We start from the raw sequence: 54,574 nt of genomic DNA, 5'->3' as shown, positions 1-54,574 counted from the left end.
CTGGGTGAGGAAGCCGATGCCCGTCACGGACAGGCCGGCCAGCGCGATGATGACGGTGAGGCCGGCGAAGACGACTGCTGAGCCCGCCGTGCCGACCGCGACGCCCGCGGCCTCTGCCATCGGGCGGCCCTTGCGGACCTCGCTGCGGTAGCGCGACATGATGAACAGCGCGTAGTCGATGCCGACGGCGAGGCCGAGCATGCTGCCCAGCGCGGGCGTCACCGAGCTGAGCTGGACGAACCCGCTCAGGGTGGTGATCGCCGTGATGCCGATGCCGACGCCGAGGATCGCGGTCAGCAGGGGCATGCCGGCCGCGAGCAGCGAACCGAACGTGATGACCAGGACGACGAACGCGATGACCACGCCGATCGCCTCGGCGCTGCCGACCGCGGTGGTGGTGGGCTCCGCGTCGCCGCCGATGGCGACCGCGATGCCGGCGTCCTCCGCCGTGTCGCGCGCCTGCTCGAGAGCCGCGGTGTCGGAGGTCGTGATGTCGACCGCCGGGACCGTGTAGGAGACGGACGAGAACGCGACGGTGCCGCTCTTCGACACCGTGCCGGTGGTGAAGGGATCGGAGACTGACGCGACGTGGGTGCTCGTCAGCTTCGACAGCGCGTCGGCGACCGCCGCCTTGTTCTCGTCGGACGTCAGCTTCTCGCCGTCAGGGGCCTTGAAGACGATCTGCGCAGTGGCGCCGTCGGTGCTCGCCTGCGGGGAGCGGTCCTTGATCAGCGCGAACGCCTCGGTGGACTCGACGCCCTTGAGGTCGAAGTTGTCGCTGGTCTGGCCGGACAGGGTGAGCGCGCCCGTTCCCCCCAGCACCAGCAGGGCCAGCCAGACGAGCGCGACCACCTTGCGGTGGACGAACGACCAGCGTCCCAGTCGGAACAGGTGCCAGGCCATGACGGATACCCCTTGGTGGTTGGGCGACGACGAGAGTGCGAGCGTAGACCAGGATTCTGGGAGTGACTATCAGAACGGGACCGACTGTTACGCTTCTCTCATGGGTCTGAGGGAGCGCAACGCGGCGCACACCCGTGAGCTGATCACCGGGACGGCTCTCTCGCTGTTCGTCGAGCAGGGCTACGACGCGACGACGATGGAGGAGATCGCCGAGGGCGCCGAGGTCTCCACCTCGACCCTCTACCGCTACTTCCCGAGCAAGGACCTGCTGGTCATCGGGCCGTTCGAGCTGCGTGGCCAGATGGCGGCCGAGCTGCAGTCCCGGCCCGTCGACGAGCCGCTCGCCCTCGCCCTCGGGCACGCCCTGACCGCTCTGCTGACGACCCCGCGGCCGGGGACAGACCGCATCCGGCAGCTCCGGATGGTCCTCGACTCGAACGCCGGGCTCCGGGCACGTGCCCTGGAGGAGTTCGTGCGCGAGCGGATGCTCCTCGAGCAGGCCATCGCGGAGCGCACGGGGCGTGCCGTCGACGACGTGTTCTGCCAGATGACCGCGCGGCAGACGATGGCTGTCCTGGAGATCGTCGGCATGCGGGACTTCGCGGACGTCCCCGAGGACAACGCCTCCGCGGCCCGCGAGATCCTCGAGTTCATGCGCGGCCTGCTCGGAGCGCTCGAGTCGGACCCGCCGGTGGTCCCGCAGCTCGCACCCGACGCCTGAGCGAACGGGGTCCTGACAGGGCCTCCCACCACGCGCTCGCGGTGCCTACCGTGGTGGGCATGGACAGCACCCTGCGGCTCAACAACCACGTCGAGATGCCGGCGCTCGGCTTCGGCGTCTTCCAGACCCCGCCCGACGAGACCGCGGTGGCGGTCGAGACCGCGCTGGGCACCGGCTACCGGCACATCGACACGGCAGCGGCGTACGGCAACGAGCGTGGTGTCGGCGAGGGGCTGCGCCGCTCGCGCGTCGACCGGTCCGACGTCTTCGTCGAGACCAAGGTCTGGATCTCCGACTACGGCTACGACGCGACGCGGCACGCCTTCGACAAGAGCGTCGGCAAGCTGGGCGTCGAGCAGCTCGACCTGCTCATCCTGCACCAGCCCCTGCCCACCCGGTTCGACCTGACCGCCGAGGCCTACCGGGCGCTCGAGAGCCTGCTCGCCGACGGCGTGGTGCGGGCGATCGGGGTCAGCAACTTCATGCGCGAGCACCTGGACCTGCTCATGCGGACCGCGACGGTCGTGCCGGCGGTGAACCAGATCGAGCTGCACCCGTACTTCCCGCAGCGTGACGTGGTCGCGGCGAACGACGAGCTCGGCATCCTCACGCAGGCGTGGTCGCCCATCGGCGGCATCACCTTCTACCGCGAGGGCGGCGGGAGCACGCTCGAGGATCCGGTGATCGGCGGGATCGCGGCGGCGCACGGCAAGAGCCCGGCGCAGGTGATGCTCCGCTGGCACCTGCAGCAGGGCCGCTCGGCGATACCCAAGTCGACCCGTCCCGAGCGGATCGCCGAGAACTTCGACGTCTTCGACTTCGCTCTGGCCGACGAGGAGCTCGCGGCGATCGACGCGCTCGACCGCGGCGTGCGGCGTGGCCCGGAGCCCGCGTCACTGACGCTCGAGGAGTACGGCCGGCCGATCCCGGAGGCCTGAGCGTCCGGTATCTGCACGCACTCCCGGGGGTCCTGTCCCGTGACCCCCGGGAGGCCTCCATGTCCGACGACCGTGTCGTCCTCGACCGCCCCGCGGACGTGCACCACGCGGCCGCACTGCTCGCCGCCGGCATGCCCGTCGCCCACGGGTTCGGCTCGATCTACGCGCTGACCGCCCGCGGCGACGCCGTGCGGCAGGTCAACGCGCTCAAGGGGCGACCGTTGGGCCAGACGGGCAGCGTGACCGCGCCCGCGGGCCGCGAGCTGGACGCCTTCGACCTCGCGGCGTTGCCCGCCGGCGTCTCGCCGCGGCTCGTGCAGGACGTGGTCGACGCGTTCGGGGAGATCGGCCCGTTCGGGTTTCGCGGTCCGGCGGCGGCCCATCTGCCGGCGGGTCTGACGGCCCCGGACGGAACCGCGCCCACGGTCCAGGTGATCGTCCCCGGCCGGGCGTGCCCCTCGCAGCTGTTCCTCGCGGAGGCGTCCTCCGCGGTGGGCCACGAGCCGCTGTCGATCTCGTCGGCCAACCGCTCCCGCCACGTCACGGGAGGCCTCGACGCGCCGGTGCACTGGCGGGCCGATGCGCTGCGCGCCGAGCTGGGCGACGTCCTGGTCCTCGAGCACGGCGACGAGGCCGCGGCCCGTGCCCGTTTCCCCCGGCACACCACCGTCTCGACGACGATCCTCGGCTTCCACCGCGTCGAGCGCGCGCACGGTCGCGTGCACCTCGTGCTCGAGCGGCACGGGTCCTTGCACGCCGACGACGTCTCCGGGGTGCTCCGGCTCCTAGGGCTCGGCCTGAGGATCGGCCCGCGGGCGCGGGTCCGGCTCGCGCCTCGGGTCTACGAGGACGTGCTCGTCGGCTGAGCGGCGCTCACTCGGCGCGGGGTCCGTACATGATGACCGCGACGCCCGCGAGGCACAGCAGCGCGCCGATGACGTCCCAGCGGTCCGGCTTGAACCCGTCGACCGCCATGCCCCACGCGAGCGACCCGGCCACGAACACCCCGCCGTACGCGGCGAGGATCCGGCCGAAGTGCGCGTCGGGCTGGAGCGTCGCGACGAACCCGTAGATGCCGAGCGCGACGACGCCCGCGCCGATCCAGACCCACCCCTTGTGCTCGCGGACGCCCTGCCAGATGAACCATGCGCCGCCGATCTCGAACAGGGCCGCGGCCACAAACAGCAGGATCGAGCGGGTGACGGTCATCGCTGTGCTCCCCAGGCCGGCGGGTGTGTGGGGGCGAGCCTAGGGGCCGGCTGTGATTGCCGATGTCAGCGACTGACCGTAATGTCCGGATCACGGGGACGGGAGGCGCGCATGAGGCACCGCAGTCCCGCCGTCGCGCGGTCCGGCACCCTGCTGGTGGTCCTGTCGCTGATCGCCGCCGCGCTCGCGGTCCTCGCGCCCCCTGCGGCACCCGCGGCCATCGTCGCGTTCGCGCCGCGGTTCCAGGCGAACACGAACGGGGCCGTCGCGATCTTCGGGAACACCCTGATGACCTGCGCCGCGAGCGACGTCTGCACCGATGCGCAGAACGGCATCGGCAGGAACCTCAACAACAACGCGTTCCGCATGGTCCACGTGGACGTCGACTCGGACCCCTCGACGTTCTCCTCGTCGCGCTCGGACGTGATCCTGCCGGAGGACGCGCGCGTGCTGTTCGCCGGGCTCTACTGGGGTGCCAAGGCCGCGGGGGGGACCGGCGGCACGACGACCACGGCGCCGCTGACCCAGATGCGGCTGCGCGCACCGGGCGACGCGGGATACCGCACCATCACCTCGGACCGGCAGTTCGGGCCGGCGACCGGCGACCGCCCGTACCAGCAGTTCGCCGACGTCACCTCGATCGTGGCCGCCTCCGGCGCGGGGACGTACACCGGCGCCGACGTCGCGGCGGGCACCGGCGAGGACCGCTACGCCGGCTGGTCGCTGGCCATCGCCTATGCGGACCCGACCGCGCCGTTGCGCAACCTGACGATCTTCGACGGCCTGACCGACGTGGGCGTCGGGGAGACGACGACCGTCGACATCTCGGGCTTCCTCGCGCCGCTGACCGGTGCCGTCGACAGCTCCATCGGCCTCGTCGCGTACGAGGGCGACGCGAGCTCGAGCGGCGACCGCGCGCAGCTCAACTCGACCCTCCTGGCGACGCCCCTGTCGACCGGGACCAACTTCTTCCGCAGCACCAACGAGCGCGGCGGCGTGAACGTGACCACGCGTGAACCCGCCTACCTGAACATGACCGGGTACGACATCAAGGACGTCGGCACCTCGGGCGCGGTGCCCAACGGCGCTCGTGCCGCCACGCTGCAGCTCAGCACGACCAGCGAGCGCTACCTGGCGGGCGTCGTCACGTCCTCGATCAACCTGTACGCACCGGACTTCACGACGAGCACCAAGTCCGTGACCAACCTGTCGGGGCGAGCGCGGGCCGTGCCCGGAGACGTGCTCGAGTACGCGCTGACCTACTCCAACACCGGCCAGGACCCGGCAGTGAGAGTGGTCGCCGACGACCCGCTGCCGACGGGTGTGACGTACCAACCGGGGTCGCTGACGATCGCCGACGGGCCGGGTGCGGGTCCGGTGACCGATGCGAGCGGGGACGACCTCGGCGAGTACGACGCGGGCTCGCGGACGGTCGTGGTCCGCCTCGGCCGGGGTGCGACGAGCTCGACGGGCGGCCTGCTCGGCATCCCGGACGGGATGAACCCCTCGACCACCACCGTGCGGTTCCGCGCCGTGGTCGACGTCGCCGCCGCGCGGACCTCCCCGTCGAACCAGGCGACGCTCTCCTACACCGCGGCGACCACCGGTGTCGTCCTGAGCTACGTCGGCAACCGCGCCACCGTCCCGGTCGACCCCTTGGCCGACCTGTCCGTGACGAAGACGGCCAGCCCGGCGGTCGTCGTCGCGGGCGAGGACGTCACGTCCACGATCGTCGTGCACAACGACGGTCCGAGCTCGGCCACCAACACCGTCGTGACCGACGAGCTGCCTGGTGTCGCGACCCTCGCGTCCTCCGACCCGTCGTCCTGCAGCCTCACGGGGACCACTGTGACGTGCCCGCTGGGGACGATCGCCTCCGGTGCGACGCGCACGGTGACGGTCGTCGTCACGGTCCCTCCGAGCACCAACGCCGCGTCGGTGTCGGACGTCGCGTCGGTGACGTCGGACGTGATCGACCCCAACCTGGCCGACAACACGGCCACCGCGTCGGTCACGACGACGCGATCCGCGAACCTCTCGGTCACCAAGTCGGCGCTCCAGCAGTCGGTGGTGCCGGGCGAGGAGGCGTCCTTCGAGGTCACCGTCCGGAACGCGGGTCCGTCCACCGCGCGGGAGGTGGCGCTGCAGGACAGCACCGTGGGGCCCGGGCTCACCCTGACGGGCATCGACCCGAGCGACGACTGCCAGCCCGCCGGGGGCGGGGTGCAGTGCGACCTCGGAACGCTCGCCCCCGGTGCCTCGCAGACCTACACGGTCGTCGGCGTCGTCGGGTCCGCGGCCTCGGGCGAGGTGGTCAACGAGGCGCGCGTCACGAGCCGGACCCCGGACCCCGACCCGTCCGACGACGTCGCGAGGGCGACCGTGACCGTCGCACCGCCGGTGAGCGACCTGACCCTCGCCAAGTCGGTCGCGCCCACCTCGGTGGTGGCGGGCGGCAGGGTCACCTACACCCTCGTGACCACCAACCGGGGACCCTCCACCGCGGCCGACGTGGCCGTCACCGACTCGTTGCCCGCCGGGCTCACGCCTGTCTCGGTCTCGACCGACCGTGGTACCGCGACGACGTCCGGCCGCGACGTGTCGGTCACGGTGCCCAGCCTCCGGGTCGGTGGCACCGTGACGGTGACGATCACCGCGGACGTCTCGTCGGACGCGCTGCCGGGCACGTTGCGCAACGACGCGCGTGCGACGTCGTCGTCCGACGACGACACGCCCGCGGTCGACGCCGCCGCCGTGACCGTCACGGGCGAGGCGGACCTCAGCGTGACCAAGTCCGGCACGCCCTCACCCGTCATCGGGGGCGAGGAGGTCACGTACGTCCTGACCGGCCGCAACGCCGGCCCGTCCACGGCGCGCGACGTCGAGCTCACCGACACGCTGCCCGCCGGGTTCACCGCCGCAGGGGCGCTCCCGTCCGGCTGCTCGCTCGCCGCCGGCGTCGTGACGTGCCAGGTCGGCGACCTGGACGTCGGCGACGTCGCCCGACGCACGTTGGTGCTGCTCGCCCCCGACGCCGTTCCCGCGACGGTCGTCAACGACGCCGCGATCAGCTCGGACACCGAGGACCCGAACTCCGACAACGACACCGCGTCCTTCGCCGCCGGCGGCGCCGCGGTGGCGGACCTGGCGGTGACGAAGTCGCTCGACGGGCCTGCGGTCGCCGGGGGTGAGTCGACGTTCGTGGTGACCGTGAGCAACCAGGGCCCCTCGGCCTCCGCCTCCGGGACGTTCGTCGACACCCTGCCGCCCGGGCTCAGCTTCGTGTCCGGCCCGGGGTGCAGCGCAGTCGGCAGGGTGGTCACGTGCGCGGTCGACAACCTGGGCGCTGGCGGTGCGCAGACGACGGAGCTGGTCGTGAGGGTGGCCGCCGGTGTGCCGTCGGGCACCGCCCTGGTGAACAGCGTGACGGCCACGTCGCCGACCCCGGACCCGAGCATGGCGAACAACACCGCCTCGGTCCCCTTCTCGACCACCGCGCAGGCTGACCTCGAGGTGACGAAGGAGGTCAGCCAGAGCTCCGGCCCGGCGGGCACGGGACTGGTCTTCACCATCACGGTGCGGAACAACGGCCCCTCGGTCGCCCGCTCGGTGACGGTCGTCGACAGCTGGCCGGTCGACTCGGCCATCGGCACGAACATCCCGTTGCCCGACGGTTGCGGACCGCGGGAGAACGACCTCGAGTGCGCGGTCGGCGACCTGCCGCCGAACGGCGACCCGTACGTGCTGCAGTTCGTGGCGGCGACGGTCGGCGACGTCCCGACCGGCACCTACGTGAACGTCGCCACGGCGAGCTCGGCCACCCCTGATCCGGACGCGACGAACAACCGGGGGGAGGCGCCCTTCACCGTCACCGGGTACGAGACCGACCTGCACGTCGTCAAGGAGGGACTGCCGAGCGTGACCGCCGGGACCGCGTTCGCGTACCGGATGACCGTCAGCACGCCCGGGCCGTCGAACGCGCGCGACGCGGTCGTCACCGACGTCCTGCCCGACGCGATGGTCCCCACCTCGGTGACCAGCACGCTCGGCTCGTGCGCGATCACCGGGCAGGAGGTGCGGTGCGAGCTCGGCACCGTCCGGCAGTTCGACCTCGACGAGGTGGTCATCACCGTCTTCGGGGTGACCGACCCCGCCGCGGAGGCGGGGACGGTGACGAACACGGCCCGGGTCAGCACCTCGACGCCCGAGGTCGACCCGGACAACAACAGCTCATCGGTGCAGACCCGCATCGTTCGTGCCGCCGAGGTCAGCGTGACCAAGGTGGCGGACCAGGAGCAGCTCGTCGCAGGGGGCGCGGTCAGCTGGACGGTCGTGGTCGCGAACGCCGGGCCGTCGACCGCCGATGACGTGAGCGTCGCCGACGTCCTGCCCGCCGGGGTCACGCTCGACCCCGACGCCAGCGACCCCGCGTGCACCGCCGACGACGACGGCGCGACCTGCGCGCTCGGCACCTTGGCTCCCGGCGAGTCTCGCAACCTCCGCGTCGCGGGCACGCTCGCCGCCGACGCGCCCGAGGGCGACCTGACGAACACCGTCACGGTGACGTCGCCCGACGTGGCGGAGCCGGTCGTGGCGAGCGCGACCACGGCAACCACGCGCTCGGCGGACCTCGTGCTCACCAAGTCGGCGAGCACGCCGACTCCCGCCGCGGGCGAGGAGCTGACCTGGACGATCACCCTCACCAACACGGGGCCGTCCGTGGCGACCGGCGCGACGGTGACCGACGACCTGCCCGCCGGCCTGGAGCTCGCCTCCGTCGTGCCCTCCGATCCGACGACCTGCACCACCGAGGGTCGCGACCTCACCTGCGACGCGGGCGATCTCCCACCCGGCGCATCGACCTCCGTCGTGGTCACCGTGGGGGTCCCGGAGGACGCCGCTGCGGGCACGATCACCAACACGGCCACCGCGTCGTCGAGCACCCCGGACCCGGATGCGGCCTCGAACACGGCTGTCTCGTCCGTCGACGTCACGCTGGTCGCCGACGTGTCGATCCGCAAGACGGTGCGCACCGAGCGCGTCCGCGCGGGTGCGCCGGTCACGTACCGCTTCGCCGTCACCAACGCAGGCCCGTCGTCGGCACCGGACGTGCAGATCAGCGACGTGATCCCCGCGGGCCTGACCTTCGCGAGGGGGCGCGCGTGCGCGTCGGGGATGACCGAGGACGGGATGCCGACGCTCTCGTGCTCGCTCGGCGGGCTCGCGAACGGAGCGACCGCGTTCGTCGACGTCACCTTCAGGACGAGCCGCGACCTCGGGCCGCGGCTGACCAACACGGCGTACGCGGGCTCGACCGCTCTCGACCGGCGCGCGACGGACAACGACTCGACGGCGACCGCGGTCGTCGCCGCACCCGCCCCGGAGGCGACGCCCACCCCGGGCGCGACCCCGACGCCCGCACCGACCACGTCGCCGACGGGTGGACCGACGCCCGCGCCGACGAGCGACACCCCGACGGCCGACCCGACGCCTCCGCCCGACTCCGGCAGCCAGCCTCCCGGCCTGTCCCTGACGGGGGCGACGACCGGTCCGCTGCTCGCCGCCGCGGGTCTGCTCCTGATCGCCGGCCTGGCCCTGCGGCGGATGGGTCGCCCGCGCCGCGACTAGGGGGTCAACGCGGTCGCGAAGCGTCACGCAGCCGCGGGAGCGAGGCAGAACTCGTTGCCCTCGGGGTCGGCCATGACGACGTGGTGGCCGCCGAACGTCACCAGCACCGCGCCGCCCAGCGCGGCCAGCCGCTCGGCCTCGGCGAGCACCTGGGACCACCGCTCGTCGGCCGAGCCGTGCACCGCGACCGGCACGTCCATGTGCAGCCGGTTCTTGGCGACCTTCGGCTCGGGGACCTTGAGGATCGACAGCCGCGGGCCCACGCCGGTCGGGTCGCAGAGCCACGCGCCGTCCTCGACGCGGTCGTCCTCGGGGAGGTCGAAGCTCGCGTGCCACTCCTCGCGCGTGGCGAACGGCGCCGGCGGCGGCTCGTCGACGTAGCCGAGGGCGGACTTCCAGAACGCCCGCATCAGCTGGGCGTCCGCGCAGTCGAAGGTGAGGCTGATCATGCGTCGACCGTACGACCAGGGCTGACCGTCAGCGGGCGCGTCGGGCCTTCCACCACGCCCACATGCGCCGCACGCGCTCGCGCAGCCAGTCGTTGATGCGGCGGGCGAACGCGAACTCGGTGCCCAGCACGGCCAGGCCCAGGAAGATCGTCAGCCAGCCGGGGCCGGGCAGGACGAGCATCGCGATGCCGGCGAGGATGAGCAGACCGCCGACGACGCCGACGGCGATCCGCAGCCCGAGGCGCCCGCCGGGCACGGCGTCGACCCGCGCGTGCAGCGCATCAACCCGACGTCCGATGGCCGAGTGGTGCTTCTCGGCCGCGGCGATCTCGTCGTCGTGCGCGGGTGCCTTCGGCTCCGCCGCGGGGGGAGCGGGCTCGGTGGCGTCAGGTGCTCGCACCTCGTCGGTGGAGTCCATGGCCGCGTCACTTCCCGTCGTCGGACACGTCGACCGGGTCGGCGACGTCGGGGCGTTCGTCCCGGAGGGTCAACGTACGTCCCCGCGCCGTGGTTCCGCGCGCGAGTGCTCAGTCCGCCGCGGCAGGCGGTTCGGGCTCGTCGGCTGGCGCCTTCGGCAGGTCGTCGCCCGACAGCCACGCGTACCAGGCGGTCTGCGGCCCACCTTGCAGCAGCACGGCCCGGGCCAGCAGGGTCAGGGGGATCGCCAGGATCGCGCCGAGCGGGCCGATGATGAAAGTCCAGAACAGCACGGAGACGAAGCTGAGGGTCAGCGTGATGTTCACCGCGTCGGCCACGAACTTGGGCTGCACCAGCACCTGCAGCACCACGTTGACCAGGCTGTAGACCACGACGACAGCGAGGGCCAGCTTCCAGCCCCCGACGACGAAGGCGAGCAGGGTCGGCGGGACGACGCCGATGACGAAGCCGATGTTCGGGATGAAGTTGGTGACGAACGCGAGGATCGCCCAGACAGCCGGCGCGGGGACGCCCAGGGCCCACAGGGCCAGGCCGTCGACGATCGCGACGATCCCGCCGAAGGTCGCGCTGACCACGAAGTAGCGGCGCACCCCGACGTTGAACGTCGTGGCCCGCGAGAGCACGCTGCCCTGGGTCGAACCGAACAGCGTGTGCGCGCTGTCGTAGCGTCCGGCGTCGACGGCCATGAAGATCACGTACGTCACGACGACGAACAGCGTGGTGAGCACGCCGAGGATCGCGCCGCTCAGCGAGGTCGCCACGCCGAGCAGCTGCGAGGGCTGCAGCGCCGAGGTCGCCTTGTCGATCGAGCTCTGGTCGACGCCGAGGGTGCCGAGCCACGTGCCGATGTCGGCGACCTGGTCGCGCAGCTGGGGCATGAAGTCGGTCACGAGCCCCGTGAACCGGATCCCCGCGAAGACGAGCATCGCCACGAGCGCGAGCAGGATCAGGTAGACGACGACGATGACCGCCGTGGTCGCCGCCGCGCGCGGCCACCCGCGACGTTCGAGCGGGTGCCGGATCGGGTGAACGATGATGACGAGCACCGCCGCGAGGAACAGCGGCGCAAGGACCTCGCGAGCGGCGTGGACCCCGGCCAGCGACACGACGGCCACCGACAGGAACAGCAGCGTGCGGGTCGAGGGCGTCAGACCCTGGGGCGATGCCATCGGGCGCTCATTCCGTCGTCGTGTCCGGGCAGGACGCACGATAGCGGTCAGGCGCGGGCGCGGACCTCGTCGACACCGCGGTTGGCCAGCTGGTCGGCCCGCTCGTTGCCCGGATCGCCCGCGTGTCCCTTGACCCAGACCCAGCTGACGGTGTGCTGGGCGAGCTCGGCGTCGAGCGCCTGCCAGAGCTCCTGGTTCTTCACGGGCTTCTTGTCCGCCGTGCGCCAGCCGTTGCGCTTCCAGCCGGCCATCCACGACGTCACGCCGTTCATCACGTACTTCGAGTCGACGTGCAGGACCACGTCGCACGGCCGGGTCAGGGCACGCAGGCCCTCGATGACCGCGGTCAGCTCCATGCGGTTGTTCGTGGTGACCTCCTCGCCGCCGAACAGCTCACGCTCACGGTCCCCGAAGCGCATCCACGCGCCCCAGCCGCCGACTCCCGGGTTGCCCTTGCAGGCGCCGTCGGTCCACATCTCCACGGTCGGCCGCTCCGCGCCGGTCATGCGGGGTCCTCGTCGACCGGGCGCAGGACGCGGCACGGCACGCCGACGGCGACGACCCGCGGCGGGATGTCGGAGGTCACCACGCTCCCGGCGCCGATCACCGAACCGGCGCCGATCGTCACGCCGGGCAGGATGACGACGTTCGAGCCGATCCAGACGCGGTCCTCGATGCGCACCGGCAGCGAGAACTGCTTCCCGCCCGCACGTTCCTCGGGCACGGTCGGGTGGCCTGCGGTGGAGACGGTCACGTTCGGGGCGAACATCACGTGGTTGCCGATGTAGATGTCGGCGTCGTCGACGAGCACCAGGTTGAAGTTGGCGTACAGGTGGTCGCCGACGTGCACGTGGGAGCCGTACGAGGCGTGGAACGGCGGCTCGATCCACGGGTCCGCGCCGACCGAGCCGAGCAGCTCGCGCAGGATCTCCGTGCGCCGAGCCGTCTCGCTCGGGCGCGTGTGGTTGAAGTCGTAGGTCAGCTCCTTGCCCGCGACGCGCTCGGCCTCGAGCGCCTCCAGGCCGGGGCCGAAGTCCACGTAGAGCCGCCCGTCGTTCATCCGGGAGCGGACGTCGTCGTACTCGTCGGTCATGACGCCATCATCGCTGGTCGGCGGCGTGCGCAAGGGCGAGGTGGCGATCACCGCGCACCCGCGGCCAGCAGCGCGGTCACGTCATCGGTCGATCCCGTCTCGCCGAGCACGCGGAAGACGTTCGCGACCGTGTGGTCGTGCCCGGCGAGGACAGGCCCGGTCATGGCATCGGTCGCGAGCGTGACGTGGAAGCCGGCGTCGTACGCCGCGCGCGCGGTGGACTCGACGCCGAATCCCGTGGCCAGCCCGCAGATCACTACCTGCGTGATGCCGAGCCCGTGCAGCTGCTCCTCGAGCCCAGTGCCCGCAAAGGCGCCCCAGCCCCGCTTGCGGACGACGAGGTCCCCCTCGTGCTGCAGCCCGGGCACGAGCTCGAGCGCGTCGGCCGGGATCTGGGGTCGGGGGCGCGAGACCTCGGTGCGGCCGACGGGCGGGGCGTTGAGGTCTGCGACGGTCAGGACGACGGGTCGCCCCGCTGACCGGAAGGACTCGGCCAGGCGGGTGGCGTTGGCGACGACGCCGGCCATGTCGTGAGCCGCCGGGAAGCTGGTCGTGACCTGCTGGAGGTCGACGACGACGAGGGCGGAGGTGGGGTCGATCGTGGTGAGCGCCATGCTCGTCACTCTCGTCGGGCCGACGGGTCCACGCAAACTCGTCCGACGGCGATGTCGATCCGGCGGTACCCCCGTTCGACCACAGGGTGAGAGGGTCCGAGAGGGACCCCGCACACGTCAGGAGACGACCATGAAGTACATGCTCATCATGCGCGCGAACGACGAGGCACTCGCTGCCTTCCAGGACGTCGACTTCGGCGAGGTGCTCGAGGCGATGGGGCGCTACAACGACTCGCTCATCTCTGCGGGCGTGCTCGTGGCGGCCGAGGGCCTCGACGACGCGGCCAAGGGCGTCGTCATCGACTTCTCCTCCGAGCCGCCCGTGGTCAGCGACGGCCCCTACGGCGAGACCAAGGAGCTGTTCGGCGGCTTCTGGATCCTCGACGTCGCCTCGCAGGAGGAGGCCGTCGAGTGGGCCAAGCGCGCCCCGATGAACGGCCCCGGCCTCAAGACCGAGATCCGCCGCGTGGCGAGCATCGACGAGTTCCCGCAGGACAACGAGTGGGTCGCCAAGGAGCGCGCGTGGCGCGAGTCGACGGGGCAGCTGTAACCCGCGACCAGGTGGCGGCGGTGTGGCGGATCGAGTCCGCGCGCATCGTCGCCACGCTGGCCCGGTACACGGGCGACTTCGCGCTCGCGGAGGACCTCGCGCAGGAGGCGTTCGCCGCGGCGCTCGTGTCCTGGCCGGCCGACGGCGTGCCGGCCAACCCCGCCGGCTGGCTGCTGACGGTGGGGCGGCGCCGGGCGGTGGACGCCTTCCGGCGTCGCGCGGCCCTCGACGAGCGGTACGCGACCCTCGCGCGCGAGCCCGCGGAGACCGGGCCGGACGAGCTGTGGGACCCCGACGAGATCGACGACGACGTGCTCGCCCTGATGTTCGTCGCGTGCCACCCGGTCCTGTCCCGCGATGCGCAGGTGACGTTGACCCTGCGCGTCGTCAGCGGCCTGACCAGTGCCGAGATCGCCCGCGCGCTGCTGGTCCCGGCTGCGACGGTCCAGGCGCGGATCACGCGCGCCAAGAAGACGCTCGCCGCCGCGCAGGTGCCGTTCGCGGTGCCTGCGCCCGACGAGCGACGAGTGCGGCTGGCCGCGGTGCTCAACGTCGTGTACCTGGTGTTCACCGAGGGCTCGTCGGCGAGCTCGGGCTCGGACTGGATCCGCAAGGACCTGGCGCACGAGGCCGTCCGCCTCGCGCGCGTGCTCGCCCGGCTGGTGCCCGACGAGCCCGAGGTGCTCGGTCTGCTCGCGCTGCTCGAGCTCACCGCCGCGCGCTTCCCGGCCCGCGTCGACGAGGACGGCGAGCCGATCCTGCTCGAGGCGCAGGACCGCCGCCGGTGGGACCGGGCAGCGATCCGGCGTGGGCGCGCCACCCTCGCCACGGCGGGACGGGTCGGCCGCGGGCTCGGTGCCTACGGCGTGCAGGCCGCCATCGCCGAGTGCCACGCGGTCGCGCCGTCGGTGGAGGAGACCGACTGGGAGCGGATCGTCGTGCTCTACGAGGCGCTGGGCCGGCTCGCGCCGTCGCCGGTCGTCGAGCTCAACCGGGCGGTCGCGGTCTCGATGGCGAGCGGTCCGCGCGCGGCACTGCCACTGGTCGACGCCCTGGTCGCGCAGGGCTCGCTGCCCGGCTCGCACCTGCTGCCGAGCGTGCGCGGCGAGCTGCTGCTGCGGCTGGGCCGGGACGACGAGGCGCGCATCGAGATCGAGGCGGCTTCCGCCATGTGCGACAACGACCGCGAGCGCGCCCTGCTCCGCCGCAAGCTCGGCTGAGAACGTCAGACCGCGACGACCTGCACGTCGTCCTCGTACGTGACCCGGCCCGGGTCGTCCGTCGTCAGGCGCACCCACGCGACGCCGTACCGGTCGAGCAGGTCGAGGTACGGCGCCGTGAGGTCCAGGAGGTGACCGGCGGTCGTCTTGAACCACGACCGCGCCCCCGGATGGGCAGTGCGGTCGTAGCACTCGGGGACGACGGTCGTCGGGTCGGTGTACGCCGCGTCGCACCGCGCGTTCGACTCCCGCAGCCATCGGCGGTCGTCGTCGGACAGGCGGCCGTCCCGGGCCAGGCCGTTGGCCAGCGCGAACACACCAGGGAAGGTGCCGCGGGCGTTGGGAGTCGCGCTCTGGAAGCGGATGAACTGCACGCGGCCACGCTAGCGGCCGACCATCGCCATCCCCGCCTCGTTGTAGCGGTTCCCCACGACGCCGATGCGCGCCGCGACGGCGTCCAGGTCCGCGACCTCGTCGGCCGAGAGCGCGAGCGCCGTGGCCCCCGCGTTCTCCTCCACGCGCGAGAGCCGCCGCGTCCCGGGGATCGGCACGATCCACGGCTGCTGCGCGAGCAGCCACGCGAGCGCGACCTGCCCGGGTGTCGCGCCCTTCGCGTCCGCGAGCTCGCGGACGTGCGCGACGAGCGCCTGGTTGGCGTCGCGGCTCTCGGCCGCGAAGCGCGGGATGGTGGAGCGGATGTCCCCGGCGGCGAACTCCGTGCTCGCGTCGACGGTGCCCGTCAGGAACCCCTTGCCGAGCGGGCTGAACGGCACGAAGCCGATGCCGAGCTCGGCGCAGGTCGGCAGCACGCTCGGCTCCGGGTCGCGCGTCCACAGCGAGTACTCGCTCTGCACGGCGGTCACCGGGTGCACGGCGTGCGCCTGGCGGATGGTGGACGCGCCAGCCTCCGACAGGCCGAAGTGCCGCACCTTGCCGGCCGCGACGAGCTCGCCGACGGCGCCAGCGACGTCCTCGATCGGCACGTCGGGGTCGACGCGGTGCTGGTAGTACAGGTCGATGACGTCGATCCCGAGCCGCGCGAGGGACTCGTCGGCGACCTTCCGGATGTGCTCCGGCCCGCTGTCCAGGCCGACCGACTTCCCACCCTCGATGCGCCAGCCGAACTTCGTCGCGATCACGACCTCGTCGCGGATCGGGGCGAGCGCCTCGCCGACGAGCTCCTCGTTCACGTACGGGCCGTAGACCTCGGCCGTGTCGACGAACGTGACGCCGCGCTCGACCGCTCCGCGCAGGACGCCGATCATGTCGTCGCGGGAGCCGGGGTTGGGGCCGTAGCTCTGGCTCATCCCCATCGCGCCGAGGCCGATGGCCGAGACCTGCAGGCCCTGTCCGAGGGTGCGTGCGTGCATGGCGAAGCCTCCGGTTGTCGGTGGGTGTCAGCGTGCGTCGACCGACTGGGTCGCGGCCCAGCTGGCGAGCATCGCGATCGCGTCGGCCGTGGGGCTGGCGGGCGCGGCGGTGTACACGAGCATCGTCAGGCCGGGTGCCTGCGCGATGGGCAGCGTGTCGTACATGAGGTCGAGGCGCCCGACGACGGGGTGGTTGATCTTCTTGGCGCCGCCGCGGTGCAGGTGCACGTCGTGGCGGGCCCAGCGCACGCGGAACTCCTCGCTGCGGGTGGACAGCTCGCCGATCAGCGCGGTCAGCGCCTTGTCGTACGGGTTGCTGCCCGCCGCGACCCGCAGGATGCCGACCGTGTCGTCGGCGGCACGCTGCCAGTCGACCCAGAAGTCGTGCGAGCGCTCGTCGAGGAACGCGAACCGGGCGTGGTTCGGGAGGTGACCGGGGTCGTCGAACAGGTCGGCGTACAGGGCGCGACCCAGGGCGTTGGTGGCCAGGATGTCGAGCCGGTCGTTGCGGACCACCGCGGGAGCACCGGTCATCGCGGTGAGCATCGCCTGGACGCTGTCCGGGATGGCGGGCGTCGGACCCCGACGACGGGCGCGGGCGGGCCGCGGAGAGGCAGCGCGCGCGAGGTCCTGCAGATGGATCCGCTCGGCCTCGTCGAGCTGCAGCGCGTCGGCGAGCGACTCGAGCACCTGCTCGGAGACGCCCGCGAGGTTCCCGCGTTCGAGGCGCACGTAGTAGTCGGACGAGACGCCGGCCAGCATGGCGACCTCCTCGCGGCGCAGCCCCGGCACGCGGCGGTTCGTGCCGTAGGCCGGCAGCCCTGCCTGCGCGGGCGTGATCCTCGCTCGCCGGGTGGCGAGGAAGTCACGGATCTCGTCGCGGTTGTCCATGGCTCGACCGTACGGCGGCGCGGCACGAGGAGACAGGCCCTGCTGGTACCTGGCACGACAGGGACTCCCACACCCGGCCCGGACGGGGTTGCATCGAACCCATGAGAGCCACCTTCATGTACGGCGCCGGCGACGTGCGCGTCGAGACCGTCCCCGATCCCACGATCCTCGCGCCCACCGACGCGATCGTCCGCGTCGTCCGGGCCTGCGTCTGCGGGTCCGACCTGCACCCCTACCGCTCGATGGAGGCGTCGGCGCACGGCGCCGCGATGGGCCACGAGCTCCTCGGCGTCGTCGAGGAGGTCGGTACCGCCGTGGTGACAGTCACGCCCGGTGACTTCGTCATCTCGCCCTTCGCCTACCAGGACAACACCTGCGCGTTCTGCCGCGACGGCTTCCAGACGTCCTGCGTGCACGGCGGCTTCTACGGCCACGGTGACGTCGGCGGCGGGCAGGCCGAGCTCGTGCGCGTCCCGCAGGCCGACGGCACTCTCGTCCAGCCCGGCATCGCGCTCGCGGACGCCGACGAGGCGATGCTCGCCTCCCTGCTCACGCTGTCCGACGTGTTCCTCACCGGTCACCACGCCGCGCACATGGGCGGCGTCGCACCCGGCAGGACGGTGACGGTCATCGGCGACGGGGCGGTCGGGCTCTCGGCCGTGCTCGCCTCGAAGCGGCTCGGCGCGGAGCGGATCATCCTCATGGGCCGCCACGCCGCTCGCACCGACCTCGGGCGCGAGCTCGGGGCGACCGACGTCGTCGCCGAGCGGGGCGCCGAGGGCGTCGAGCGCGTGCTCGACCTGACCGGCGGCGAGGGCAGCCACGTGGTGCTCGAGGCCGTGGGCCACATGCCGGCCTACGAGCAGGCGTACGGCGTGGTCCGCCCCGGCGGGTCCATCAGCCGTGTCGGCGTGCCGCAGTACGAGGACGCGCCTGTCGGCTTCGGCTCGCTGTTCGGCAAGAACGTCGTCCTGTCGGGCGGCCCGGCACCTGTCCGCGCCTACATCGAGGACGTCCTGCCCGACGTGCTGAGCGGCCGGATCAACCCCGGCCGCGTGTTCGACCGGACCGTCGGGCTCGACGACATCGCCGCCGGCTACCGGGCCATGGACGCGCGCGAGGCGCTCAAGGTCATGGTGACGATCTGACCCCGCTCGCCCTGCGCGCACCCGCGCGCGATGCTCGAGATGCACCCGAAGGAGAACTCATGGAGATCACCCCGCTGCCGCCGACCACGAAGGGTCCGGCGACGATGTTCACCGGCGACGTCTGGTTCGACGTCCTCGCCGCCCCGCCGGAGCCGGCGCGCCTCCGCGTGAACACGGTGCGCTTCGCGCCCGGCGCGCACACCTTCTGGCACCGGCACGCCCGCGGCCAGACCCTGCACGTCACCGAGGGGACCGCGCGCGTCGGCACGCGTGACGGCCAGGTCGTCGAGGTGCAGCGTGGGCAGACGATCTGGACGCCGCCCGGCGAGTGGCACTGGCACGGTGCCGCGCCGGACACGTTCATGACGCACCTGGCGATGTGGGAGGTCGCCGACCCGGACGAGGGCCCCGACACCGAGTGGGCCGACGAGATCACCGACCAGGAGTACGGAGACCGATCATGACCGAACCTTCCGTGGCGCAGCGCCTCGTCGGGGACATCGCGCCCAAGCTGGCCCAGCTCACCGACGACGTCGTGTTCGGCGACGTGTGGGCCCGGCCCGAGCTCGCCCGGCGCGACCGGTCGCTCGTGACCGTCGCCGCACTGGTGACGAACGGGAGCACGGAGCAGCTCGTCAGCCACCTCCGCATCTCGCGGGACAACGGGCTCACGCAGACCGAGCTGGTCGAGGCGATCACTCACCTGGCCTTCTACGCCGGGTGGCCGCGCGCGATGTCGGCGATCGCCGTCGCGCGGACCGTGTTCGCGGAAGAGCAGCGGTGAGCGCCCGGCGGCCTCCCCTCCGCCTCGACCCCCGCTAGACACCTGGTGCCGAACGGGTGGTTGCGCACGCCTCCGGGCCCGGAACCGTGCGCAATCACCCGTTCGGCCGTGCCGGGCGGCCCTGCCCGGCCTGCCCGGCCAGCCGGGTGGCGGGCGGTCGTCCGGCAGGGAAGGGTCGCGAGGGTGCATCGGATCATGCTGCGTGAGGTCATCGTCGACGTGCCGTCGTCGTCCTTCCAGGAGGTGGCGGCGTTCTGGGCCGGTGCGCTCGCGGCCACCTCGCACCCCGTGCCCGACGAGCCCGAGTTCGTCTCGCTGCACGACCCCGCGTCCCTGCCGCACGTGGCGGTCCAGGACATCGGGGCCGACGGCACGCCGCGGTTCCATCTGGACGTCGAGACCGACGACGTCGAGGCGGAGGTCGCCCGGCTCACCGCCCTCGGCGCGACGGTGCACGCCAGGCGCCCGACGTTCGTCGTGATGAGCGACCCCGTCGGGCTCCTGCTCTGCGTGCTCCCGCCGTCGTCCGACGAGTTCGCCACCCACTCGCGGGAGGTCTGACCCGAACGAGCGGTGGGTTGCGCACGCATCCGGGCCGGGAAGCGCGCACAACCCACCGTTCGCGGACCGGCGCAGGCCGGACGGGTGCGGGTCAGAGCTCGCGCAGGACCTCGCGCGCGAACTTGAGCGAGCGCTCCTGCAGGCCGGCCGTCCGGCGCGCGATCACGCCCGCCGGGTCCTGGCCGGCCTCGATGATCGTCGGCTTGCGGCGGACGTTCGTCGAGCAGTCGAAGTGCGTGCAGATCAGCGTCCCGATGGTGTCGCCCTTGCGGCCGGCGGCCCCGGCGCGGCGGGCGACGTACATCGAGACGTCCTCGGTGGCGTACACGTCCTCGCACCACGCGCACACGGCACGCTTGCGGGTCGCGGCGCCCTCGGGCGAGCGCAGCGCGATGCCGACGAGCTCGCCGTCGACCTCGAGCACGACGTACGCGCGCAGCGGCGCCTTGCGGTCGATCCACCCGAGGTAGTCGAGGCGGTCCCAGCGAAGGTCGGCCAGGTCGGCGGGGAGCGTGACCTCGGCGGCCTCGCGGCGGGAGCAGTTCACGAAGGACGCGCGGATCTGCTTCTCGGTCAGGGGGTTCATGGTGTTCTCGGCTCTCGTGCGACAGGGGGCCGTCGGGGATCGACGGCGGGGGACGGGAGACGTCCGCTGGGTGCGCCGAGTGCACCGACCCGCAGGTCGGTGTGCCGCCGTGAGGCGTCAGGCGTGCTGAGCGGGCGTCCGGGTCCCGCGTGAGCAGGCCTGGACGGCCGCCCCGCTCTCCTGCTGCATCGTGATGAGCCCTGTCGTTGAGAGTGACGGTCGTCGAGAGAGGTGCCGCAGGCTCCTGCCGCGGCACCTCCATGATGCGCCGCGGACGCCGCCGGGTCCAACCGCTTTGCCTCCCCGAGATGCCCGGCGGGCGAGGTCTTGGCACGCTGAGGCATGGCGACGACGACACCCACGGTGCAGGCCGCGACCTCGACCGACCGCGTCCGGCAGGTGACCGTCCTGCTCGGGGCGGTCGTCGCGATCGGCGGAGCGGCGGTCGGGTCGGGCGCGTTCGGCGGGCAGGCGATCGCCGATGCCGCCGACGGCGCGCTGTCGGCCACGGCCACGCCGCTCGCGCCCGACGGCCCCGCCTTCGCGATCTGGTCGCTGATCTACCTGGGCCTGGCCGTCTTCGCGGTGGTCCAGGCGCTGCCACGTCACGGTGCCGACCCCCGGCTGCGCGCGGTGTCCTGGTGGGTGCTCGCGTCGATGCTGCTCAACGCCCTGTGGATCGGCGTCGTCCAGGCGGACGCGCTCGCTGCCAGCGTCCTGGTGATCCTCGTCCTGCTCGCCGTCCTCGCGCTGCTGCTGGTGCGGCTGACCCGGATCGACCACACCCGGCCCGCCGCGTCGGTCGTGACCGACGTGACGGTCGGCCTCTACCTCGGCTGGGTCAGCGTGGCGACGCTGGCCAACATCGCCGCGTTCCTCGCCGACGCGGAGGTCGGCGACCTCGGGCTCGGGGCGACCGGCTGGTCCGTCGTCGTGCTCGCCCTGGCGGCCCTGCTGGCCGTCGCCTACGCGGTGTTCGGTCGCCGACGCCCCACCGTCGTCATCCCGGTCGGCCTCGCGATGGCGTGGGGGCTGGCGTGGATCGCCATCGGCCGGAACGACGGGCCGCTCGTGGACGACACGGTCGCGGTCGCCGCCGCGATCGCCGCAGGGGTCGCACTGCTCGCCCCGGTCGTCACGACGATCGCCGGACGGTTGCGCTCCGCCGGCTGAGAATGCAACCCTGAGGTTGCATCAAGCCATCGCGAAGGAGACTCCATGGGCCCCGCAGTCGTCGACACCGAGAAGTACACCGTCAGCCGCACGCTGCGGATCGAGGCCGGGCGCGAGCGCGTGTGGGCGGCTCTGACGCGCGACGACCTCATCGCCCAGTGGTTCGGCACCAGCGCGTCGCTGCCGGACCTGACCCCGGGCGGCCTGGGCACGATCGGCTTCGAGGGCTACGGCGAGCTCCCGGTCCGGGTCGAGGAGGTCGACGAGCCTGTCGTGTTCGCCTTCACGTGGGGGGCCCGCGACGAGCCCCTCCGGCCGGACAACTCGACGCTGGTCCGGTTCACCCTCACCGAGGACGGCACCGCCACGGTCCTCAGCGTCGTCGAGAGCGGCTTCGGCCTGCTGAGCCGCGACCCCCTCGAGGCGATGCAGTCCAACAAGCAGGGCTGGACCGACGAGCTCGACGAGCTGGTCGCCTACCTGGAGGCCGCCGCATGAGCGACACCCTGGTGCCCGTCTTCGCCGCGCTCGCGGACGACACCCGCTGGGCGGTGCTGCAGGAGCTCGGCCGCTCGGAGCAGTCCGCGTCCGCCCTGGCCACCCGCTTCCCGGTGACCCGGCAGGCGATCGCGAAGCACCTGGCGGTCCTCGCGGACGCCGGCCTCGTCGAGCCGGTGCGCGTCGGCCGCGAGGTCCGTTACCGCGCGCTCGGCGCCCGGCTGAGCCAGACCGCCGCGGCGCTCGAGGCCATCGGGGCGCAGTGGGACCGCCGGCTGGCGGGGATCAAGCGCATCGCGGAGTCGCTCGAGCACTAGCGTCCGACGGCGTAGCCCTGCATGCCGCGCGGGTTGGCGGCCGCGACGAGCATCCCGTCGGCCCGGATCCCGGCGGCGCTGAGCCTGCCCAGCGTCCAGGGTCCGACGACATCGACGGCGTGCCCCCGCGCGGCGAGCCCGTCGAGGACGTCCGCGCCGAGCCGCGACTCCGCGGCGACCCCGAGCGGCACGTGCCCGCGCGGGTAGAAGGAGCTGGGCACGTGCTCGGAGTGCCACATGGGTGCGTCGATCGCCGCCTGCAGGTCCAGGCCGCCGACGAGGTGGCGCAGCAGGAACGGCACGGTCCACTGGTCCTGCTGGTCGCCGCCCGGCGTCCCGAAAGCGAAGCCGGACCCGTCGTCGTCGAGCACCATGCCCGGGCTGAGGGTCGTCCTCGGCCGCTTGCCCGGGGCGAGGCTGTTGGGCAGGCCGGGCTCCAGCCAGAACATCTGGGCCCGGGTCGGCAGCGCGAACCCCAGGCCGGGCACCACGGGGCTGGACTGCAGCCACCCGCCGGACGGGGTCGCCGAGACGCGGTTGCCCCAGCGGTCGACGACGTCGACGTGGCACGTGTCGCCGGGGCTCAGCCCTGCCGACGACACGGTCGGCTCACCCGTGCCGACCACGCCGTCGCCGATGCGCTCGACGAGGGCGAGCCGGGGGATGCGACCGTCGGGCGACCCGGGCACGAGGCCGTCGGCAGCGTTCGCCCCGACGAGGCGCGCGCGCTCGGCCGCGTAGGCCGACGAGAGCAGCGTGTCGAGCGGCACGTCGGTGTCGTCGCCGTACCAGGCCTCCCGGTCGGCGAAGGCGAGCTTGGCGACCTCGAGCACGGCGTGGACCCCGTCGACGTCCTCTACGTCCTCGACCCCGAGCGCCTCGAGCATCGCGAGCTGCTGCAGCAGCACCGGCCCCTGCCCCCAGGCGCGCGTCTTGTGCACGGTCCGCCCGGCGAACCGGATCGACGCGGTCGACTCCTCGCTCGCGCGCCAGCCGGCCAGGTCGTCGGCCCGCAGCAGCCCCGCGTGGTCGCGGCCGGACGAGTCGCGGACGGGCGTCGCCACGAACGCGTCGATCGCCTCGGCGACGAAGCCCTGGTAGAACGCGCGCCGGGCCGCCTCGATCTGCGCCTCGCGATCAGGGCTGGCCGCGCGGGCCTCGCCGAGCAACCGGTCGAACGTGTCCGCGAGCGCCGGGTTGGTGAACAGCGTGCCCGCCTCGGGCATCTGGCCGTGCGGAAGGTAGACCTCCGCGGAGCTGGGCCAGTGCTCGGCGAAGTGGTCGGCGACCGTGCCGATCGTGCGGGTGGCGGCCGGGACCAGGGGGTACCCGTTGCGGGCGTACCCGATCGCCGGTGCCAGGACCGCGGCCAGCGGCAGCGTGCCGTAGCGGGCGAGCAGGTCGAGCCACGCGCCGAACGCCCCGGGCACGACGGCCGCGAGGTGCCCGGTCCCGGGGACGAGGTCGAGGCCCAGGTCACGGTAGGCCTCGATGGTGGCAGCGGCGGGTGCGGTGCCCTGGCCGCAGACGACGAACGTGTGCCCGTCGGCCGCGCGGTGCCCGATGATCGGCGCGTCCCCGCCCGGGCCGTTGAGGTGCGGCTCGACCACGGACAGCGTGAACCCGGCCGCGGCGGCCGCGTCGAACGCGTTGCCGCCCGCCTCGAGGATGCGCATGCCGATCGCTGACGCGAGCCAGTGCGTGGACGCGACCATGCCGAACGTGCCGGACAGCTCAGGGCGGGTGGTGAACATCCCTCGATCCTCACCCACGATCCGTCACGCCGCCTGCAGGTCCCGCAGCATCGTGTCCGAGCTCCCCGAACGGCCGACGACGACGAACCCGCGCGACTCGTACAGCCGGCGCGCGACGCCGTTGCCGTCCTCGACGCTCAGGCTCACCGCCGGGTGGCCGGCGGTCCACAGCTGGTCGAGGCACGCGTCGAGGAGCTTCGAGCCCACGCCCTGGCCGCGGTGGGGAGCCAGGACGCTCATGCCGAGTTCGGGCACGTCGTCGGCCACGAACCCGTATCCCGCCTCGCTCGCGGGCACGACCCGGGCCCACGCCGCCCCCGCGGGCGTGCCGTCGTCTGCCTCCGCGACCGTGCCCAGGTCGGTGGGCCGCTGCCAGCCGGCCAGGTGCCGCGCGTGCGCGGGGTCGGTCCGGACCTGCGCGAGGGTCACGCGGGTCTCGCCGGTCCAGTTGTAGGCCTCGACCAGCAGCTCCTCCAGCAGGTCGAGGTCGGACGAGGTCGTCGGGCGCAGTCTCATGAGATCCATGGTGCACGCGGGTAGCGCGTGTCGGTGGTCGGGTCCACGCTGGGTGTCCCGACCAAGGAGGACGACGATGCCCCTCACCGAATCGTTCAGCGGCTTCTCGACGAACGACGTGCCTGCCGCGGCCCGGTTCTACGGCGACGTGCTCGGCGTCGAGACGTCCCAGGCGAACGGGATGCTCACGCTGCACTTCGCGGACGGCCACCACGTGCTCGTCTACCCCAAGGGCCACGGGCACGTGCCCGCGACGTTCACGGTGCTCAACTTCCCCGTCGACGACGTCGCCGGCACCGTCGCGGACCTGCGCGCCCAGGGCGTGGAGTTCGAGCGCTACGAGGGCACACCGGGCGAGACCGACGAGGACTTCGTCTTCCGCAAGGGCGGGCCGGAGATCGCCTGGTTCACCGACCCCGCGGGCAACGTCCTGTCGATCATCGCCCGCTGAGATGAGCCGGCGGGCGAATCCGCCTGACACCGGTCCGCAGTCGCGGCACGATGATCGCGTGACCGACGCGCCCCGAGGCATCACCCAGCCGGAGGTCCTCGTCGGCCGATGGGTCCGACTCGAGCGGCTGCGACCTGTGCACGCGCCCGGTCTGGCAGCGGCCGCCGACGAGGACCGCTCGAGCTACGGGTTCACCACGGTCCCCGACGGCCCCGAGGAGGCGAGCGCCTACGTCGTGGCCGCGATGGCCAAGGAACGCAGCGGCCGCGCCGTCCCGTTCGCGGCGGTGGCGAACGGCCGGGTCGTCGGCAGCACCAGGCTGCTCGACCTCGACGTGTTCACCTGGCCGCGGATGGCGGGCGAGCAGGGCCCCGCGCCCGACGACGAGCACCCGCCGACCGTCGCCGAGATCGGCTCGACCTGGTACGCCGCCTCCGCGCAGCGCACCCCCGTCAACACCGAGGCCAAGCTGCTCCTGCTGACCCTCGCGTTCGAGACGTGGCAGGTCCGGCGCGTCACCCTCAAGACCGACGACCGCAACACGCGCTCGCGGGCGGCCATCGAGCGGCTCGGCGCTCGCTTCGAAGGGGTCCGGCGCGCGCACACCCCGGCGACGGACGGTGGCTTGCGGGACACCGCCTACTACTCGATCCTCGCCGACGAGTGGCCCGACGTCCGGGCAGGGCTGGAGCGCCGCCTGCTGCGCTGACCGGCGTGGTGCGGAATGCTGGCCAAATGCAGCTGCAGGTCACGGGCGAGGTCTGGTACTGGCGCGGCCCGGCGCCGTTCCACTTCGTCACGCTCCCCGAGCCGCTGAGCGCGCAGATCCGTGCGGTCGCCTCGGCGCTCACCTACGGCTGGGGCATGATCCCGGTCGTCGCGACGATCGGGGACGTCACGTTCGAGACGTCGATGTTCCGCAAGAACGAGCTCTACGTCGTGCCGATCAAGAACGTCGTGCGGCATGGCGAGGGCATCGAGGTGGGTGACACGGTCACCATCGACCTCGTGATGACTCCGCGCTGACTACGGCACCAGCTCCTGGCTGATCGACGACCCGTCGCCGGTGTGCGTGACGGTGGCCAGCGCACCGTTGACGAGGCTGAGCTGCGGCGCGAGGTGCCCGAAGTCCACGTCGGCGATCACCGGGATGCCCAGGTCGCCGAGCGCGTGACGGGCCGCGTCGTGGTGCGTGTACCCGGGTAGGTCAGGTCCGGGGGTACGGGCGATCAGGACGGCGGTGGCCCGGTCGAACCAGCCGGCGTAGCGCAGCTGGAACAGGCGCCGGGCGGCGTCGGCCGCGTTGCCCTCGGAGGACTCGAGGTAGACGACGAGCCCCTCCGGCGCGTCCCAGGAGGCGAGGTCGCCGTACGGGGTGCCGACCAGGTGCGTGATCGTCTCGAGGCAGCCGCCGATCAGCCGCCCGCGCGCCTCGACGTCCCCGGTCCCGTCGAGCCGCGTCCATCCACCCGGGGTGTCGACCGCGTACTCGGATGCCGTGGGGTGCAGCTCCCAGTCGTCGTACCCGGTGGCCCGGTAGCGCACCGCCGCGCCCTGGGTCAGCGTCGCGCCGGGCTCGGCCGCGACGACGTCCGTCCAGCCGAGCAACGGCTCGGGCACGCGGTACGGGGTGTCCATGAGGTTCGGTCCGTGCAGGGTCGCGACGCCGGTCAGCAGGGTCAGCGGGACGAGCAGGGTCGAGATGTCGGAGAAGCCGACCAGCCAGGTCGGGTCGTCGGCCAGGGCGGCCCAGTCGATCCGGTCGAGCAGGTCGATCGCGACCTCGCCGCCCCACGGCGGCACGACCGCCCGGACCTCGGGGTCGCGGAGCATCGCGACGAGCTCATCGGCCCGCGCGGACGCCGGACCGGCGGCGATCCCGGTGCCGTCCATCTGGTTCCCGACCCGCGTGCGCCAGCCGCGGGCGCGCACCGCGTCGAGCGCGACCTCGAGCCGCGGCCGGTGCTCGTCCCGGATCCCGGCGGACGGGGAGGTCACGCCGACGACGTCACCGGCGACGAGCGGGCGCGGGTAGGTGGTCACGTCGACGTCCGCTGCGCCGCGAAGACCAGCGCATCCATCGCCCGGCCGGCCCGTCGGACCGACTCGTCCGAGGTCCGCGTGTGGCTGTACCCCGCCCGAGTCTTCAGTTCGAGCAGGGTGCGCAAGTGCTTGGCGAGCTGGTTGTCGACCTTGTCGAGAAGCGCGACGGCCTCGTGGTGGTTGTCGCCGAGCGAATGCTCTCCGAGTCTGGCGCAGCACACGGCGTCGGCGGCCGCTATCCCAGCGTGCACGCAGAGGGTCACGTACGCGTCGGCGACGTCGCGAGCGTCCTCGGCGAGATCGAACACCACGGATGCCGCCGTCGCGAACTGCGTCGCCTTGGCGAGCCGGCCGGCGCGAACAGTCGCCTCACACGGACGGGTGCGTGCCACGGGACCTCCCCACGCCGACGAGCCTGCGCAACCACTGCGGATCGCCCGCAACCGTGCCATGGCGAGCAGAGGCGATGTCAAGGAGAACCCGCTCGGAGTTCGCGCCGTCGAGGACCTCCCGCTCAGACATCCCCAAGATCCTGGCATCGTTGCCGGTCCACGCGGTGATTCGTCGGGCGAGCCCGTCGGTCTCGTCCGTCCACGCATCGGCGTCGATCGTGTCAGGACGCACGATGAAGACGTCGATGTCGCTGTCGATCCGCATGGTGCCGGTCAGGGCCGACCCGAAGACCGCCGCGTAGACAGGTGGGTGAGCCCAGCCTGCGAGGTCGTCGCGAATCCTCGTGATGAGCGTCTCGCCGAGCTGAGCGAGCTCGATGATGGCGGCAGCAGCGAGGTGGTCGCAGTTCAACCAGAAGCTGCTGACGTTGCCAACCCGCTCCGTCTGGACGACGCCTTGTGCCGAAAGGCGGAGCAGCACTTTGCGGACGCCCTCGTAGGACCGGTCGCCCAGCACATGCTGGATGCTGCCGACGGTGTGCTTGGCCCGCGCGCGAGCGAGGACGGTGAGCACGTCGCCATCGAGCGTCGGCGTGACCGTCGCCAGAGGATGCTGGAGCTGCATTCCACAATAGTAGGTGAACGCCCACTATTGTGGAATGCCGATCAGGCGGTCGTCGTCATCCGCTGCGACCCGATCACCGCGAGCAACCCCAGCCGGTCGGCATCGGGCGAGCCGGGCGTCGCCGTGAACACGAGCAGCCGCTGGCCGCTGTCCGTGTCGAGCAACGTCTGGCAGTCCAGGGTCATGACACCGACCTCGGGGTGCGCGATCCGCTTGGTGCGCGCGTGCTTGTCGTCGACGTCGTGCTCGGCCCAGACGGCAGCGAACTCGGGGACGGACGACAGCGCGTCGACGAGCGCCGCCGCCCGCGAGCCCCGGCCGCCACGCGCGTAGGCCGCCCGCAGCTCCGCGGTGAACGTGCGTCCGCGCTCCGGCTGGTCCTCGAGCGGGTAGACGTCGCGCGACGCCGGGTCGGTGAACCAGCGGTAGACCGTCGAGCGCTCCGGGCCGGTGAAGTGGGTCTGCTCGCCGAGCAGCGCGACCGCGAGCGGGGTCTGCACCAGCGTCTCGCCCAGGTCCGTGATGACCTGCGCCGGGGTGTCCTGCAGGCGGTCGAGGATGCGCAGGATGCCGGGTGCGACGTGCTCGTCGCGCGTGGCGCGGGCAGGCGCGTGGTGGCCGGCGAGCTGGAACAGGTGGTCGCGCTCGGGGAGCGTCAGGTGCAGCCCGCGGGCGATGGCGGCGAGCATCGGCTCGGACGGCGTGGGGCCGCGACCCTGCTCGAGCCGCCCGTAGTAGTCGGTCGACATCCCGCACAGCGCCGCCACCTCCTCGCGGCGCAGCCCCACCGCCCGGCGGCGCTGCCCGCGCGGCAGGCCCACGTCCTCCGGCTGCATCGCCTCGCGGCGGGTGCGCAGGAAGTCGGCCAGCTGGGTGCGGTCCATCGAGCCATCGTCCCCCGCCCGGGCCACCGCAACCAGGGATCGCCGATCCCCGGATCGGTGCTGCCTGGAAGCCCGACGGCGGCCGCCGCAGCATGGAACGACACCACGACGGAAGGTTCACCATGACTCAGCGCATCGCCCTCGTCACCGGCGGCTCTCGCGGCCTCGGCCGCGCCACCGCACTCGCCCTCGCCGACTCCGGTGTCGACGTGATCCTCACCTACCGCACCGGCGCCGAGCAGGCCGCCGAGGTCGTCGCGGCCATCGGCGAACGCGGCCGACGAGCCGTCGCGCTGCCCCTGGAGACGACCGACCTGACCGCGCACGCCGCGTTCGCCGACCAGGTCCGCACCGCGCTCGCGGACACCTGGGGCCGCGACTCCTTCGACCTGCTGATGAACAACGCCGGCTCGTCGGGCGAGACCCCGATCGGCGCGACGGACGCCGACGAGGTGCAGCGCCTCTTCGACGTGCACTTCCGCAGCGTCGTCATGCTGACCCAGGAGCTGCTGCCCCTGCTCGCCGACGGCGGCCGCATCCTCAACGTCTCCACCGGCCTGACGCTCAACCTCGTCAACCCCGCGTACTCGGTCTACGCGGCGATGAAGGGCGCGGTCGAGGTCTACAGCCGCTACCTGGCCAAGACGCTCGGCGCCCGCGGGATCGCCGTCAACGTCCTGGCGCCCGGCGCGACGGCCACCGACTTCGGTGGCGGCAGCATCCGCGACAACGAGCAGTACCGCGCGGGCATCATCGCGTCCTCCGCGATGGGCCGCGTCGGCGAGCCCGACGACATCGGCCGCGCCGCCGCCGCGATCCTGTCCGAGGGCATGGGCTGGGTCACCGGTCAGCGGATCGAGGCCGCGGGCGGTCAGGGGATGGGCTTCGTCGAGCGGTGATCCCTGTGGATGACCAACCGCACGCTGCTCTGCCCGTCGGTACGTTGCAGGCTCGTTCATCGCGGACGGGGGGTAGACCGATGAACACGTCGGCGTGGCTCGCGACACTGCCGCCGACCGTCGCGCTCATCGTCGGGGTGATCACGATCGTGCAGCGCAACCGTGCGGACAAGCGCGCCGAATGGTGGCGGCGAGCGCAGTGGGCACTCGATCACATGCTCAGCTCGAACCCTGAGCGGGTCGCAGTCGGCGCTGCAGTCGCCGACGTGCTCTCGGAGAGCAAGCTCGCGGGTGACGACGAGCTCACGGTTCTCGCAAGGTTCTCAGTCGCGCGCATGGACATCTCGTCCGGCGATAGCGACACTGAATCAGGAGGTGGTGAGCCGTGACGAGCGAAGGTGTGAGCGCCAGGTCGGAGCGTGCGACCGAGGTGCATCTCGCACGGATCATCGTCCGGGCCGCAAAGCGTTCGGGCGACCACGTCCCGTCGCGGATCTCCGAGCTGGCCGCTGTGCGCCTGCCGTTCGAAGTGGCCCAGCCCAAGCGCTGAGGAACCCGTGGGCGGCATTCGTGCGGGCGGCATCCATACTGAGGGGTGACCATCAACGAGATCTCGGCCTTGCCCGACGAGCAGCTGTACCGCATCCCCGGCGGATCCAAGCTGCACATCCGGGGTTGTCGACACCTCTCGGGTGCCAAGCCGGGCGCTGCGACCCTCGCGACGCGGCAGGAGATCAACAAGATCCCCGTCTGCTCGACGTGCCAGTCCAACCTCGGCGGCGAGGGCCGCACGGCGTACGACGCGTTCGACGACGCCCTCGAGGCGTTCCACGCGCCGGTGGCCAACCGGCCGCGCATGCGCGAGATCTTCGCCAGCGTCGAGCACGCACGGATCTGGATCCCCTACTCGGGGACCTACATCGCGGTCGCGCCGGAGGACGGCCAGGTCGCCGCCTTCTTCAACAAGGGGTTCGTCGACGTGCACGCGGCGGGCGGCGGCTACGAGACCGAGATCCTGCCCCTCGCGACGTCGGCGCCGAGCAAGGCCACCGCGACCAAAGCCGTCGTCCTCGAGGCCCCGCCTCAGCTCTGCACGAGCTGCTGGACCGTCCTGCCTTCGAGCGGTCAGTGCGACCGCTGCGCGGAGTGACCGCGGGGCGCTGACGTGGAGCACGGATACCGCGTGGTCACGGGACCGCCGCCGCTCGCCGACTACCTGCACCTTCGTCGGGCGTCCGGCCTGACGCCCGCCACCGAGGCCCAGGGCCGCGCAGGCCTGCACGGGGCGTGGGCGGCGTGCCACGTGCGGCACGACGAGTCGGGCGCGGTGGTCGGGATGGGCCGCGTGCTCGGGGATGGCGGCTGGTACTTCCACGTCATCGACATGGCCGTGCTGCCCGAGCACCAGCGGCGCGGGATCGGTGACGCGGTCCTCACCGCGCTGCTCGACACGATCCGGCGGGATGCCCCGCCCGGCGCGTGGGTGAACCTGCTGGCCGACGCCCCAGGCCGCCGGCTCTACGAGCGGCACGGGTTCACCGAGACCGCCCCCGAGTCGCTGGGGATGGCCCTGTCGCTGGGCGATGGCACGCTGGGCCGATGAACGGGATCGCGAACCGCGGCGTGCAGGCCGCGCTGGCTGCCGCCGCGCTGTTCGGCGCCGGGACCCCGCTCGCCAAGGAGCTGCTCGGCGAGACCAGCCCGTGGATGCTCGCCGGGCTGCTCTACCTGGGCTCGGGCATGGGGCTCGCCCTGGTGCGGGTCGCCCGACGAGCGCCGCGCGTGCACCTCCACCGAGCCGACCTCCCGCCGTTGGTCGGTGCCGTCGCCGCGGGCGGGGTGGTCGCGCCCGTCCTGCTCCTGCTCGGCCTCGCGCACATGCCGGCCTCCGGTGCGTCGCTGCTGCTCAACGCCGAGGGGGTCGCGACGGCCTTGCTGGCGTGGTTCGTGTTCCGGGAGAACGTGGACCAGCGCGTCGCGCTCGGCATGGCGGCCATCGTCGCGGGCGCCGTCGTGCTGAGCGTGCCGTCTGCCGTCGAGCTCGGGACGGTGTGGCCGACCCTCGCCGTGCTCGGCGCGTGCCTGTGCTGGGGCCTCGACAACAACCTCACGCGGAAGGTCGCGCTGACGGACGCGACCTGGCTCGCGGCCGTCAAGGGCGGTGTCGCCGGTCCGGTGAACCTGCTGCTCGCGCTCGCAGTCGGCGCGAGCCTGCCGCCGCTGCCAGCCGTCGGCGGAGCGCTCGTCGTCGGGTTCTTCGCGTACGGCGTGAGCCTGGCACTGTTCATCGTCGGGCTACGTCACGTGGGCACCGCGCGGGCAGGCGCGTACTTCTCGGTCGCCCCGTTCTTCGGTGCGCTGCTCGCCCTCGCGATGGGCGAGCCGCTGACGTGGCCGCTCGTGATCGCGGCCGCCCTGATGGGGATCGGCACGTGGCTGCACCTGTCCGAGCGGCACGAGCACGCGCACACGCACGTCGCCGAGACGCACGACCACTGGCACGTCCACGACGAGCACCACGCGCACGAGCACGCCGAGCCTGTCCCCGCAGGGACGCGGCACAGCCACCCGCACGAGCACCTCGAGCTGACGCACGCGCACGCGCACTACCCCGACGCGCACCACCGGCACACTCACGCGGGGCGCTGAGACGTGAGCGAGCTCGTGGTCCGGTCCTTCACCGCGGACGACGAGGCGCAGGCGCGCACCGCCCACGCGGAGCTGGCCGCGGAGGGCTTCGACTTCTGCCTCGGCCTGGAGCAGTCCGGGACGTGGTCGGCCTGGCTCGACCACCTCGTGGAGATCGAGCGCGGCCGGGACCTGCCGCCGGGCTGGGTGCCCGAGACCTTCGTCGGCGGCTTCGCCGGCGGCACGCTGGTGGGGCGCCTGTCCGTCCGCCACCGGCTCAACGCGCACCTCGCCCACGTCGGCGGGCACATCGGCTACGCCGTCCGGCCGGGGCACCGCCGCCGCGGGCGTGCGAGCGCGCTGCTCCGGCACGGCCTGCTGGTCGCGCGTGGCGTGGGCCTGGAACGTGTCCTGGTGACCTGCACGGACACCAACGTCGCATCGGCACGGACCATCGAGGGCGCGGGCGGGGAGCTCGAGGACGTCGTGGTGGTCCCCGGAACCGGGGAGCTGAAGCGCCGGTACTGGATCGCCACCCACGGCTGACCCGGGGTGCCATGTCGGCACCTGGGGGCATGCTGAAGCGATGGACGACGTGCAGCGGTCGGTCGAGGCTCACATCGGCGCGGGCGTGCACGGGGCGGCGTGGCTCGTGGACCGTGCCGGCGACGTCACCAGCGGGGTCGCCGGGCGGTACGGGCCCGTCGACGAGGCCATCGGGCCGGACACGATCTTCCGCATCTCCTCGGTGACCAAGCCTGTGGTCGCCGCGCTGGCCATGGTCCTGGTCGAGGACGGCATGCTCCGGCTCGACGATCCCGTCGACGCGCTGCTGCCCGAGCTCGCCGACCGCCACGTGCTGCGCTCTCCCGACTCCGCGCTCACCGACACGGTGCCCGCCGAGCGGCCCATCACCGTCCGCGACGTGCTGGAGTTCCGCACCGGGCTCGGCATGGACTTCAGCGGGCCGTTCCCGGGCCCCGTCCTCGGCGCGCTCGCGGAGCTCGGCCTCCCGGTCGGGCCGCCGGCCCCGCAGCAGGCTCCCGCGTCCGACGAGTGGATGCGGCTGGTCGGCAGCGTCCCGCTGTCCCACCAGCCCGGGTCGCGCTGGCTCTACAACACGAGCGCTCAGCTGCTCGGCGTCCTGCTCGGCCGCGCCACCGGCACCCCGCTGGACCGGCTGCTCGCCGAGCGGCTGCTCGACCCTCTCGGCATGCGCGACACCGGGTTCGTCGTCCATGACCTCGCCCGGTTCGGCCCGCAGTGGATGCCCGACGAGGTGCTGTACGACCCGGCGGACGGCCAGTGGGCCACGGCCCCCGCGTTCCCGGACGCCGCCGCCGGACTCGTCTCCACGGTCGCCGACCTGCACGCGTTCGCGAACATGCTCCGTTCGGGCGGGTTCCCCGTGCTCCGCCCGGACACCGTCGCGCTGATGACCGCCCCGCACGTCGGCCCGCTCGACGAGGCCGGCCGCGAGGCGTGGGGCCTCGGGCTCGGCGTCGCGCGGTTGGACCTGCCCGACGGCAGGCATGCCGGCACCTACGGCTGGGACGGCGGGATGGGCTCGACGTGGTGGACCGACCCGGTGACGGACACCGTCGCCATCCTGCTGACCACGGACGCGTGGTCCTCGCCGCAGCCGACGCCGATCTTCACGGAATTCTGGCGCGTGGCCTTCGGGTGAGCGGTCAGGGGGTGGCGGTCGGCTCGTCGTCGACGTCCAGCTTGAGGGGTACCCCCTTCGTACCGTCCTCGAGCACGGGCACGACCGAGGCTCCGGCGGAGTCGCCCGGCCACCACGCGACGAAGAAGCCGTTCGCGACGCTGGCCGTGACCGGCTCGCCCTCGGTGCGCGTCACCACCACCTGACGCACGCCCAAGCCCGCCTTGCCGACCACGGAGTACCAGGGTTCGGGGGCGTACTGCTGGTTCCACTGCACGAGCCGCACGGCATCGGCCGGTGGCGCCGCGGAGGTCCAGGTCTCGCTGCCCTGCGTCGAGCGGTACGAGTCAGCCAGGGCGCCTTCGATGGTGTCGCCGCCGCCCGTGAGCCGCACCTCGGACGACTTCCTCGTGAGCGGCCCGACCGAGCAGATCAGGGCGCCGTCGGGGCTCGCGACGACGGTCAGCGCGATGCTGCCGCGTCGGTCCGCGACGACACCGCGTGCGCCCGGGAGGTCGAACTCCTCGTCCGGGCCCATCCCGGCGTTCAGGTCGGACATCCGCATCTCGACGCACGCGTCACCCAGTACTGCGAGCGCGTGCGGTGCGATCGGCGCCGGCACCGCCGTCCAGCCTGCGAATGCCGGCTTGTCGACGCCGCTGGGCAGGGTGACGGCCACAGCGGTCACGCCCGCGATGCCGACCGCGAGGACGGCCCATCTGCGCACGGTCCGGCGAGGTGCCTGAGCAGGGGCGAGCCGCTCCTCGTCGATCCGGGCCATGAGCACGCGGTGGGCGGCCTCGAGCCCGTCGGGGTCGACGGGCGGGCGGGGCGCCAGCGAGGTGAGAGTCATCATCGGCCTTCCGTCGGGACGAGCGAGGTGAGAGCGGGCGCGGGCTTCGTGGCCCCGTCGAGCCGGCGACGGGCCCGGTGCAGGCGGACCTTGAACGCGGCGGCCGAGCAGCCCGCGACGGCGGCGGCATCGGCGGTCGACAGCCCGTCCCACGCGACGAGCAGCAGCGCCTCCCGGTCGGCCGCCGAGAGCTCGGCGAGCGCGCGCAGCATCGCGTCCCGCTCGGCGACCACGGCGTCCGCCCCCTGCGCGGACGCCGTGACCACCTGGAGCCGCGCGACCTCGTCGGCCAGCACCCGGGCGCGGTGCCGGGACCGGTGCTGGTTGGCGATCGTGTTCCGCGCGACGACCAGCAGCCACGGCAGCGGATCGCCGGGGACCGACGCCAGCCGGCGCCACGCGACGAGGAACGTCTCGGCGACGACCTCCTGCGCGCTGTCGCGGTCGACGTGCCGCAGCGCGTACGCCTGGATGCGGGCGGAGTACCGGTCCCACAGCTCGGCGAACCGCTGCGCGTCGGTCGCATCCTCGGAGGTGCTCACACCCTGAAGTGTCCCGAGCGGGGCAGAAGTTACCTGTTGACCCGCGCCGATATCGTCGGAGCATGCCCGCACCGACGACCTTCCCCGCCGACCCCGCCACCTGGCCCGCGTTCCTCGCCACGAGCGTCGACGCCGGGCTCGACGAGGGCCGTGCGCTCATCTCACGGCTCAAGGACGGCACCCCCCGCACGACGAGCGAGGTGCTCGAGCTGTGGAACGACACCGACATCGCGATCGGCACCGCCTCGGCCCGCGCCCACCTGTTCGCGGAGGTGCACCCGGACGCCGCCGTCCGCGAGGCCGCCGAGGCCAGCGCCCAGGCCGCCGAGGACCTGCTCACCGAGCGAGGCCTGGACCACGAGCTGTTCGAGGTGCTGGCCGCGACGGACGCGGCCGGCCTCGACGCCGACGCAGCCCGCGCCCGTGAGCACGTGCTGCGCGACTTCCGTCGCTCGGGCGTGGACCGCACCCCCGAGGAGCGCGAGCACCTGCGCGCTCTCGCCCAGCGCTGCACGGAGATCGGCCTCGAGTTCTCCCGCAACATCCGCGACGGCGTCCGCACGGTCCACCTGCGCCCCGAGCAGCTCGACGGCCTGCCCGACGACTACCGCGCCGAGCACCCGGCGGGGGACGACGGCCTCGTCGCCCTGACGACCGAGTACCCGGACATGGTCCCGTTCCGCACCTACGCGCACGACCCCGAGGCGCGTCTCGCGCTGACCCGCGAGTACCTGCTGCTGGCCTACCCGGACAACGAGCCGCTGCTCGCCGAGCTGCTCACGCTGCGCGCCGAGCGTGCGGCGCTGCTCGGGTACGAGGACTGGCCGACGTACGACACCGAGGTCAAGATGATCGGCTCCGGCCGGGCCATCGCCGAGTTCATCGAGCGCCTCGACGGCCTGACCGCCGGCCCGGCGCGCAGCGACGTCGAGACGATGCTCGCCCGCTTCCGCCAGGACAGCCCCGGGGCGACGGCGATCACGAGCGCCGACAACCTCTACTACGACCAGGTCATCCGCCGCGAGGACTACGACGTCGACTCCCAGGCTGTCCGCCAGTACTTCCGCTACCCCGCGGTGCGCAACGGCGTGCTCGACACGATCTCACGCCTGTTCGGCCTGACCTTCACCCCGGTGAACGCCGCGACGTGGCACGAGGACGTGACGGTCTACGACGTCGAGGACGAGGGCGCGCGCATCGGGCGGATCTACCTCGACATGCACCCGCGCGCCGGCAAGTTCAACCACGCCGCGCAGTTCTCCCTCACCCCGGGCATCCAGGGCCGGGCGCTGCCCGAGGGGGTGCTGGTCTGCAACTTCCCGACCGGCCTCATGGAGCACGACGACGTCGTGACGTTCTTCCACGAGTTCGGGCACCTGGTGCACGAGATCCTCGGCGGGCACCAGTCGTGGGCGATGTTCACCGGCGTCGCGACCGAGTGGGACTTCGTCGAGGCGCCCAGCCAGCTCCTCGAGGAGTGGGCGTGGGACACCGACGTCCTGCAGTCGTTCGCGACGAACGACGCCGGCGAGCCGATCCCCGCGGACCTCGTCGCCCGCATGCGTCGGGCCGACACGTTCGCGCGCGGCGCGTGGACCCGTCGCCAGCTCAACTTCACGGCGCTGTCCTACGGCCTGCACGCGGAGGCCCCCGCCGACCTCGCGGCGTTCACGGCCGCGGTCGACGAGCGCTTCGGGCCGTACGGGTCGATCCCGGACACCCACCAGTACGCGGGCTTCGGCCACCTGGAGGGGTACGGCTCGGCGTACTACACCTACCTCTGGAGCCTGGTCATCGCGAAGGACCTGCGCTCGGCGTTCACGGACGGGCTCATGGACCCTGTCGTCGGGCGCCGCTACCGCGACGCGATCCTGGCGCCGGGCGGGTCGGCCGACGCGGCGGACCTCGTCGAGCGCTTCCTGGGCCGGCCCACCTCGTTCGAGCCGTTCGAGGACTGGCTCACCGAGGCCTGACGCACGACGAACCCGCCCGGTCCTCCGGGCGGGCTCGTCGTCGTACGGGTGGTGCGAGGTGCGTCAGGCCGAGACGGCCTTCGCGTTGACCCGGATGAACGTCGGGTGCGACTGCCAGATCGAGCGGACCTGGATCGTCTTGCCCGGGCGGGGCGCGTCGATCATCTTGTTGCCGCCGAGGTAGATGGCGACGTGGCCCGGGGACCAGATGATGTCGCCCGGCTTGGCGTTCTTGCGCGAGACGGTCTTGCCGACGTGGTGCTGGGCCGACGACGTGCGAGGCAGCGACTTGACGCCCGCCTTCTTGAACACGTAGCTCGTGAAGCCCGAGCAGTCGAAGGCGCGGGGGCCGCTGGCGCCGCTGCGGTACGGGGTGCCCACGTACTTCTTGGCGACGGTCACGACCTTCGGCGTGCCCTTCTTCACCTTGATGACCGCGCTGCCCTTGGAGCGCGCGACGTGCGACGCGCCCTTGTAGATCGCGGTGATGCGGTGCTTGCCGGCCTTGAGCGTCCTGGAGACCTGGACCCTGGCGGTGCCGTGCTTGAGGGTCACGGTCTTCCACGTCTTGGAGCCGACCTTCAGGACGACCTTGCCGGAGGCGACGGCCCGCCCGACGTGGACCGTGACGCGCACCTTGGCGACGGCCTTACCGCGGGTCTGGGTCTTCTTCGAGAGGTGGACCTTCGTCTTCGAGTGCTTGGTGACGACGGTCGGAGCGTGGCTCGCGACGGTGGTGGTCGTCGGGGTCGCGGCCGAGGCGGGTGCGCTCAGGGCGACCGGGACGGCGACGACGAGGGCCAGGCCACCCGCGAGGGCGGCGAGGCGGCGGGAGACCCGCCGGGGACGTGCAGGGGTGGAGGGGACGGGCAGGACGTGACCGGGGGTGGTGGTCGTCATGAAGTTTCCTCGAACGCCTACGAACTGAGCTGTCGGATGCTCCGGTGACGCGATCTGCGCGTGTGTCCGGCGCGGGGCAGTGCCCCGTCGTGATGCACCCCGAGTGCGGGCGTGGAGCCCGCACGGAAAGAGTGGTTCGCCCGTCGCTGCCGGAGGTGAGGGGGATCCGGGACGGCGGCAGCGCTCGGCGTCCGGCCCGGAGGTTCGCCAGGTGGAGCCCGAAGAACCGCGGACGACGCTAACCGAACTCGTGTGAAGGTCACGATCTGATCACGGCTCTGAGGTGTGGGACGTGTGAAGATCGCACCCGCAGGCGCGACATATCGGACATTTGTGAGCGCGACCACTGGCTCGCGGCGTCAGGGATCCGCAGAAAAATCACCCACACGGTTGACGGCAGGCTGCCAACAAGGTGTACTTACGGCATCACGTAATTGCACAGATAGGCAAACACGATGCCGGATCCGCTCAGCACCACCTTCGCGGCCCTCGCCGACCCCACGCGCCGCGCGATCCTCGCGCGGCTCGCGCAGGGTCAGGCGACGGTCACCGAGCTGGCGGAGCCGTTCGCGATGAGCCTGCCGACCGTCTCGCGGCACCTCACGGCGCTCGAGAAGGCCGGTCTCGTCGTCAAGACCCGCGAGGCGCAGTGGCGTCCCTGCCGGCTCGAGACCGCACCGCTGCGAGGAGTCGACGACTGGCTCGCGACCTACCGCGAGTTCTTCGAGGGCCGCTTCGACCTCCTCGAGCAGCACCTGCGCACCCTGACCGACCCACCGAAGGAGTAGGACATGAGCACCGACCGCGGATTCACCGTCACCCGCCGCTTCGACGCCCCCCGGGAGCTCGTCTTCCGGGCGTGGACCGACCCGGAGCACCTGCAGTGGTTCGCGGGAGTTCCGCGCGACCCCGCCCACCCGACGACGGTCGACCTGCGGGTCGGCGGCGCGTGGCGGGTCCACCTCGTCGAGGACGAGGGCCGCGGTCGCGCCTACTGGACCGGTGGCCTCTACCGGGAGATCGCGGCCCCCGAGCGCCTGGTCTTCACCTGGGGCGCGGTGGGCGGGTGGCCCGAGCTCGACGTCGAGGACCTCGACGACCTGCCGGTCGCGACGATCGAGCTGCACGACGTCGACGGCGGGACCGAGATGGTCGCCCACTTCGGCTTCGCCGACTCGCTTGCCGACCAGCGCGTGGCGGAGTGGCTCGCGATGGGCGTCCGCAAGGGCTGGACCGACACCCTGTCCCGCATCGACGCCGAGGTCCTCGCGCTCGTCGGCTGATCAGGTCTTGATCCGGTCGTCGAGGACGAGGCGCCGGGTCGGATCGGGCCTGGCCGCGCTGTCGATCCCGGCGATGCCCGTCCGTCACAGTGGTGACGGGCGACGCAGGCTGACCCCACAGGAGGAGCGACATGACGCAGTACGCGATCTACTTCAACCAGCAGTGGGTCGGGGACCACCCAGCCGAGTGGTTCCAGAGCCGCGTGGAGCCCAGCACCGCTGTCGTGCGCGACATGGAGAGGGCCGGGGTCCTGGTGTTCGCCGGCGGGCTCGAGGAGAGCCTGGCTGACGCCTTCAGTGCGGACGCCACCAGCGGGACGATCTCGATCACCGACGGGCCCTACACCGAGACCTCCGAGCACCTGGGCGGGATCACCGTCATCGACGTGCCCGACCTCGAGACGGCCAAGATGTGGGCGGGCAGGGTGGCCGAGGGGTGCGGCTGGCCTCAAGAGGTCCGTGTCATCAGGTAGGACGCGGGGCCGACCGGTCGGGCGCGCGGTCGAGCCGTGCGAGGTGCAGGCTGTCTCTGACGACGCGACGCGCTGCAGGAGGACCACCGTGAAGACCTTCACCCTTGCCGGCACGGACATCACGGTGCCGAACGTGGTCCTCGGCCTCATGCGGATCGGCGACAAGTCCGACGACGAGGTCCGTGAGCTCGTGCACGCCGGCCGGGACGCCGGCATCGACTTCGTCGACCACGCGGACGTTTACGGCGACGAGCTGCACGCGTGCGAGCGGCGGTTCGCCGAGGCGATGCGGCTCAGCCCCGCCGAGCGCGACGCGATCACCATCCAGACCAAGTGCGGGATCGTCCCGGCGGACGGCACGTTCGACTTCTCCTACGAGCACATCGTCGAGTCGGTCGAGGGTTCCCTGGCGGCGCTCGGCACCGACCGCATCGACATCCTCCTGCTGCACCGACCCGACGCCCTCGTCGAGCCGGAGGAGGTCGCGCGTGCGTTCGACGAGCTCGAGGCCGCCGGGAAGGTCCGCGCGTTCGGCGTCTCCAACCAGACACCCGGCCAGATCGAGCTGCTCCGGAAGTTCGTGCGCCAGCCGATCGTGGCCAACCAGCTGCAGCTGTCGATCACGCACGCGCCGATGATCGCGCAGGGCGTCGCCGTCAACATGCTCGGCGAGGGGCAGTCGATCGACCGGGACCACGGCATCGTCGACTACTGCCGGCTGCACGACATCACCATCCAGGCGTGGTCGCCCTTCCAGGCGGGGTTCTTCACGGGCGTCTTCCTGGGCTCGAAGGACTACCCGGAGCTGAACGCGGTCATCGACCGCCTCGCCGCGACGTACGACGTCCCCCCGATCGCGATCGCGACGGCCTGGATCACGCGCCACCCGGCGAACATGCAGGTGGTGCTGGGGACGACGAACCCCGAGCGCGTGTCGGGTGCGGCGCTCGGCTCGGAGCTGCCGCTGACCCGCCCGGAGTGGTACGAGCTGTTCCGGGCCGCGGGTCACCTGCTCCCGTAGCGCTCGTCGCGCCCGGCCGGACTTCGCCCATCGGCCCCGGCGTCGCCGACCCTTGACCGCTCGGCGGTTCGTACGTAATGTCTGGGTTCCAACGCCGCAAGAAGTTGACAGACAGATCGCACAAAGCCGTGTGACTGTCGCAACACCGGTACGGCTGCCCGCTCCACCTGCTCGTGGGCTCGTCGTGCATCGCGCCTGCTCGTCGTCAGGGCCTCCCCCCAAGGTCATCGCCGTCACCCGTCCCGGGTCCCTCGTGCGTACCCGGGTACCCCTCGCCCCGCCTCGGCGGGAGAACCAGGACGTCCCATGAGATCTCGACCGAGAAGCTTGATCGTGGCCGGTGCCACGGTCGCGCTCGTCGCGCCGATCGGCATCGTCGCCGTGGCGCAGAGCGCGTCCGCGGCCACCGTGCTGCTGTCGTCGGGCAAGAGCGCCACCGCCAGCAGCTACAACCAGACCTACGTCGCCGGCAACGTGACCGACGGCAACCAGGGCTCCTACTGGGAGTCCGCCAACAACGCCTTCCCGCAGTGGGTCCAGATCGACCTGGGCGCCGCGTCGACCGTGACCGACGTGAGCCTCAAGCTGCCCAGCGGGTGGGGTGCGCGTGACGAGACGCTGTCCGTGCAGGGCTCGACCAACGGGTCGACGTTCAGCACGCTGAAGTCGTCGGCCACCTACTCGATCTCCGGCAGCGGCGCGGTCGCGATCGACGTCACCGACTCCTCGGCCCGGTACGTGCGCGTCAACGTCACCGGCAACACCGGCTGGCCTGCCGCGCAGCTGTCCGAGGTCGAGGTCTACGGCGAGAGCTCCACGCCGCCGGTCGACCCGCCCGCGGGCAGCAACCTCGCGCAGGGCCGGCCGATCGCCGCGTCGTCGGTCCAGCAGGGCTACGTCGCCGCGAACGCGGTCGACGGCTCGACCTCGTCGTACTGGGAGGGTGCCCCGGGCGCCTACCCGTCGAACCTCACCGTGACGCTCGCGCAGGCCTCCACGCTGACCGGCGTGGTCGTCAAGCTCAACCCCGACGCCTCGTGGGGCAACCGCTCGCAGACGTTCGCGATCCAGGGGAGGTCCGGGACCGGCGCGTTCACCGAGCTCAAGGCCTCCGCCGCGTACGCGTTCAGCCCGAGCACCGGCAACACTGTCACGGTCCCGGTGACCGGCAGCGCGACCGACGTGCGCGTCGTGTTCACGGCCAACTCCGGCTCGTCGAACGCCCAGGTCGCCGAGCTCCAGGTGATCGGCTCGACCACACCGGTGCCGACGAGCCCGGACCTGCAGGTCGCCTTCGTCGCGCCGACGGGCACGATCACGCCGAGCGACGCGATCACCCTGCAGGGCACGGTCCGCAACACGGGCACCGCGGCGTCGGCGGCGACCACCGTCGCCTTCTCGCTCGGCGGCCAGTCCGTCGGCACGGCGAACGTCGGAGCGCTCGCCGCCGGGGCGCAGGCCACGGTCTCGGTCAACGCCGGGACGCGCGCGGTCGGCACCTATCCCGTCGCGCTGAGCGTCGACCCGTCGGGCAGCGTCGCGGAGTCGAACGAGACCAACAACTCGGCCACGGGCTCGGTCACGGTCACGAACGGGACGCCGCCGACGAGCCCCGACCTGCAGGTCAGCATCGCGGGCACCACCCCGTCCGCGCCCACGACGACGGACGCCATCACGGTCGCCGCCACGGTCCGCAACACGGGCACCGCGGCCGCCGCGGCCACCACGGTCGCGTTCACGCTCGGCACCCAGTCCGTCGGCACTGCCTCGGTGCCGGCCCTGGCTGCCGGTGCGCAGGCGAACGTGTCCCTCTCCCTGGGCACCCGCGCCGCCGGGTCCTACTCGATCGCGGGCGCTGTGGACCCGGCCAACACGATCGCCGAGTCCAACGAGGCGAACAACTCGGGCTCCGCGTCCTTCACCGTCACCGACGTGAGCAACCCGCCGACGGGCAGCGACCTGGCGCTGGGGCGCCCGGCGACCGCGTCGTCGACCGAGTTCACGTTCGTCGCGGGCAACGCGGTCGACAGCGACGCGAGCACCTACTGGGAGGGCGCGGGGGGGCAGTACCCCAGCACGCTCGCGGTGAACCTCGCGTCGCAGTCGACGCTCCAGCAGGTCGTCGTCTCCGTGCCGCCGGTCGCCGCGTGGGGTCCGCGGACCCAGACGTTCTCGATCGAGGCGAAGGTGGGCAGCGGGCCGTGGAAGCCGATCAAGGCGTCGGCGGCGTACGCGTTCGACAACGCGTCGGGCAACAAGGTCACCGTGCCGGTCTCCGGCTCGGCCACCGACGTCCGGCTCGTCTTCACCGGCAACACCGGTTCGGGCAACGCCCAGGTCGCCGGCTTCAAGGTCGTCGGCGTCCCCGCCCCGAACCCGGACCTCACGGTCACCGCCGTGACCGCCAGCCCGACCGCGCCCGTCGAGGGCACCGCGATCACGCTGACCGCCACGGTGAAGAACGCGGGCAACCTCGCGTCGCCGGCCTCCACCGTGGACCTCACGGTGGACGGCGTCGTCGCCACCTCGGTCGCCGTGCCGGCCATCGCGGCGGGCGGGACGACGACGGTGAGCAAGTCGATCGGCACCAAGCCCGCGGGCAGCTACGCCGTGGGCGCCGTCGTCGACCCGACCAACGCCGTCGTCGAGCAGAACGAGGCCAACAACGCCTACGTGAGCGCGACGAAGGTGACCGTCTCCGAGGCCCCCGGCCCCGACCTGCAGGTGCTCGGCATCAGCTCGAGCCCGGCCAACCCGGCCGTGGGCTCGTCGGTCTCCTTCACCGTCTCGGTGAAGAACCGCGGCAGCCAGTCGGCGGGGGCGAGCGTCACGCGCCTGGTCGTCGGCAGCACCACGCTCAACGGCAGCACGGCCGCGATCGCCTCGGGGGCCACGGCCGCCGTCGCGGTGAGCGGCACGTGGACGGCTACCAGCGGCGGGGCCACGCTGACCGCGACGGCCGACGCGACCGGGACCGTCGCGGAGACCAACGAGAACAACAACACGTTCTCCCAGTCGATCGTCGTCGGCCGCGGCGCGGCCGTGCCGTGGACCTCCTACGAGGCGGAGTCCGGGACCTACACCGGCGCGCTCCTCGAGGCGGACGCGCTGCGCACCTTCGGGCACACGAACTTCGCGACCGAGTCCTCGGGTCGCAAGTCGGTGCGGCTGGCCAGCCAGGGGCAGTACGTGCAGTTCACGTCGACCAACGCCACGAATTCGATCGTCGTGCGGAACTCGATCCCGGACGCCGCGGGCGGTGGTGGCCAGGACGCCACCCTCAGCCTCTACGCCAACGGGACCTTCGTGCAGAAGCTCACGCTGTCCTCCAAGCACAGCTGGCTCTACGGCAACGTCGACGGCCCCGAGGCCCTGACGAACACGCCGGGGACCGACGCACGCCGGCTGTTCGACGAGACGAGCGCGCTGCTCGGCCAGTCCTACCCGGCCGGCACCGTGTTCAAGCTGCAGCGGGACGCGGGCGACAGCGCCGCGTTCTACGTCATCGACTCCGTGGACCTCGAGCAGGTCGCACCGCCGCTGGCCAAGCCGGCGGAGTGCACGTCGATCACCGCGTACGGCGCGGTGGCGGGCGACGGCGTCGACGACTCGACGGCCATCCAGGCGGCCGTGACCGCGGACCAGAACGGCCAGATCAGCTGCGTCTGGATCCCGGCCGGCCAGTGGCGCCAGGAGAGGAAGATCCTCACCGACGACCCGCTGAACCGCGGGATGTACAACCAGGTGGGCATCAGCAACGCCACGATCCGCGGTGCGGGCATGTGGTACTCCCAGCTCTACTCGCTCATCGAGCCGCAGGACGCCAACACCCTCAACCACCCGCACGAGGGCAACTTCGGGTTCGACATCGACGACAACGTCCAGCTGTCCGACATCGCGATCTTCGGCTCCGGCCGGATCCGCGGAGGGGACGGCAACGACGAGGGCGGCGTCGGCCTGAACGGTCGGTTCGGCAAGAACACCAAGATCACCAACGTCTGGATCGAGCACGCCAACGTGGGTGTCTGGGTGGGCCGCGACTACGACAACATCCCCGACCTGTGGGGACCGGCTGACGGGTTGCAGTTCTCCGGCATGCGCATCCGCGACACCTATGCGGACGGCATCAACTTCAGCAACGGCACCCGCAACTCCACGGTGTTCAACAGCTCGTTCCGCACCACCGGCGACGACGCGCTCGCGATGTGGGCCAACCCCTACGTCAAGGACCGCACGGTCGACAACGAGCACGACAACCGGTTCACCAACAACACGATCCAGCTGCCCTGGCGCGCCAACGGCATCGCGATCTACGGAGGCTCGAACAACGTCATCGAGAACAACCTGATCTTCGACACGATGAACTACCCCGGCATCATGCTGGCGACCGATCACAGCCCGCTGCCGTTCGGCGGGACCACGCTCATCGCCAACAACGGGCTCTACCGCACGGGCGGGGCGTTCTGGAACGAGGACCAGGAGTTCGGGGCCATCACCCTGTTCCCCTCCACGCTCGACATCACCGGCGTCACCATCCGGGACACCGACATCTACGACTCGACCTACGACGGGATCCAGTTCAAGAACGGCGGGGGCAACATGCCCGACGTCCGGATCACCAACGTCAAGATCGACAGGTCGAACAACGGCTCCGGCATCCTCGCGATGAGCGGCGCGCGCGGCAACGCGATCCTGACCAATGTCACGATCACGAACTCGCGTGACGGCGACGTCCTGAAGGAGCCGGGCTCGCAGTTCGTCTTCACGCCGTAGTCCACAGCCACGAGCGCCCCGCCTCCCGAGTTCGGGGGGCGGGGCGTTCGTGCACACCCGATCGAAGCGGGCCGGAAAGGTCGGGCGCCTCGCCGTCCGAGCACGGCAGGCTGGACGACGACAGGAGGAGACCCCCCATGATCGCCACGCTCAACCTCGCGGTGGACGCCGTCGACGCGCAGCTCGCCGCCGACCCGTCGGGTCCGGTGGACGTCGCCGACATCGCGACGCGCACGGGCACGACCGACCACCACCTGCGGCGGATGTTCTCGTCGCTGGCAGGGATGCCCCTGTCGGAGTACGTCCGACGTCGCCGGATGTCGATGGCCGCCTCCGACGTGGTGAGCACCGACGAGGACCTGCTGGCGATCGCGGTCCGCTACGGCTACGGCTCGACCGAGGCGTTCGGCCGGGCGTTCCGCGCCGTGCACGGCGCGGGCCCGGGTGACGTGCGGCGCAGCGGCGGTCCTCTACGAGCACAACCACGGATCAGGTTCCGCCTGACCGTCGAAGGGAGCATCCCCATGGACACCCGCATCGTCACGCTTCCGGCCGTCCGCCTCGTCGGGTACGCCACGCGCGTGCCCCTGATCCACGAGGGCGTGAACCCGCACATCGCGAAGCACGTCTCGTCCATCACGATCGAGCAGGTCGTCGACCTCAAGAGGTTCAACGACACCGAGCCGAAGGGCGTGCTGGCGGTCAGCGACGACCTCGACCCGGACCGGGCCGAGGGCAGCGAGCTCACGTACCTCCACGGTGTGGCGACCACCGCCCCACCGCCCGAGGGGCTGGACGCCATCGAGGTGCCGGCAGGGACCTGGGCCGTCTTCCACACCGTGGGTCCGCACCCGACCGTGCTGCAGGACGTCTGGGCAGCGACGGCCACGACGTGGTTCCCGTCCCAGCCGTGGCGGCTGCGCCCCGGCCCGGAGATCGTCGCGATGCTCGCCTACGACCCCGCGGCCGGAACGGCGACCTGCGAGCTGTGGCTGCCGGTCGAGCCCGCGTAGGGAGGGGCGAGGTCAGCCGTTGCGGCTGGCGCGGTAGCCGTGGGCGCGGGCCGCGGCCGGCGTGGTGAAGCACTCCTCGGCCTTGGTCACCGAGTACCAGCGGCCGCCGGGGACGTGGTAGATCCCGCTGTCCGCGTTGCCCTTGACCGGCGCCCAGCTCGGGCACTCGCCGTCGGAGTAGGGCGCCGCGTGGTTCGGCTTCTTCCCCGCCTTGATGACGAGCGTCTGGGTCTTGGTCTTCGTCTTGACCGAGGACCAGACCTTCGTCGTCGTGGTCGTGGTGACCTGCTTCTTCTTGTACAGGTTCTTGCCGGGGTCGAGCGTCGCCGAGAAGGCCTTGCCGACGGTCGGGACCGAGGCGAACTCGAGAGCGTTGGCGTCGTCGTCGTACCCCCACCACGGGTCGTCGTCGAACGCGCCGAGATTGCGGAGTGCCACGGTGCCGTCGAACGCGGTGCCGGTGCAGGACCCGTCCAGCTCGATGAGGCCCTCGTCGAGGACGTCGACCCGCGATGCGGTGCACGTCACTCGGGTCGTGCTGTAGGGCTTGACCGTCACGACGTTCTTGGTCGACGTCGTCGTCTTCTTCACCGTGCGGAACGTCTTGTACTTGGCGGTCGTCGTCACCTTGTAGGTGCCCGCGGCCAGCTTGACCGACGCCTTGTTCTTGGCGACCGTCGAGCCGCCCTTCTTCACGGTCAGCTTCGCCGAGACGACCTTCGCCGACTTCGCGTGCGTGACCTTCGGCTTCACGGTGACCTTCGACCCGTAGGCAGCGGTCTTCGAGGCGATCTTCCCGATCGTCACGGGCGTGGCCGCGGAGGCGGCGGAGACCCCGACCGTCATCGAGACGGCGACGAGGCACAGGGTCAGCAAGGAGGTCCACAGGCGGCGCATCGGGCGAGCATAGGGGCGACCTGTCGCGCCTCCGTGACATCACTGACCGGTTGATGAGGAACGCCCGAAAACTCGTCGCGTGACCTCGGACACGTCCACGGACCACGGCAGTCGCTAGCCTCGCGAGCATGACCGAGGTGAGGGAGGCATCCCGCCCGGCGACGCTGAGCGTCGTCACCCTCACCGCGGTCGTCATCGGCTCGATGGTCGGCGCGGGCGTGTTCTCGCTCCCGGCGCAGTTCGCCGCGGAGACGGGCGTGATCGGCGCGCTGATCGCGTGGGCCGTCGCGGGCACCGGGATGTTCATGCTCGCGCTCGTCTTCCAGCGCCTGGCAGTCCGCCGCCCCGAGCTCGACGCGGGCATCTACGCCTACGCCAAGGTCGGGTTCGGGCAGTACCTCGGCTTCTTCTCGGCGCTCGGCTACTGGGCCAGCGCGTGCGTGGGCAACGTGACGTACTGGGTGCTGATCATGTCGACGATCGGCGCGGTCGCACCGGAGCTCGGCGAGGGGGACACAGTGCTCGCAGTGGTGCTCGCGAGCGCCGGGCTCTGGGCGTCGTACGCGGTGATCCGCCGCGGGGTGCGGGAGGCGGCGGCGATCAACCGCGTCGTCACGGTCGCGAAGGTCGTGCCGATCGTCGTCTTCGTGCTGCTCGCAGCGTTCGCGTTCGACCCGTCCGTCTTCGTCGACAACCTCCGTGGCGACCCGGACGCCGGAAGCCTGTTCTCCCAGGTGCGCGGCACGATGCTCGCCACCGTCTTCGTGTTCCTCGGCGTCGAGGCGGCGAGCGTCTACTCCCGGCACGCGCGCTCCCGCCGAGACGTCGGCCGCGCGACGATGCTCGGGTTCCTCAGCGTCTTCGCGGTGTTCGCGTCGGTGACGATCGTGTCCTACGGCATCCTGCCGATGAGCGAGATCGCCGCGCTGCGGCAGCCGTCGATGGCCGGCGTCCTCGAGGCGGCGACGGGCGAGTGGGGCAGCGCGTTCATCAGCATCGGGCTCGTCGTCTCCGTGCTGGGCGCCTACCTCGCGTGGACGCTCATGGCGGCGGAGGTCCTGTTCGTCGCCGCGAAGGACGACGACATGCCGCGGTTCTTGCGCCGCTCGTCGGGCGACGACGTGCCCGTCAACGCCCTGACCCTGACGACCGCGCTCTCGCAGGTCGTGCTCGTGCTGACGCTGCTGTCGCAGGACGCGTTCGACTTCGCGCTGAGCATGACCAGCTCGCTCGTCCTCATCCCGTACGTGCTCGCGGCGGGCTTCGCGGTCCGTCTCGCGTGGGCGGACCGGGTCGGGCGGGTCGTCGCTCTGATCGCCGCGGCGTACACCGCGTTCCTGCTGGTGGCGGCCGGGCCCCAGTACGTGCTGGTCTCGTTCCTGTTCTACGCGCCGGCGTCGGTCCTGTTCGTGATGGCCCGACGAGAGCAGGGGCGGCGGGTCTTCTCGCGGGGCGAGCTCGTCGTCTTCGTGGTGTCGCTGGCGGCGGCCGTCGTCGCGATCGTCGCCCTGGTAGCAGGCTGGATCGCGATATGACCCTCGCCCTCCGCCCCTACGAGCCGCGCGACTGGACTGCCATCTGCCGCATCCACGACGCCGCACGCCTCGACGAGCTGCGGGGGTCCGTCGGCCTCGAGGCCTTCCTGGCGCTCGCCGACACCTACGAGGCAGAAGGCCTCTTCGAGAGCGACGTCTGGGTCGCGGAGCTCGACGGCGCGCTCGCCGGCTTCGTCTCGGCGTCGGCGGACGAGATCACCTGGCTCTACGTCGACCCCGCGCTCTACCGCCGGGGCGTCGCGCGTGCCCTGGTCGAGCACGTCCAGGCGCGGGCCACCGGGCGCCTCGAGCTCGAGGTGCTCGAGGGCAACGACAGCGCGCGGGCGTTCTACGAGCGGATGGGCTTCGTCTGGGAGGCCACCACCACCGGCAAGCTGGCCGGCAACGCGACGTTCCAGGCGACGGGTCACACGTTGGTGTGGCGGCCGGCGCGCTGACGCCTCAGGGTTGCGGCTGGCCGTCCACGCCGACGACGGTGCTGACCCCGGCACGGGCCGGGAACGGCTCCCACGCGCCGGGGTTGTAGCGCAGCGTGACGCCCTGGGAGATGGCGCGGTCGGCGAGGCCTACGGCGGGGTAGCCGTCCGCGACCATGGCGTCCTCGATGGCCCGCACCAGCTTCTCCGGGTGCCGTCCACCGAGGAACCACCAGACGAAGGGGGTGGACCGGAAGCGCGAGCCGGGCCGGACGGCGTCGGTCACGCCGCCGAGTCCGGGGATGGGGATCCACGTGCCCAGCGCGGTGTCCAGACCGTTGAGGGCCAGTGCCGTGCCGCTCGCGGCGCCGTGCCGGATGTGGGGCGATGACGCCGTCCGCCCTGGGAGGCGGCCCAGGAGGTTGGAGCGCCGGACCACCCGGACGCGGCCCGGGTCGACCGTCGACCACGGGATCGTGTAGCTCGACTTCGTGCGGAAGCCGACGACCAGGCCGTGCTCGCAGACGCGGTGCCGTTCGAGCACGCCGGAGCCGGCGATGAGCGCGACGAAGAAGAGGAACCCGCCGGCGATGGCCGCCGCGACGATCCGTCCCGCGTCGTCGGGCCGGGTCGCGATGAGGACGACGAGAGCGAGCACCAGCACGCCGACGATGATCCAGAAGACGTTGCCCGGCCACGAGCGGAACACCGCGCGTGCCCGTCCCATCGCGCGCCAGTCCTGCCCGGCTGCGGCGAGGAGGCGGTCGACCGCGTCGTCGCTGGTGTCGGAGAACTCGAGGAACTCGCCGGGCGCGCTCACGCGGCACCGATGACGTCGCGCCAGTGGTGCAGCACACCGTCGAGGTCGACCCCGTGGTAGCCGACGTCGTCGCCGACGGCCGTCGAGACGTAGCCGCCGCCGGGGCCGGTGAACACCCCGCTCCACGTCTCCTCGACCGAGCGGTCGGCGTCCGGGTCCTCGGGGTCGGGCAGGTCCAGTCGCGTGACGGTGATCGCCGCGGTGCTCCGGCCCACCTGCTCGAGCACAGGGTCCTGGCCGGCGACCTCGTCGCGGGTGAGCACGACGTCGAGGTCGGGCGCGGCGACGTCGGACGGGGCGCCGGACCAGGTGGTGACGAGCTGGGCGGTCTCGCCGCCGGTGGCCAGGACGAACTCGTGCTGGCCGACGTGGTTGACCAGCTCGGTCAGCCAGAGCCCGTCGCGCTGCTGGTAGAGCACGGCCCAGTCGCGCTGGTCGGCCGTCTGGCGCTCGGCGACCACCACGACGCCGGTGTAGCGGCGCATGCTGAGCAGCGCCAAGACCTGCGGGTCCGCGTGGAAGGCGAACGTGGCCGTCTCGGAGTCGATCGGGATCGCCCGGTACACGCCGCGCGCGGTGAGCCCCCGCAGCGCCGCGGTGAGGGCCGTCTGCTGCTCGGCCTCGGACAAGGACGAGTACCAAGGGCTCGGCGCCGTCGCCGCGCCGTCCGGCCCGTCAAGCCCGACCAGCTCCTCGTCGGTGAAGCTTCCGAGGACCTGGAGCTGGTCCGTGGCCGCGACGAAGAGGCCGAGGCGAGCCTCGACCACGGCGTCGGACTCGGGCGTCGCCAGGTCGAACAGGTCCTCCATGGACGGCAGGCTCACCCGAACAACCCCTTCCATACCTTTTTGGCTCCGTCGGCTACGGCGCCACCGACATCCTTCGCCCGATCGCCGACCCAGCCCGCGGCCTTCTTGGCCCCGTCGGCGATGGCCTCACGGTTCTCGTAGACCCAGCAGCCGACCGCGACCACGCCAGCGACAGCCACGATGGCGGCACCGACCGGCGTGACCATCGCGCCGAACGCCATCGCGGTCATCAGCACGCCACCGGTGGCAGTCGCGACACCCCCGAGACCGCGCGCGACGCGGTCGTCGGTCGCCATCGAGCTGTCCGTGACGGCGGTGTACATGTCGTACCCGCCGGCGACGACACCGAGTGGCCCCAGCACCTTGGACGCGAACGGCATGGCCGCGCGGACCGGCCGCATGGCTGACTCGAAGCGGCCGAGCTTGCCGACGATCTGCGCAGCCGAGGCCTCGGGCGCGAAGGCGCTGGCGCGCTGGAGCGCAGCGGCCTCACCGATGAAGCCACGGGACTGCTTGTAGATCCACTGGGCCTGCCGCACGTCTGCGGGCAGCGAGCTGCCGATGGTCTTGCCCAGCGCCCTCTCAGCGGCCTGGTAGGCCTTGAGGGACTGGGGGTCGAGCACGTTGAACGGACCGTTCGTGATCGCCTGGTAAGCCCCGCGCGCGTCCATGAACTCCTTTTCGGCCTTGAGCGCAAGACCGGGCGCGCGCACGAACTTCAGGGTTCCGTAGAGCGACCACGCCTTCGTCCCGGCCTTGACGGCGTGGGTGACCACGTTCTTCGCCAGCTGGGTGTCGGGGTTGCGGTAGGCGTCCAGCAGGTCGTCGGCCGCGAGGTTGACGCCGCTTGGCGAGTTGGTGACGGCCGCACGCTGCCAGGCCTTCATGGGCGTGAGCGACCCGGCGTTCGGCACCCACGTGTCGATCTCGCCGTGCAGCGTGCTCGCCACCGTGCGTCGCGCCGCGTCGAGCGCGTCATGGGCGCGCTCGGCCGTCCGCGTCTCGGCGACCATGTCGTCGTGGTACGCGTCCACCAGGTCGGTGTCGCCGGTGGCCCGGGCTCGGCGCCACAGCGTCTCGGCGTGCGCGTGCCGCGACTGGGCTCCCCGGATCGAGTCCTGCGCGGTCTCGAGCGCTTCCGCCCAGTCGGCCAGGGCACCTCGGACCGTCACGAGGGACAGGCCGACCGAGCCGGCCGCCTTCGCCGCGTCCGAGCGTGCGGCAGAGAATGCCGCCACCCGGGCCGCGGGCAGGGCACCGGCCGCCTGGCCGCCGAGGGTCGTCAGGCGGTTCCCGCGGGTCTCGCCGATCGTCGTCGCCAGAGTCGCGACCGTGGACGCCGCGCTGCGCAGCGCCCCGGGGTCGCCCGTCGGGACGGTGAACGTGCTCACTGCGGGACCATCCCGGTCGCCCGACGAAGCTGGGTGCCGGCCGTGCTGGACCCCTCGGACAGGCCCTGCACGATCGTCGCCGTCGCCAGCACGACGCCGCCGATCGCGGCGAGTGCCGTCTCGGCGAGGTCGGCCACCTGGGCGTCACCAGCAGCCGATGCCGCGGACTTGCCCTGTGTTGCGACCTGGCTCGCGTCCCTCGAGAGGTCGGCCGAGAGGTGGTCGAGGCCTGTCGCCACGGTCGCGAGAGTGTGCGGATCTCCGCCGGCGAATCCCATGAGCCCCCCTGAGGTGTGTCCCCGGGGGCACACCCTACTGAAGTCGCTCGGCTCGCTGGCGCCGAGCGGTCAGCTGACCTTGCGCCGGTAGACGGCCATGGCACCGAGGAACGCGAGCACCAGGATGCCGAGGCACCAGCCGAGCGCGATCCAGATGTCGTTGCCGACGGGCTGCTGGGCGAACAGGTCGTGGATCGTGTTGACGATGGACGTGACCGGCTGGTGCTCCGCGAACGCCCGCACCGGGCCCGGCATCGTGTCCGTCGGGACGAAAGCCGAGCTGATGAACGGCAGGAAGATCAGCGGGTAGGAGAACCCGGCGGCGCCGTCGACCGTCTTCGCCGAGAGGCCCGCGACGACCGCGACCCAGGTCAGCGCGAGGGTGAACAGCGCCAGGATCCCCGCCACGGCCAGCCAGGCCAGCACGCCTGCCGACGTGCGGAACCCCATGAGGAGCCCGACGGCCACGATGATCACGATGGACAGCCCGTTGGCGACCAGCGACGTCAGCACGTGCGCCCACAGCGCGGAGGACCGGGCGATCGGCATCGAGTGGAACCGTTCGAAGATCCCGCTCTGCAGGTCGGTGAACAGCCGCACCGCGGTGTAGGCGATGCCCGACGCGATCGCGATGAGCATGATCCCGGGCAGCAGGTAGGTCACGTAGCTGTCGGTGCCGGTGTCGATCGCGCCGCCGAGCACGTAGACGAACAGCAGCATGATGGCGATCGGCGTGATCGCGGTGGTGATGATGGTGTCCACGCTGCGGGCGATGTGGCGCATCGACCGGCCCGTCAGGGCGGTGGTGTCGGCGACGAACGGGGTGCTCATGACTGGTCCTTTCCGGCGTTGTGCCCGACGAGGGCGAGGAAGATCTCTTCGAGGGTCGGCTGCTTCTCCACGTACTCGACCGTGGCCGGGGGGAGCAGCGTCTTGAGCTCGGCGAGGGTGCCGTTCGCGATGATCCGGCCCTCGTGCAGCACCGCGATACGGTCCGCGAGCTGTTCCGCCTCGTCGAGGTACTGCGTGGTGAGCAGGACGGTCGTGCCCTGCCCCGCGAGCTCGCGGATGACGCGCCACACCTCGAGGCGTGCCTCCGGGTCGAGCCCGGTCGTCGGCTCGTCGAGGAAGACGACCCTCGGACGGCCGACGAGGCTCATGGCGATGTCGAGCCGGCGACGCATGCCGCCGGAGTAGGTCGCCACGCGACGGGAGGCGGCGTCGACGAGGTCGAAGCGCTCGAGCAGCTCGTCGGCGACGTCCCCGGGCGCCTTCAGGTGCCGCAGCCTCGCGACCAGCACGAGGTTCTCCCGGCCGGTGAGGATCTCGTCGACCGCGGCGAACTGGCCCGTGAGGCTGATGGACTCGCGGACCCGGACCGGGTCGGCCGAGACGTCGTGCCCCTGGACGGTCGCCGTGCCGGCGTCGGGACGCAGGAGCGTGGACAGGATGCGGACG

The 54,574-nt window shown here is 72.2% G+C and carries 61 protein-coding genes (2 of these 61 running past the window's edge); 33 read left to right on the top strand and 28 right to left on the bottom strand.

The window, feature by feature from the left end; translation table 11 throughout:
- Positions 1–903, bottom strand: partial view of an MMPL family transporter gene (locus EDF34_RS15180; RefSeq protein WP_123372329.1) — the beginning only. It extends 1,341 nt beyond the left edge of the window; the window shows 903 of its 2,244 coding nt (coding positions 1–903); the start codon lies at positions 901–903; its stop codon lies beyond the left edge, outside the window.
- A 100-nt stretch (positions 904–1,003) separates the two neighbouring features.
- Here EDF34_RS15180 and EDF34_RS15175 point away from each other — a divergent pair, with 100 nt between their 5' ends.
- The 3 genes from EDF34_RS15175 to EDF34_RS15165 are packed head-to-tail and all read left to right on the top strand — an operon-like array spanning position 1,004 to position 3,428.
- Complete coding sequence (locus EDF34_RS15175) at positions 1,004–1,624, top strand: TetR/AcrR family transcriptional regulator (RefSeq protein ID WP_123372328.1); 621 nt, start codon at positions 1,004–1,006, stop codon at positions 1,622–1,624.
- 59 nt (positions 1,625–1,683) lie between these two features.
- Positions 1,684–2,562: an aldo/keto reductase gene (locus tag EDF34_RS15170; protein WP_123372327.1), complete on the top strand. Its 879-nt coding sequence runs from the start codon at positions 1,684–1,686 to the stop codon at positions 2,560–2,562.
- 59 nt (positions 2,563–2,621) lie between these two features.
- Entirely contained in the window at positions 2,622–3,428 is an 807-nt protein-coding gene (locus EDF34_RS15165; RefSeq protein ID WP_123372326.1) for a hypothetical protein, read from the top strand.
- 7 nt (positions 3,429–3,435) lie between these two features.
- Here the strand turns inward: EDF34_RS15165 and EDF34_RS15160 are convergent, their stop codons facing one another.
- Positions 3,436–3,771, bottom strand: coding sequence for a YnfA family protein (locus EDF34_RS15160; protein WP_123372325.1), 336 nt, complete (start codon positions 3,769–3,771; stop codon positions 3,436–3,438).
- Positions 3,772–3,882: 111 nt separating this feature from the next.
- Here EDF34_RS15160 and EDF34_RS15155 point away from each other — a divergent pair, with 111 nt between their 5' ends.
- Entirely contained in the window at positions 3,883–9,399 is a 5,517-nt protein-coding gene (locus EDF34_RS15155) for a DUF11 domain-containing protein (protein WP_123372324.1), read from the top strand.
- A 23-nt stretch (positions 9,400–9,422) separates the two neighbouring features.
- Here EDF34_RS15155 and EDF34_RS15150 read toward each other — a convergent pair whose 3' ends face one another.
- The 6 genes from EDF34_RS15150 to EDF34_RS15125 all read right to left on the bottom strand — a co-directional run bounded on the left by EDF34_RS15150 (position 9,423) and on the right by EDF34_RS15125 (position 13,162).
- Positions 9,423–9,848 carry a VOC family protein gene (locus tag EDF34_RS15150; protein ID WP_123372323.1) on the bottom strand — a complete coding sequence of 142 codons (426 nt, stop codon included), beginning with the start codon at positions 9,846–9,848 and terminating at the stop codon, positions 9,423–9,425.
- A gap of 28 nt (positions 9,849–9,876) precedes the next feature.
- Complete coding sequence (locus EDF34_RS15145) at positions 9,877–10,266, bottom strand: PGPGW domain-containing protein (protein WP_123372322.1); 390 nt, start codon at positions 10,264–10,266, stop codon at positions 9,877–9,879.
- Between the two features lie 109 nt (positions 10,267–10,375).
- A complete protein-coding gene (locus EDF34_RS15140; RefSeq protein WP_123372321.1) occupies positions 10,376–11,455 on the bottom strand; it encodes an AI-2E family transporter in 1,080 nt (359 codons plus the stop codon).
- A gap of 47 nt (positions 11,456–11,502) precedes the next feature.
- The gene (rnhA, locus tag EDF34_RS15135; RefSeq protein WP_123372320.1) at positions 11,503–11,961 is read right to left on the bottom strand and encodes a ribonuclease HI; all 459 of its coding nucleotides are present in this window, start codon (positions 11,959–11,961) and stop codon (positions 11,503–11,505) included.
- On the bottom strand, positions 11,958–12,548 hold the full coding sequence (locus EDF34_RS15130; protein WP_123372319.1) for a sugar O-acetyltransferase: 591 nt from the start codon (positions 12,546–12,548) through the stop codon (positions 11,958–11,960). Before EDF34_RS15130 ends, rnhA begins: the two co-directional genes overlap by 4 nt.
- 47 nt (positions 12,549–12,595) lie before the next feature.
- Positions 12,596–13,162 (bottom strand): isochorismatase family cysteine hydrolase, encoded by a 567-nt coding sequence (locus tag EDF34_RS15125; protein WP_123372318.1) that lies wholly within the window; start codon positions 13,160–13,162, stop codon positions 12,596–12,598.
- 130 nt (positions 13,163–13,292) lie between these two features.
- Here EDF34_RS15125 and EDF34_RS15120 point away from each other — a divergent pair, with 130 nt between their 5' ends.
- Positions 13,293–13,712, top strand: coding sequence for a YciI family protein (locus tag EDF34_RS15120; protein WP_123372317.1), 420 nt, complete (start codon positions 13,293–13,295; stop codon positions 13,710–13,712).
- Positions 13,685–14,932, top strand: coding sequence for an RNA polymerase sigma factor (locus tag EDF34_RS15115; RefSeq protein ID WP_123372316.1), 1,248 nt, complete (start codon positions 13,685–13,687; stop codon positions 14,930–14,932). The genes EDF34_RS15120 and EDF34_RS15115 overlap by 28 nt, the downstream gene beginning before the upstream one ends.
- 5 nt (positions 14,933–14,937) lie before the next feature.
- Here EDF34_RS15115 and EDF34_RS15110 read toward each other — a convergent pair whose 3' ends face one another.
- The 3 genes from EDF34_RS15110 to EDF34_RS15100 are packed head-to-tail and all read right to left on the bottom strand — an operon-like array spanning position 14,938 to position 17,193.
- Positions 14,938–15,306 (bottom strand): hypothetical protein, encoded by a 369-nt coding sequence (locus EDF34_RS15110; protein ID WP_123372315.1) that lies wholly within the window; start codon positions 15,304–15,306, stop codon positions 14,938–14,940.
- A 9-nt stretch (positions 15,307–15,315) separates the two neighbouring features.
- Positions 15,316–16,302 (bottom strand): aldo/keto reductase, encoded by a 987-nt coding sequence (locus tag EDF34_RS15105; RefSeq protein ID WP_123372314.1) that lies wholly within the window; start codon positions 16,300–16,302, stop codon positions 15,316–15,318.
- A gap of 27 nt (positions 16,303–16,329) precedes the next feature.
- Positions 16,330–17,193: a helix-turn-helix transcriptional regulator gene (locus tag EDF34_RS15100; protein WP_123372313.1), complete on the bottom strand. Its 864-nt coding sequence runs from the start codon at positions 17,191–17,193 to the stop codon at positions 16,330–16,332.
- 101 nt (positions 17,194–17,294) lie between these two features.
- Between EDF34_RS15100 and EDF34_RS15095 the strand changes: the two genes are divergently transcribed.
- The 4 genes from EDF34_RS15095 (at position 17,295) to EDF34_RS15080 (ending at position 19,686) form a co-directional block, all read left to right on the top strand.
- Positions 17,295–18,341: an alcohol dehydrogenase catalytic domain-containing protein gene (locus EDF34_RS15095; RefSeq protein ID WP_199737922.1), complete on the top strand. Its 1,047-nt coding sequence runs from the start codon at positions 17,295–17,297 to the stop codon at positions 18,339–18,341.
- 59 nt (positions 18,342–18,400) lie between these two features.
- Positions 18,401–18,805: a cupin domain-containing protein gene (locus EDF34_RS15090; RefSeq protein WP_123372311.1), complete on the top strand. Its 405-nt coding sequence runs from the start codon at positions 18,401–18,403 to the stop codon at positions 18,803–18,805.
- A complete protein-coding gene (locus EDF34_RS15085; protein WP_123372310.1) occupies positions 18,802–19,125 on the top strand; it encodes a carboxymuconolactone decarboxylase family protein in 324 nt (107 codons plus the stop codon). The genes EDF34_RS15090 and EDF34_RS15085 overlap by 4 nt, the downstream gene beginning before the upstream one ends.
- Positions 19,126–19,320: 195 nt before the next feature.
- On the top strand, positions 19,321–19,686 hold the full coding sequence (locus tag EDF34_RS15080; RefSeq protein ID WP_123372309.1) for a VOC family protein: 366 nt from the start codon (positions 19,321–19,323) through the stop codon (positions 19,684–19,686).
- Positions 19,687–19,777: 91 nt separating this feature from the next.
- Here EDF34_RS15080 and EDF34_RS15075 read toward each other — a convergent pair whose 3' ends face one another.
- Entirely contained in the window at positions 19,778–20,272 is a 495-nt protein-coding gene (locus tag EDF34_RS15075; RefSeq protein WP_123372308.1) for an FBP domain-containing protein, read from the bottom strand.
- 342 nt (positions 20,273–20,614) lie between these two features.
- On the opposite strand from EDF34_RS15075, the gene EDF34_RS15070 reads away from it, so the two are divergent.
- From EDF34_RS15070 to EDF34_RS15060, 3 genes are read left to right on the top strand one after another with little or no spacing between them, the layout of a single operon-like run.
- A complete protein-coding gene (locus tag EDF34_RS15070) occupies positions 20,615–21,445 on the top strand; it encodes a tryptophan-rich sensory protein (RefSeq protein WP_123372307.1) in 831 nt (276 codons plus the stop codon).
- A 45-nt stretch (positions 21,446–21,490) separates the two neighbouring features.
- Positions 21,491–21,943 carry an SRPBCC domain-containing protein gene (locus tag EDF34_RS15065; RefSeq protein WP_123372306.1) on the top strand — a complete coding sequence of 151 codons (453 nt, stop codon included), beginning with the start codon at positions 21,491–21,493 and terminating at the stop codon, positions 21,941–21,943.
- Complete coding sequence (locus tag EDF34_RS15060) at positions 21,940–22,260, top strand: helix-turn-helix transcriptional regulator (protein ID WP_123372305.1); 321 nt, start codon at positions 21,940–21,942, stop codon at positions 22,258–22,260. The genes EDF34_RS15065 and EDF34_RS15060 overlap by 4 nt, the downstream gene beginning before the upstream one ends.
- On the opposite strand, the gene EDF34_RS15055 is transcribed toward EDF34_RS15060, so the two are convergent.
- Positions 22,257–24,014 (bottom strand): gamma-glutamyltransferase family protein, encoded by a 1,758-nt coding sequence (locus EDF34_RS15055; RefSeq protein WP_123372304.1) that lies wholly within the window; start codon positions 24,012–24,014, stop codon positions 22,257–22,259. The genes EDF34_RS15060 and EDF34_RS15055 overlap by 4 nt on opposite strands.
- A gap of 24 nt (positions 24,015–24,038) precedes the next feature.
- Complete coding sequence (locus tag EDF34_RS15050) at positions 24,039–24,530, bottom strand: GNAT family N-acetyltransferase (RefSeq protein ID WP_123372303.1); 492 nt, start codon at positions 24,528–24,530, stop codon at positions 24,039–24,041.
- Positions 24,531–24,606: 76 nt separating this feature from the next.
- Here EDF34_RS15050 and EDF34_RS15045 point away from each other — a divergent pair, with 76 nt between their 5' ends.
- From EDF34_RS15045 to EDF34_RS15035, 3 genes are read left to right on the top strand one after another with little or no spacing between them, the layout of a single operon-like run.
- Positions 24,607–24,981 (top strand): VOC family protein, encoded by a 375-nt coding sequence (locus EDF34_RS15045; protein WP_123372302.1) that lies wholly within the window; start codon positions 24,607–24,609, stop codon positions 24,979–24,981.
- Positions 24,982–25,039: 58 nt separating this feature from the next.
- Entirely contained in the window at positions 25,040–25,690 is a 651-nt protein-coding gene (locus EDF34_RS15040; protein WP_233575410.1) for a GNAT family N-acetyltransferase, read from the top strand.
- A 26-nt stretch (positions 25,691–25,716) separates the two neighbouring features.
- Positions 25,717–26,007: a DUF1905 domain-containing protein gene (locus EDF34_RS15035; protein ID WP_123372301.1), complete on the top strand. Its 291-nt coding sequence runs from the start codon at positions 25,717–25,719 to the stop codon at positions 26,005–26,007.
- On the opposite strand, the gene EDF34_RS15030 is transcribed toward EDF34_RS15035, so the two are convergent.
- From EDF34_RS15030 to EDF34_RS15015, 4 genes are read right to left on the bottom strand one after another with little or no spacing between them, the layout of a single operon-like run.
- Entirely contained in the window at positions 26,008–27,024 is a 1,017-nt protein-coding gene (locus EDF34_RS15030) for a S66 peptidase family protein (RefSeq protein WP_123372300.1), read from the bottom strand. It abuts the gene before it with no gap.
- On the bottom strand, positions 27,021–27,416 hold the full coding sequence (locus EDF34_RS15025; protein WP_123372299.1) for a hypothetical protein: 396 nt from the start codon (positions 27,414–27,416) through the stop codon (positions 27,021–27,023). The genes EDF34_RS15030 and EDF34_RS15025 overlap by 4 nt, the downstream gene beginning before the upstream one ends.
- A complete protein-coding gene (locus EDF34_RS15020) occupies positions 27,394–28,041 on the bottom strand; it encodes a nucleotidyltransferase domain-containing protein (RefSeq protein ID WP_123372298.1) in 648 nt (215 codons plus the stop codon). Before EDF34_RS15020 ends, EDF34_RS15025 begins: the two co-directional genes overlap by 23 nt.
- Positions 28,042–28,082: 41 nt before the next feature.
- On the bottom strand, positions 28,083–28,925 hold the full coding sequence (locus EDF34_RS15015; RefSeq protein WP_123372297.1) for a helix-turn-helix transcriptional regulator: 843 nt from the start codon (positions 28,923–28,925) through the stop codon (positions 28,083–28,085).
- A 122-nt stretch (positions 28,926–29,047) separates the two neighbouring features.
- Here EDF34_RS15015 and EDF34_RS15010 point away from each other — a divergent pair, with 122 nt between their 5' ends.
- From EDF34_RS15010 to EDF34_RS14980, 8 genes are all read left to right on the top strand, one after another.
- Positions 29,048–29,824, top strand: a complete 777-nt coding sequence (locus EDF34_RS15010) for an SDR family NAD(P)-dependent oxidoreductase (RefSeq protein ID WP_123372296.1) — start codon at positions 29,048–29,050, stop codon at positions 29,822–29,824.
- 80 nt (positions 29,825–29,904) lie between these two features.
- Positions 29,905–30,213, top strand: a complete 309-nt coding sequence (locus EDF34_RS15005; protein WP_123372295.1) for a hypothetical protein — start codon at positions 29,905–29,907, stop codon at positions 30,211–30,213.
- Positions 30,210–30,374, top strand: coding sequence for a hypothetical protein (locus EDF34_RS17565; protein ID WP_158615100.1), 165 nt, complete (start codon positions 30,210–30,212; stop codon positions 30,372–30,374). Before EDF34_RS15005 ends, EDF34_RS17565 begins: the two co-directional genes overlap by 4 nt.
- Before the next feature lie 45 nt (positions 30,375–30,419).
- On the top strand, positions 30,420–30,974 hold the full coding sequence (locus EDF34_RS15000) for a hypothetical protein (RefSeq protein WP_123372294.1): 555 nt from the start codon (positions 30,420–30,422) through the stop codon (positions 30,972–30,974).
- A 33-nt stretch (positions 30,975–31,007) separates the two neighbouring features.
- Positions 31,008–31,427 (top strand): GNAT family N-acetyltransferase, encoded by a 420-nt coding sequence (locus tag EDF34_RS14995; RefSeq protein WP_233575409.1) that lies wholly within the window; start codon positions 31,008–31,010, stop codon positions 31,425–31,427.
- A complete protein-coding gene (locus EDF34_RS14990; protein WP_123372292.1) occupies positions 31,424–32,473 on the top strand; it encodes a DMT family transporter in 1,050 nt (349 codons plus the stop codon). The genes EDF34_RS14995 and EDF34_RS14990 overlap by 4 nt, the downstream gene beginning before the upstream one ends.
- 3 nt (positions 32,474–32,476) lie before the next feature.
- The gene (locus EDF34_RS14985) at positions 32,477–32,998 is read left to right on the top strand and encodes a GNAT family N-acetyltransferase (protein WP_199737918.1); all 522 of its coding nucleotides are present in this window, start codon (positions 32,477–32,479) and stop codon (positions 32,996–32,998) included.
- Positions 32,999–33,038: 40 nt separating this feature from the next.
- Positions 33,039–34,139 carry a serine hydrolase gene (locus EDF34_RS14980; protein WP_123372291.1) on the top strand — a complete coding sequence of 367 codons (1,101 nt, stop codon included), beginning with the start codon at positions 33,039–33,041 and terminating at the stop codon, positions 34,137–34,139.
- 4 nt (positions 34,140–34,143) lie between these two features.
- Here the strand turns inward: EDF34_RS14980 and EDF34_RS14975 are convergent, their stop codons facing one another.
- The gene (locus EDF34_RS14975; protein ID WP_148076652.1) at positions 34,144–34,974 is read right to left on the bottom strand and encodes a hypothetical protein; all 831 of its coding nucleotides are present in this window, start codon (positions 34,972–34,974) and stop codon (positions 34,144–34,146) included.
- Positions 34,971–35,513 carry an RNA polymerase sigma factor gene (locus EDF34_RS14970; protein ID WP_123372289.1) on the bottom strand — a complete coding sequence of 181 codons (543 nt, stop codon included), beginning with the start codon at positions 35,511–35,513 and terminating at the stop codon, positions 34,971–34,973. The genes EDF34_RS14975 and EDF34_RS14970 overlap by 4 nt, the downstream gene beginning before the upstream one ends.
- A 62-nt stretch (positions 35,514–35,575) precedes the next feature.
- Here EDF34_RS14970 and EDF34_RS14965 point away from each other — a divergent pair, with 62 nt between their 5' ends.
- The gene (locus tag EDF34_RS14965) at positions 35,576–37,486 is read left to right on the top strand and encodes a M3 family metallopeptidase (RefSeq protein ID WP_123372288.1); all 1,911 of its coding nucleotides are present in this window, start codon (positions 35,576–35,578) and stop codon (positions 37,484–37,486) included.
- A gap of 63 nt (positions 37,487–37,549) precedes the next feature.
- Here the strand turns inward: EDF34_RS14965 and EDF34_RS17915 are convergent, their stop codons facing one another.
- Positions 37,550–38,386, bottom strand: coding sequence for a C40 family peptidase (locus tag EDF34_RS17915; RefSeq protein ID WP_123372287.1), 837 nt, complete (start codon positions 38,384–38,386; stop codon positions 37,550–37,552).
- Between the two features lie 455 nt (positions 38,387–38,841).
- On the opposite strand from EDF34_RS17915, the gene EDF34_RS14955 reads away from it, so the two are divergent.
- The 6 genes from EDF34_RS14955 (at position 38,842) to EDF34_RS14930 (ending at position 46,949) form a co-directional block, all read left to right on the top strand.
- The gene (locus tag EDF34_RS14955) at positions 38,842–39,174 is read left to right on the top strand and encodes a helix-turn-helix transcriptional regulator (protein ID WP_123372286.1); all 333 of its coding nucleotides are present in this window, start codon (positions 38,842–38,844) and stop codon (positions 39,172–39,174) included.
- A gap of 3 nt (positions 39,175–39,177) precedes the next feature.
- On the top strand, positions 39,178–39,669 hold the full coding sequence (locus tag EDF34_RS14950; RefSeq protein WP_123372285.1) for an SRPBCC domain-containing protein: 492 nt from the start codon (positions 39,178–39,180) through the stop codon (positions 39,667–39,669).
- A 131-nt stretch (positions 39,670–39,800) separates the two neighbouring features.
- Positions 39,801–40,142 carry a YciI family protein gene (locus EDF34_RS14945; RefSeq protein WP_123372284.1) on the top strand — a complete coding sequence of 114 codons (342 nt, stop codon included), beginning with the start codon at positions 39,801–39,803 and terminating at the stop codon, positions 40,140–40,142.
- An 88-nt stretch (positions 40,143–40,230) separates the two neighbouring features.
- Complete coding sequence (locus tag EDF34_RS14940; protein ID WP_123372283.1) at positions 40,231–41,163, top strand: aldo/keto reductase family oxidoreductase; 933 nt, start codon at positions 40,231–40,233, stop codon at positions 41,161–41,163.
- Between the two features lie 333 nt (positions 41,164–41,496).
- Positions 41,497–45,936 carry a CARDB domain-containing protein gene (locus EDF34_RS14935; RefSeq protein WP_233575408.1) on the top strand — a complete coding sequence of 1,480 codons (4,440 nt, stop codon included), beginning with the start codon at positions 41,497–41,499 and terminating at the stop codon, positions 45,934–45,936.
- 137 nt (positions 45,937–46,073) lie between these two features.
- A complete protein-coding gene (locus tag EDF34_RS14930) occupies positions 46,074–46,949 on the top strand; it encodes an AraC family transcriptional regulator (RefSeq protein ID WP_123372281.1) in 876 nt (291 codons plus the stop codon).
- Between the two features lie 12 nt (positions 46,950–46,961).
- Here EDF34_RS14930 and EDF34_RS14925 read toward each other — a convergent pair whose 3' ends face one another.
- Positions 46,962–47,846 carry a hypothetical protein gene (locus tag EDF34_RS14925; RefSeq protein ID WP_123372280.1) on the bottom strand — a complete coding sequence of 295 codons (885 nt, stop codon included), beginning with the start codon at positions 47,844–47,846 and terminating at the stop codon, positions 46,962–46,964.
- 128 nt (positions 47,847–47,974) lie between these two features.
- Between EDF34_RS14925 and EDF34_RS14920 the strand changes: the two genes are divergently transcribed.
- Positions 47,975–49,381, top strand: a complete 1,407-nt coding sequence (locus EDF34_RS14920; RefSeq protein ID WP_123372279.1) for a basic amino acid/polyamine antiporter — start codon at positions 47,975–47,977, stop codon at positions 49,379–49,381.
- Entirely contained in the window at positions 49,378–49,839 is a 462-nt protein-coding gene (locus EDF34_RS14915; protein ID WP_123372278.1) for a GNAT family N-acetyltransferase, read from the top strand. The genes EDF34_RS14920 and EDF34_RS14915 overlap by 4 nt, the downstream gene beginning before the upstream one ends.
- A gap of 4 nt (positions 49,840–49,843) precedes the next feature.
- Here EDF34_RS14915 and EDF34_RS14910 read toward each other — a convergent pair whose 3' ends face one another.
- The 6 genes from EDF34_RS14910 to EDF34_RS14890 form a co-directional block, all read right to left on the bottom strand.
- Entirely contained in the window at positions 49,844–50,638 is a 795-nt protein-coding gene (locus EDF34_RS14910) for a hypothetical protein (protein ID WP_123372277.1), read from the bottom strand.
- On the bottom strand, positions 50,635–51,462 hold the full coding sequence (locus EDF34_RS14905; RefSeq protein WP_123372276.1) for a hypothetical protein: 828 nt from the start codon (positions 51,460–51,462) through the stop codon (positions 50,635–50,637). The genes EDF34_RS14910 and EDF34_RS14905 overlap by 4 nt, the downstream gene beginning before the upstream one ends.
- Positions 51,459–52,838 (bottom strand): hypothetical protein, encoded by a 1,380-nt coding sequence (locus EDF34_RS14900; protein WP_123372275.1) that lies wholly within the window; start codon positions 52,836–52,838, stop codon positions 51,459–51,461. Before EDF34_RS14900 ends, EDF34_RS14905 begins: the two co-directional genes overlap by 4 nt.
- Complete coding sequence (locus EDF34_RS17440; RefSeq protein ID WP_148076651.1) at positions 52,835–53,077, bottom strand: hypothetical protein; 243 nt, start codon at positions 53,075–53,077, stop codon at positions 52,835–52,837. Before EDF34_RS17440 ends, EDF34_RS14900 begins: the two co-directional genes overlap by 4 nt.
- Before the next feature lie 108 nt (positions 53,078–53,185).
- Positions 53,186–53,947 carry an ABC transporter permease gene (locus EDF34_RS14895; RefSeq protein ID WP_123372274.1) on the bottom strand — a complete coding sequence of 254 codons (762 nt, stop codon included), beginning with the start codon at positions 53,945–53,947 and terminating at the stop codon, positions 53,186–53,188.
- Positions 53,944–54,574, bottom strand: the 3' portion of a protein-coding gene (locus EDF34_RS14890; protein WP_123372273.1) for an ABC transporter ATP-binding protein. The gene runs 152 nt beyond the window's last position; the window shows 631 of its 783 coding nt (coding positions 153–783); its start codon lies beyond the right edge, outside the window; it ends in the stop codon at positions 53,944–53,946. Before EDF34_RS14890 ends, EDF34_RS14895 begins: the two co-directional genes overlap by 4 nt.

The organism is Cellulomonas sp. PhB150, assembly GCF_003755175.1.
Classification (GTDB): Bacteria; Actinomycetota; Actinomycetes; order Actinomycetales; family Cellulomonadaceae; genus Cellulomonas.
Note: the sequence above shows the minus strand (reverse complement) of the source record. Positions and strands in the feature narration are given on the sequence as shown.

Excerpts from the sequence above, each read along its gene's own strand:
- EDF34_RS15175 (WP_123372328.1), top strand. The coding sequence starts at position 1,004 with ATGGGTCTGAGGGAGCGCAACGCGGCGCACACCCGTGAGCTGATCACC.
- EDF34_RS15170 (WP_123372327.1), top strand. The coding sequence starts at position 1,684 with ATGGACAGCACCCTGCGGCTCAACAACCACGTCGAGATGCCGGCGCTC.
- EDF34_RS15165 (WP_123372326.1), top strand. The coding sequence starts at position 2,622 with ATGTCCGACGACCGTGTCGTCCTCGACCGCCCCGCGGACGTGCACCAC.
- EDF34_RS15160 (WP_123372325.1), bottom strand. The coding sequence starts at position 3,771 with ATGACCGTCACCCGCTCGATCCTGCTGTTTGTGGCCGCGGCCCTGTTC.
- EDF34_RS15155 (WP_123372324.1), top strand. The coding sequence starts at position 3,883 with ATGAGGCACCGCAGTCCCGCCGTCGCGCGGTCCGGCACCCTGCTGGTG.
- EDF34_RS15150 (WP_123372323.1), bottom strand. The coding sequence starts at position 9,848 with ATGATCAGCCTCACCTTCGACTGCGCGGACGCCCAGCTGATGCGGGCG.
- EDF34_RS15145 (WP_123372322.1), bottom strand. The coding sequence starts at position 10,266 with ATGGACTCCACCGACGAGGTGCGAGCACCTGACGCCACCGAGCCCGCT.
- EDF34_RS15140 (WP_123372321.1), bottom strand. The coding sequence starts at position 11,455 with ATGGCATCGCCCCAGGGTCTGACGCCCTCGACCCGCACGCTGCTGTTC.
- rnhA (WP_123372320.1), bottom strand. The coding sequence starts at position 11,961 with ATGACCGGCGCGGAGCGGCCGACCGTGGAGATGTGGACCGACGGCGCC.
- EDF34_RS15130 (WP_123372319.1), bottom strand. The coding sequence starts at position 12,548 with ATGACCGACGAGTACGACGACGTCCGCTCCCGGATGAACGACGGGCGG.
- EDF34_RS15125 (WP_123372318.1), bottom strand. The coding sequence starts at position 13,162 with ATGGCGCTCACCACGATCGACCCCACCTCCGCCCTCGTCGTCGTCGAC.
- EDF34_RS15120 (WP_123372317.1), top strand. The coding sequence starts at position 13,293 with ATGAAGTACATGCTCATCATGCGCGCGAACGACGAGGCACTCGCTGCC.
- EDF34_RS15105 (WP_123372314.1), bottom strand. The coding sequence starts at position 16,302 with ATGCACGCACGCACCCTCGGACAGGGCCTGCAGGTCTCGGCCATCGGC.
- EDF34_RS15100 (WP_123372313.1), bottom strand. The coding sequence starts at position 17,193 with ATGGACAACCGCGACGAGATCCGTGACTTCCTCGCCACCCGGCGAGCG.
- EDF34_RS15095 (WP_199737922.1), top strand. The coding sequence starts at position 17,295 with ATGAGAGCCACCTTCATGTACGGCGCCGGCGACGTGCGCGTCGAGACC.
- EDF34_RS15090 (WP_123372311.1), top strand. The coding sequence starts at position 18,401 with ATGGAGATCACCCCGCTGCCGCCGACCACGAAGGGTCCGGCGACGATG.
- EDF34_RS15085 (WP_123372310.1), top strand. The coding sequence starts at position 18,802 with ATGACCGAACCTTCCGTGGCGCAGCGCCTCGTCGGGGACATCGCGCCC.
- EDF34_RS15080 (WP_123372309.1), top strand. The coding sequence starts at position 19,321 with ATGCTGCGTGAGGTCATCGTCGACGTGCCGTCGTCGTCCTTCCAGGAG.
- EDF34_RS15075 (WP_123372308.1), bottom strand. The coding sequence starts at position 20,272 with ATGAACCCCCTGACCGAGAAGCAGATCCGCGCGTCCTTCGTGAACTGC.
- EDF34_RS15070 (WP_123372307.1), top strand. The coding sequence starts at position 20,615 with ATGGCGACGACGACACCCACGGTGCAGGCCGCGACCTCGACCGACCGC.
- EDF34_RS15065 (WP_123372306.1), top strand. The coding sequence starts at position 21,491 with ATGGGCCCCGCAGTCGTCGACACCGAGAAGTACACCGTCAGCCGCACG.
- EDF34_RS15060 (WP_123372305.1), top strand. The coding sequence starts at position 21,940 with ATGAGCGACACCCTGGTGCCCGTCTTCGCCGCGCTCGCGGACGACACC.
- EDF34_RS15055 (WP_123372304.1), bottom strand. The coding sequence starts at position 24,014 with ATGTTCACCACCCGCCCTGAGCTGTCCGGCACGTTCGGCATGGTCGCG.
- EDF34_RS15050 (WP_123372303.1), bottom strand. The coding sequence starts at position 24,530 with ATGAGACTGCGCCCGACGACCTCGTCCGACCTCGACCTGCTGGAGGAG.
- EDF34_RS15045 (WP_123372302.1), top strand. The coding sequence starts at position 24,607 with ATGCCCCTCACCGAATCGTTCAGCGGCTTCTCGACGAACGACGTGCCT.
- EDF34_RS15035 (WP_123372301.1), top strand. The coding sequence starts at position 25,717 with ATGCAGCTGCAGGTCACGGGCGAGGTCTGGTACTGGCGCGGCCCGGCG.
- EDF34_RS15020 (WP_123372298.1), bottom strand. The coding sequence starts at position 28,041 with ATGCAGCTCCAGCATCCTCTGGCGACGGTCACGCCGACGCTCGATGGC.
- EDF34_RS15015 (WP_123372297.1), bottom strand. The coding sequence starts at position 28,925 with ATGGACCGCACCCAGCTGGCCGACTTCCTGCGCACCCGCCGCGAGGCG.
- EDF34_RS15010 (WP_123372296.1), top strand. The coding sequence starts at position 29,048 with ATGACTCAGCGCATCGCCCTCGTCACCGGCGGCTCTCGCGGCCTCGGC.
- EDF34_RS15005 (WP_123372295.1), top strand. The coding sequence starts at position 29,905 with ATGAACACGTCGGCGTGGCTCGCGACACTGCCGCCGACCGTCGCGCTC.
- EDF34_RS14990 (WP_123372292.1), top strand. The coding sequence starts at position 31,424 with ATGAACGGGATCGCGAACCGCGGCGTGCAGGCCGCGCTGGCTGCCGCC.
- EDF34_RS14980 (WP_123372291.1), top strand. The coding sequence starts at position 33,039 with ATGGACGACGTGCAGCGGTCGGTCGAGGCTCACATCGGCGCGGGCGTG.
- EDF34_RS14975 (WP_148076652.1), bottom strand. The coding sequence starts at position 34,974 with ATGATGACTCTCACCTCGCTGGCGCCCCGCCCGCCCGTCGACCCCGAC.
- EDF34_RS14965 (WP_123372288.1), top strand. The coding sequence starts at position 35,576 with ATGCCCGCACCGACGACCTTCCCCGCCGACCCCGCCACCTGGCCCGCG.
- EDF34_RS17915 (WP_123372287.1), bottom strand. The coding sequence starts at position 38,386 with ATGACGACCACCACCCCCGGTCACGTCCTGCCCGTCCCCTCCACCCCT.
- EDF34_RS14955 (WP_123372286.1), top strand. The coding sequence starts at position 38,842 with ATGCCGGATCCGCTCAGCACCACCTTCGCGGCCCTCGCCGACCCCACG.
- EDF34_RS14950 (WP_123372285.1), top strand. The coding sequence starts at position 39,178 with ATGAGCACCGACCGCGGATTCACCGTCACCCGCCGCTTCGACGCCCCC.
- EDF34_RS14945 (WP_123372284.1), top strand. The coding sequence starts at position 39,801 with ATGACGCAGTACGCGATCTACTTCAACCAGCAGTGGGTCGGGGACCAC.
- EDF34_RS14930 (WP_123372281.1), top strand. The coding sequence starts at position 46,074 with ATGATCGCCACGCTCAACCTCGCGGTGGACGCCGTCGACGCGCAGCTC.
- EDF34_RS14925 (WP_123372280.1), bottom strand. The coding sequence starts at position 47,846 with ATGCGCCGCCTGTGGACCTCCTTGCTGACCCTGTGCCTCGTCGCCGTC.
- EDF34_RS14920 (WP_123372279.1), top strand. The coding sequence starts at position 47,975 with ATGACCGAGGTGAGGGAGGCATCCCGCCCGGCGACGCTGAGCGTCGTC.
- EDF34_RS14915 (WP_123372278.1), top strand. The coding sequence starts at position 49,378 with ATGACCCTCGCCCTCCGCCCCTACGAGCCGCGCGACTGGACTGCCATC.
- EDF34_RS14895 (WP_123372274.1), bottom strand. The coding sequence starts at position 53,947 with ATGAGCACCCCGTTCGTCGCCGACACCACCGCCCTGACGGGCCGGTCG.